The organism is Brevundimonas sp. 374 (genome assembly GCF_900102995.1).
Classification (GTDB): Bacteria; Pseudomonadota; Alphaproteobacteria; order Caulobacterales; family Caulobacteraceae; genus Brevundimonas; species Brevundimonas vesicularis_C.
In genome coordinates this window covers 281,518-335,315 of sequence record NZ_FNKT01000002.1, presented here as the reverse complement: position 1 = coordinate 335,315, position 53,798 = coordinate 281,518, and the positions used below count along the sequence as shown (strand labels likewise).

Genomic DNA, 53,798 nt, shown 5'->3' with positions numbered 1-53,798 from the left:
AAAGACTTACTGCCTGTTTCCGGACAAAATGGTTACCAAAATCTTAATCCCGGGTCGGAGCGTTCGCTCAACGATGTCGGGATAAGGCGCTGAAAAAGCGCCGCCGGTGGCAGTCCCTAGGGGAGTCGAACCCCTCTTTTCAGGTTGAAAACCTGACGTCCTAACCGATAGACGAAGGGACCGCGGCCGGGGCGGCGCATTTGCCCCGGTTCGGCTCCTCCTGCAAGCAAAAAGTTACGCGGCCGCGGCGGTTGCGGGCACGAGGGCGTCCAGCGCCGGGAACAGGTCGGCGATCAGATCCTCGACATGCTCCAGACCCACCGACAGGCGCACCAGGCCGTCGCCGATGCCGGCCGTCGCGCGCTGTTCCGGCGTCATGGCGGCGTGGGTCATGGTGGCGGGGTGGGCGATCAGGCTTTCTACGCCGCCCAGCGATTCCGCCAGGGTGAAGATCTCCAGCGTCTCGACCAGATCGCGCACGGCGTCCGTACCGCCCTGCAGTTCGAAGCTGAGCATGGCGCCGGGTCCGGCCTGCTGGGCCGCGACCAGGGCGTGGTTGGGGTGCGACTTCAGGCCCGGATAGTGGACGGCCTTGACCGCCGGGTGGGCGGCCAGCTTTTCGGCGATCTTGCCCGCCGTGGCCTGCTGCCGCTCGATGCGCGCGAACAGGGTGCGCACGCCGCGCAGGGTCAGATAGGCGTCGAAGGGCGAGCCGGTCACGCCGGTGCAGTTGGCCCACCAGGCCAGGGTCTGGTGATCCTCGGCGTCGGCCGAGATGACGGCGCCGCCGACCACGTCGGAATGGCCGTTGATGAACTTGGTCGTCGAGTGCACCACGAAGTCGGCGCCCAGCTTGATCGGGTTCTGCAAGGCCGGCGACAGGAAGGTGTTGTCGCACACGACCTTGGCGCCCGCCGCATGGGCGCGGGTACAGATGCCGGCGACATCGACCAGACGCAGCAGGGGGTTGGACGGGGTCTCGACCAGCACCAGCTTGGGCTTCAGGGCCAGGGCGGCCTCGAAGGCGACGGGATCGCCCTGATCGACCAACAGCAGTTCGAAATGCCCTTTGCGGGCGCGGGCGTTCAGCAGGCGACAGGTGCCGCCGTAGCAGTCGTGCGGCGCGATCAGCAGGTCGCCCGGCTCCAGCAGGGTCAGGGGCAGGTCGACCGCCGCCATGCCGGTGGCGGTAATCACGCATCCGGCGCCGCCTTCCAACTCGGTCAGGGTCTCGGCCAGCACGTCGCGGGTCGGATTGCCCGACCGGCTGTAGTCGTACTTCCGCTTCTGATCGAAGCCGGCGAAGGAATAGTTGGACGACAGATACAGCGGCGGCATGACCGCGCCATGGGCCGTGTCCGTATCCACGCCCGTGCGGGCGGCGATGGTGTGCGGATTGCCAAAACGGGCGGTCATGCTTTGATATCCTTCAAGGCGGCGCGGAGGATGTCGCCGACAAAGGCGTCCTCCTTTAGAAAAGCGTCGTGGCCATACAGGGAGGGCGCCTCGACGAAGCGCCACAGGGTCGGCAACCGCGCGGCCAGTTCGCGGATGTCGTCGATCGGCACCAGACGGTCGGAGGTGAAGCCGATCAGGGTGACGGGGGTCGTGATGGCTTCCGGCGTCACGCTGTGGCGATCCAGAGAATCGGACATCGACAGCCAGCGGGCCGGGGTGGTGTGGGTGCGGTAGGCCTGACCCCGCGCCGTCAGATAGTCGCAGACGGGATAGGCGCCGCCGACGGCCGCGGGCGCGGTGGTGTCGAAGCGGTCGTCGAATTCCTCGGCCGTGCGATAGGTGGTCATGGCCAGTTCGCGGGCCAGGGCGACGCCTTCCTCGGGACGGCCGGCGGCGACGGCGAACTGCAGGATGCGGCGCTGGATACCGCGCCAGGCGGTGGCCTGGGGATGGGCGCGGTGGGCGGCCGACACGATGATCAGCTGCTCGGCCCAGTCGGGGAACAGTTCGGCGAAGGCCAGGCCGACCATGCCGCCGTACGAGCAGCCGACGAAGGCGGCGACGCGCTCGATCTTCAGATGGTTCAGCACCAGGGCCAGCAGGCGGGCCTGATCCTGGGTGGTGATGGTGACGGCCTTGTCCAGGAACTCGGCGCCGGGGGCGAAATCGACGGCCAGGACCTGAAGCCGGCTCAGATCGATGGGCCCGCGCACCGATACGGCTCCGGACCACCAGCCCAGGCCGTTGGTCTCCGTCCGGTGGACGAAGCGTCCGGCCGAGATGCCGCCGGCGACCACGACGACGGGGGCGCCGATCCGGCCATGCAGGCGGCCGACGATATTGGGCTGGTTCAGCTTTTCGCCCGAGGCGAGGCGGAAGTCGGCGGGAATGGGAACGATGACGTCGCGGGCGCCGCCGCGCTCACGCGTCGGTTCGCGGACAGGGGTAAGGGCTGTCGCGCGGCGACAGTCGGGGTCTTCGAGCAGGGTGGTTTCGGCCAGGGTCATCGTCGTTCCGCATCGTTCTCGCTCAGCAAGTCTCGATGCGGTGACAGAGCGTGGAGCGTCGTCTCGTCGATGCTCCACTCATCTCTCGCGACCCCGAAGGACCCCGCAGGAGTTGGCACCGTTTCGAGCTGTGAGACCCGATGGTTGCCCCAGCGTCAAAGGGCCTAATCCCTCGGCTGGTCTTGATGAGTGACTTTACGTTGATGATCGAGGCGGCACCGGTCAAGCGAAAAATTCAACCTCATTGACGGCTTGGGCCGACTCGATGGGGGTGAAAACACACGATAACCGACGTGCCGTGAAAAGATCATCCAATCCAACTTGACAGGGCGGGGGTCGCTCGATCACCCTAGGCTCAGATTTCAACCGGACCTTGCCCTGTGCCACAGCGCTCGCTCATCGCCGAAGTTTCGACCGTCGCCGGCCTCGCCGCGACGCGTTTCGGCATGATCCTCGGCGGCACGATTATCGGCGGTACCACCGGCACCACCACCATGCCCGAACGGGCGGGACGAGTTTAGCGCGCCGAACCCCGGCAACCGCAGAACCCGAACCCCGCCCGGTCCGCCAGGCGGGGTTTTTCTTTTCACCCCACCCCATCCCGACCTTTCCCGAGAACCCGATGTCCGCCCAACTCGCCGTCGTAGAAAAATCCGAAAGCCTCGACCCCAGCAGTCAGCCTGCACCAGAGGTCGTGGTGCTGAAGTTCGGCTCGTCCATCCTGCGCAGCCCGGCGGAGGCGCCGCTGGTCGCCTCGGCCGTCTATGGCCATGTGCGGGCGGGCCGAAAGGTGGTGGCGGTGGTCTCGGCCTTCGGCGGGGCGACGGACCGGTTGCTGGGCGAGGCGCGGGCGCTGGGCCTGGCCCATTCCAACGACCTGCTGCCGGGCTATGTGGCCCTAGGCGAGGAAAAGTCGGCGGCCCTGGTGGCCATCGCCTGCGACCGGATCGGCCTGGACGCCTGCGCCCTGTCGGTCCGCGAACTGGGCATCGTGGCGGAGGGTGAGCCGGAGCATTCGCGCCCCTGCGGTCTGCGACCCGACCATCTGAAACAGGCGCTGGACCGGCACGAGGTGGTGGTTGTGCCCGGGTTCGGCGCGGTGCGGCCGGACGGCAAGGTGGCCCTGCTGGGACGGGGCGGATCGGATCTGACGGCGGTTTTCCTGGCCGCTGAGCTGGGGCTGAAGAAGGTGCGGCTGGTCAAGGATGTGGACGGCCTCTACGACCACGACCCCAACGACAAGACGGCCCCGGCCCTGCGCTATCGCCGCGCCTCCTGGGACGTGGCGCGCAAGCTGGGCGGCGCGCTGGTCCAGCATGACGCCATCGACCTGGGCGAAAGCCGCGGGGTCGAGATCGAGGTGGCGGCCTTGGACCGCGCCGACGGCACGGTCATCGGCGACCGGTCGGCGCCGCCCGGCCCCGCCCCCGCCCTGCCGCCGCTGAAGGTCGCGGTAGCCGGATGCGGCGTGGTCGGCGGCGGCGTGCTGGCCAAGCTGCTCGATGATCCTCGCTATGAGGTCGTGGGCGTGCTGGTGCGCAATCCGAAGAAGGCCCGCGACGTGGACTGTCCGGCTTCGTTGTTCACCTCAAACCCGGCGGACCTGTGGGCCAAGAAGCCCGACATCGTGCTGGAGGCCCTGTCGGAGGGCGAGGCGGGCCATGCGGTGATCCGCGCCGCGCTCGAGGCCGGCTGCGATGTCGCCAGCGCCAACAAACAGGCGGTCAGCCGCGATCCGGGCGGGCTGCAAGAACTGGCGAAAGCCAATGGCCGGCGCATCTTCTGGTCGGCTTCGGTCGGGGGCGGATCGCCGATGATCGAGACGGTGCGCGCGGCCCGCGCGGCCGGCGAGGTGGTCGGCTTCGAGGCGGTGCTGAACGGCACGGTCAACTTCATGCTGGAGCGGCTGGGCGACGGGGCGGCCTTCATTGAAGCCCTGGCCGACGCCCGCGCGGCGGGCTTTGCGGAGGAGGACCCGTCTTCGGATCTGGAAGGTCTGGATGCGGCGGCAAAGGTGCGGCTGCTGTGCCACGAGGCGTTCGGCCGTTCGCCCGACGGCGAGGTGCCGCGCGATCACCTGACCGAAGCGACCTCAGCCGCAGGCGGCGTGCGTCAGATCGGCGCCGCTCATCTGAAGGACGGGGTGATCCGCCCGTCGGTGTCGCTGAACGCCGACCATGGCGATCCGCTGTTCTCGACCCTGCGCGGCGAGGGCAATGCGCTGAAGGTCTACGGCGCCGACGGGCGCGTGTGGCGCTGCCGGGGCCGAGGCGCCGGGCGTTGGGCCACGACCGAGAGCATCATGGCGGACCTGGCCGAGATCGTGCGTGCACGGCGCGCCGATGCGGGCCTAAACTAAGGCCATGGCCGTCTTCACCCCCGTTTCCATCGCCGACGCCGAGGCGTTCCTGGCCGGCTACGACATCGGCGAGGTGGTCGAACTGACGGCCATCGCCGAGGGGGTGGAGAACACCAACTATCGGCTGGACACGAAGCGCGGCCGGTTTGTGCTGACCCTGTTCGAGGGGCGGACGGACGAGGCCTCGCTGCCCTTCTGCCTAGGGCTGACGGCGCATCTGGCGGCGCGCGGCTTTCCTTGCCCGACGCCGATCGAGGACCGGTCGGGAGCCTGGCTGGGACGACTGAACGGCCGGGCGGCGGCGGTGATCGAATGGAAGACCGGCGCCTGGCTGCGCACGCCGTCATCGGCCGATCAGGCGACGGCGGGCGCGGTGCTGGCGCAGCTTCATCTGACGGCGGCTGATTTTGATCTGGAACGCACCAATCCGGTCGGGCCGGCCATGTGGCGTCGGCTGGCCGATCGGTGCGTCGAGGGAGAAGGGCGGGCGTCCGACGCGGATCGCGCGCTGATCAGACAGGTCCAGGCGACGCTGGCGCGCTTGGGCGATCCCTTCACGGCCGATCTGCCGGGCGGGGCGATCCATGCCGACTATTTCCCCGACAATGTGCTGTTCCAGGACGGCGCCGTTTCGGCGGTCATTGACTTCTATTTCGGCTGCACCGGCGCCTTCGCCTATGACCTTGCCATCGCCCTGTCGGCCTGGGGCTTCGACGCCGAGGGGCGGGCCATGCCGGACGCCCTGGCGGCGTTCCAGCGCGGCTATGAGTCCGTGCGGCCGCTGAACGCCGCCGAGCGAGCGGCCTTGCCGCGCCTGGGCGAAGCTGCGGCCCTGCGGTTCACCGTGACACGGCTGCACGACCGCATTTTCCACGATCCCGCCAACCTGGTGACGCCCAAGGATCCGGCGGTCTTCCTGCGTCGGATGGACCACTGGCGCGCGACCGAACCGGCCTGAGGCGTCTGCGCGGCTTCGTCGCTGGAACCGAAAGCTTGGCCGGGATTTTGATGGTGCAACGGCGAAGTCCGCCGCTCCCCGAGGACGAAGATCATGACTGACGAAACCATCAACGGCGCCGCCTCGCAGGCGCAAGGCAAGTTCCAAAAAGGCGTCGGCAAGCTGGTCGGCGACCAGAAGTTGCAGGTCGAAGGCGCCTATAACGACGCCAAGGGCCGCTCGCTGGAAACCTTCGGCAAGGCGATGGATTCGGTCGATCGCCTGGTCGAAAAGGTCCCCGTCGACTACCGCGACAAGGCCCGCACCGTCGCCGCCGAGGCGCGCAAGCGTCCGCTGGTCACGACCCTGTCGGTCGCCGGCGTCGGCCTGCTTCTGCTGCGCGCCCTGACGGGCGGCGGTCGTCGCTAAGACGTTTTAGTGGCGGCCTGAAAAGGCCGCCACTGCGTCACGCGCCGCCTCCATCGTCCCATCGACGATCGTCAACCGCTCGGGCTTGTCGCCCAGGGCGGCGATGACGTTTGCGGGTTCGGGTTCGAAGCCCAGGACGTTCGAGACGAAGTCGCCGAACTTGGATGGATGGGCGGTGGACAGGGCGACGACGGGGCCTTTCGAGCGGTCCTGCCGTCGCGCGGCGGCCAGCGCCACGGCCGTGTGCGGGCACACGACACGGCCCCAGGCCTCATAGGCGTGGGCGATCTCTGCGCGCGTCTCGTCCTCGTCTATGGAGACCGCCGAAACCTGGTCGCGAAGGGCGGCGAGAAGGTCCGGATCGAAGGCGACGGCGCCGTCTCGGGCGAAGGTTTCGAACACGGTGCGTGTCGCCTCGGCGTCGCGGCCCGTCGCTTCGAACACCAGCCGCTCGAAGTTGGACGGCGCCTGCACATCCATGGACACGCTGCCGCTTTCGACCGCCGGACGGCGCGAATACAGGCCGTCATTCAGGGCGCGGGCCAGGGCGTCGTTCTGGTTCACGGCCGCGACGAAGCCGTTCGACGGCAAGCCCATCTTCGTAGCCGCAATGCCGGCGAAGGCGTCGCCGAAGTTGCCCGTCGGCACGACGAAGGTCGCGGCCCCGCCCAGCTGGGCCGTGGCGGAAACATAGTAGGGGATCTGGCCGGCCAGCCGCGCCCAGTTGATCGAATTGACCGAAGATAGGCGGCCCCGTTCGCGCAGGGCCTCGTCGGCCAGCAGGCCCTTCACCAGGCGCTGGCAGTCGTCGAAATCACCACGCACGGCCAGGTTCAGGACATTGTCCGCCTCGACCGTCGTCATCTGTTTGCGCTGAACCGGCGAGACGCGGTCCAGCGGGTGGAGCACGACCAGATCGACCGACGTGGCGCCGGCGAAGGCGCGCACGGCGGCGGCGCCGGTGTCGCCCGAGGTGGCGGTCAGAATGGTCAGACGCTCGCCCGAGGCGGCCAGGGCCTCGTCCGTCAGGCTGGCGACCAGCTGCATCGCCAGGTCCTTGAAGGCGGCGGTCGGGCCGTGGAACAGCTCCAGCACGAACAGGCCCGGCTCCAGCTCGACCAGAGGCGTGACCAGCGGATGGCCGAACCCTGCGGTCAGTCGGTCCAGCGCGCGGTCCAGCGCGCCGTCGGGCATGGCTTCGCCGATGAAGGGGGCGATGGCTTGCAGCGCGATGGACTTATAGTCGGCCTTTCCGGTCCAGGTCTCGGGCGACAAGCTGGGCCAGGCGGTCGGCATATAGAGACCGCCGTCGGGCGCGATGCCGCGCAGCAGGGCGTCGGCGAAATCGGTTTCGGGCGATTGGCCTCGGGTCGAGACGTAGCGGGCGCTGGAGGTGCTCATGACGCCGATGGTCGTAGCCAGACGGGGCGGCGGCGTCACCCGCTTTCTGGATGATTTTGTCGGGTTTTCGCGGGCTGTGGCCCGACAATCCACGTCTGGGCGTGGAAGCGGTGGTTTAGGCGCACATTTTTGCCGCCTTAGGGGTAATGTCGTCGGTCCTGCAAGAGGGGTTGCGACATCGCCCCGCTGGCGCTGATCGCTGCGACGGTCCATGTCAGGAGCATGAGACGACGCGATCTTCTGATCCGGCTGGGGCTGGTCGCCGGCGGCGCAGGCGGGGCCTGGTGGCTGCGCGACCATGTGGTCTGGCGCGGGCCGACGGTCGCCTTCGCGGCGAACGGCTCCAGCGGCTGGCTGCCCTATGCCGAGCCGCGCGCGCCGACCCCGACGGTCGAGGTGACTGTGAACGGACAGCCGGTGCGGGCCCTGATCGATTCCGGGGCGCAGTATTCGGTCATCGACCGGTCGCTGGTCGAGCGGCTGGGGCTGACCAATGTCTTCAACATCCCGATGGTGGCTTACGGCGTCGGCGGCGATGCCCAGGTCGGACGCGGCACGACGCTGGATGTGGCGATCGGCCGCTTGCGGCTGACCGGATTGCGCGCGGCGATTCTCGGCCTGGGGCCGCTGGCAAGCGATCAGGGATTGGGTGCGGCGCTGATCCTGGGTCAGGACGTATTGCGTGAGCTGGTGCTGGAGTTGGACACGGCGGAGCATCGGGTCCGGTTCCTGCCGCGCGAGGGCTGGACGCCGCCATCGTCGCTGAAGCCCGTGTCGGTGACGCGGGCCGGTAAGGCGCTGCAGGCGGGCATCACCCTGGAAGGGGCGACGGTCAATGCGGTGATCGACACCGGCGCCTCGGCCGTGCTGGCCGTCACGCGCGAGACGGCCGAGGCCGCTGGCCTGCTGGATGGACGCGAACGCACAGCGGGCCAAAGCATCGTCCTGGGCGGCACGGTGCGCGCCGAGACCGTCGTCGTGCGCACCCTGACCATCGGCGACGAATTGTATCGTCAGGCGACGGTCGCCATCTATGACGACGTCGCCGTGCCGGGCTTCCCCAAGGCCCTGGTCGGCATGGCCGCGTTCGAGAACAGGCGTCTTGCGCTGGACCTGGGCGGCCCCGGCCTGTTCGTCGAACGGCCGATGGAGATTATGGTCGGCTAGGCCATCAGCCCGCCAGAGCCGTCGCCACCACGGCCCTGGCCTCGGCCTGAACGGTCGCCAGATGGTCGGGGCCGAGGAAGGATTCGGCGTAGATCTTGTAGACGTCTTCGGTGCCCGAGGGACGAGCGGCGAACCAGGCGTCGGCGGTGACAACCTTCAGCCCGCCGATGGCTTCGCCGTTGCCGGGGGCCTTCGTCAAAATGTCGGTGATCGGCTGACCGGCCAGGGTGGTCGCGGACACGTCCGAGGGGCTGAGCGCGGAAAGACGGGCCTTTTCCGACCGATTGGCCGGGGCGTCGACGCGCGCGTAGGCGGGGGCGCCGTATTGGTCGGTCAGGTCAGTGTAGAGTTGGCTGGCGCTCTGGCCGGTGCGGGCCTGGATCTCGGCGGCCAGCAGGCACAGCAGGATGCCGTCCTTGTCGGTCGTCCACACCGTGCCGTCGTGACGCAGGAAGGAGGCCCCGGCCGATTCCTCGCCGCCGAAACCGACGGTTCCGTCCAAGAGGCCGGGGACGAAGTGTTTGAAGCCGACGGGAACTTCCAGCAGGCGGCGACCCAGGCCGGCGACGACCCGGTCGATCATGGACGATGAGACCAGGGTCTTGCCCACCGCGACGTCCGCGCCCCAGCCGGGGCGGTTGGCGAACAGATAGGCGATGGCGGCGGCCAGGAAATGGTTGGGGTTCATCAGGCCCGCGTGGGGCGTGACGATGCCGTGGCGATCCGCGTCGGCGTCGTTGCCGAAGGCGACGTCATAGGCCGAGCCGCCCTTCATCATGCAGATCAGACCGGCCATGGCGCTGGGCGATGAGCAGTCCATGCGGATCTTGCCGTCGGCGTCCAAGGGCATGAAGGCCCAGCGCGGATCGACGGCGTCGTTGACAACGGTCAGGTCCAGTCGGTGGCGCTCAGCGATCTCGCCCCAATAGGCTACGGCCGCGCCGCCTAGCGGATCGGCGCCGATGCGGACGCCGGCGTTGCGGATGGCTTCCAGGTCGAGAACGCTGGGCAGGTCGTCGATATAGGCGGACAGGTAGTCGAACCGGCCCGCCGCCGCATGCGCCTGGGCGAAGGGGACGCGACGGACCTCGGTCAGGCCGCCTTCGATCAGCTGATTGGCTCGGGCGGCGATGGCGGACGTGGCCTCGCCCCCGGCCGGGCCGCCGGAGGGGGGATTGTATTTGATACCGCCGTCACGAGGCGGATTGTGCGAGGGCGTGATCAGGACGCCGTCCGCCTGCCGGTTCTTCGTGCGGTTGTGGGTCAGGATGGCGTGCGACGCTGCGGGCGTGGGGGTGAAGCCGTCGCGGGCGTCGATCAGCACCTCGACCCCATTGGCGATCAGCACTTCCAGCGTCGTGCGGAAGGCCGGTTCGGACAGGCCGTGGGTGTCGCGACCGAGAAAAAGCGGGCCGTCGACGCCCTGCGCCGCGCGGTATTCGGCGATCGCCTGGGCGATGGCGAGGATGTGGGCCTGGTTGAAGGCGCCGTCCAGGCTGGAGCCGCGGTGGCCCGAGGTGCCGAAGACGACCCGCTGCTGCGGATCGCCCATGTCGGGCCGGGTCGTCTCATAGGCGTCGAGCAGGGCGTCGAGATCGATCAGGTCTTCGGGGCGTGCGGTCGTGCCGGCGCGGTCGTGCATCGTCAGTCAATCAATCGTTCTGAGGGGGGGCGGCGATCAGGCGCCGCTGAAGGTGTCGCAGGAGGCCGGATCGCCCGACTGATAGCCGCGTTGCAGCCATTCCACCCGCTGCGCAGAAGAGCCATGGGTGAAGCTTTCGGGAGAGACGCGGCCGCCGCTGCGCCGTTGCAGGGTGTCGTCGCCGATGGCCTGGGCGGTCTTCATGCCTTCCTCGAACTCGCCAGCATCCAGGGCGACCTGACCGTTCGAAACGGCCGAGGCGTTCCGGGCCCAGACGCCGGCGTAGCAGTCGGCCTGAAGCTCCAGCGCGACGGAATACTGATTGGCTTCAGCCTGACCGGAGGCGCGCTGCTGGGCGCGGCGAACCTGATCGGAAGTACCGGTCAGGGTCTGGACGTGGTGGCCGAATTCATGGGCGATGACATAGGCGCGGGCGAAGTCGGCGCCGGAGGCCCCGAGCTTGTTCTCCATCTCCTGCCAGAAGCCTAGGTCCAGATAGACGGTCTTGTCGGTCGGGCAATAGAAGGGGCCCATGGCCGACTGACCATAACCGCAGCCGGTGGGCGTGCCCTGTTCGTAGATGACGACATTGGGCCGCTGATAGCCCTCAAGCTTCTGCGACCAGACATCATCGATGTTGGCGCCGATGACATCGACGAAGCGGCCGGCCTGATCTTTCGGCGTGCCGACTTGACCCTGCTGTTCGGCGCCGACGCCGCCGAACTGGCTGGCGAGCTGCGTCGTGGTCGAAGGATCGATGCCGAAGACCAGATAGCCGATAATGGCCAGAACGCCGACGCCCAAGCCGCCGCCAGCGATGGCTCCGCCGCCGAGACCCCGTCGATCCTCAACGCCGCCGCCTGTGCGTCCACCCTGCCAGCGCATGCCCTATCCTCCGCCCGATCCTGGTTAAGCTAGGCAGGAACGCGGGTGCAAGGGAAGGGATGCGTCAGTTTGGACGCTTCACTGCGAACGGGCCAGCCAGTTGTCGATCTGGCTCATGCCTTGGGCTGTCTGCTGGCGGCGTTCGGCGGCGGACTGGCGCAGGGTCCGCTCCTGCTCGGGGCTGTAGAGCGGGCGGGGTGGCAAGGGCTGGACAGCGGTGGGTTCGCGTGCGCCTTCGATGGCGCGCAGGCGAAGCTGGGTCTCGATCTGCTGTTGACGCGCCTGGTCCGCGTTCGACTGCGCCTGAGAACGCAGACGGTCGTTCTCGTAGCGGTGCAGGTCGGCGATGGCGGCGGGGACGCCGCCCGGATAGGCGCCGTAGGGTCGGCCGGCCTGCGGATAGGTCTGGGCCAACGCCGGCGTGGCGGCAGCGGCCAACAGGGCGGTCAGGGTCAGGAGCGATCGCATGGACACGATGTGGGGACGCGCGCCATCGCCGCCAAGCGGAGCCGCAACCCTTTGAGACGCCGTGGGTTCATCGCGCCGAACCCCTTTCACGAACGGAGCATTCCTCATGGCCCAATCCCTTTCCGGCAAGACCGTCGCCATCCTGGCGACCGACGGCGTCGAGCTGGTCGAACTGAATGAACCGATGAAGGCGCTGAAGGATGCGGGCGCGGTGGTCGAGATCGTGTCGCTGAAGGCCGGCGAGTTCCAGGGCTTCGACCATCTGACGCCGGGCGACAAGGTCACGGCCGACAAGGCGGTGGCGGCGGTCGACGCCTCGACCTATTCCGCCCTGCTGCTGCCGGGCGGCGTGGCCAACCCGGACCTGCTGCGGGCGGACCAGGACGCCGTGAAGTTCGTTCGGGCCTTCTTCGATGCCGGCAAGCCGGTCGCCGCCATCTGTCACGCGCCCTGGCTGCTGATCGAGGCGGGCGTGGTCGAGGGGCGCACGATGACCTCTTTCGAAAGCATCCGTACCGACCTGAAGAACGCCGGGGCCAATGTGGTCAATGAGGCGGTGGTGGTGGATCAGGGCCTGGTGACCAGCCGCTGCCCCGACGACATTCCGGCCTTCAACGCCAAGATGATCGAGGAATTCGCCGAAGGCCGCCACGAGGGCCAGGCCGCCGCTTAAAGGAGGCCGCCGCCGTAAGGCATCGCCCAGACGGAGGACCGCTTGATCTCCTGGTCCTCCAGCTCGCGCGATGTCGGGACGCGGTACTCGGCCAGAAAATCCAGGCCCGTGCGTGGGAAATAGGTGCGTCCCGGATCGCCGATCAGGACCCGCGTTCCCCTGGCGCGGGCCTGGGCCAGCCAAGACAGAACGGCGTCAGTCATTGGGCGCTCGTAGCAGATGTCGCCTGCGCAGATGACGTCCACATCCGGCGGGGCGATGTCCAGCAGATTGGTCTGGGTGAAGTCCAGCGTCACGCCGTTCGCCGCCGCATTGGCGGCGACGGCGGCCTGACAGAAGGGATCGATGTCGGCGCACAGGACATGGGTCGCCCCCGCCTTCATCGCCGCCACGCCGACCAGACCCGAACCGGCTGCGAAGTCCAAGACGCGCTTGCCGGCGATCTCCTGCGGATGATCCAACAGATACCGGCTCAGCGCCTGTCCGCCGGCCCAGGCGAAGGCCCAGAAGGGCGGCGGCACGCCCATTTCGCCCAGTTCTTCTTCCGTCAGCCGCCAGATGGGCGTGATCTCGTCGGCCAGCCACAAAGAAATCTCCGGCGCGTGCGGCACGGGCTGAAGCCGCGTGTTGTCGCGGATGAAGGCGGCGGGATCGAGAACGGTCATTCCGGCTGGCGCGTAACAGCCTTCAGCACGCTGGCATAGCCGGGCGCGACCTCCATGGCCCCGGCCTGCGGCTTCGTATGAATGGCGCGGTGCAGGCGCGGCAGCTTCCAGCAGGGCACATGCATGAACATATCGCAAGCAGCTACAACATAGCGTATGGCCTTGCTTAGCAAGTACGGGACTGCGGCCCATGTCCAACATCTACAGCTACATTCGGTTCTCGACCAAGGCCCAAGAAAAAGGTGCGTCCATCGAGCGGCAGCAGCAAGCCATCGGCAAGGTATGCGCTGAGCGAGGGTGGGTCGTTGATGAGGCAATTCAGGATCTGGGCCGGTCGGCGTGGAAGGGTCATCACCTAAACGACGCCGCTGGATTGGGCGACTTTGCCAACCGGGTCCGGCAAGGGCTGGTTCCGCAGGGCAGTACCCTGATCATCGAGAACGTAGATCGACTTAGCCGCGAGGAACCTATCGATGTCCTGACGTGGATGGTGGACTTGAATCGGAAGGGATTGAGCTTCCTTTTCGCCGAGGGGAACACGCTGTTCGACCACAACACATTCAGGGGTCAGGAAGCTGGGTGGCGCCTCTTTCAGCTATGGGGAGGGAGCGAGAGAGCCAAAGGTGAGAGCGACCGCAAGTCCGTTTTTATGCGGAAAGCCTGGCGGAAGAAGCATGAAGCCGCTGCCGAGCGGCGCGAAGTCATGACCTCGCAAGCACCGCTTTGGCTAGTCATCCGAGAGGACCGAAGTGGGTTCGACGTCGATGAACGTCGGGCAGACGTTGTGCGGGAAATCTACCAGCTGTGTGCAGATGGGGTCTCGATCCGCGGCATCGCGAGAACATTGAACCAACGCGGGTACAAGGCGTGGGGGCCGCAAGGCAAGGTTCACACTCGGGACGGCTGGAGCATGACGAGTATTCGCCGGCTGCTGATCGCGCCTCAAGTCGAAGGCGATTACGTTCCGAAATCGGTTCAGGAGGGGCAGCCGACGCGCATTGTCGGCTACTACGACCGCATCGTGGATGCGGCGCTCGTTGCCCGCGCGCGAGAAGCTCTTGAGGCTCGCAAGACCGGTGTTCAGGGGTCCAACTCCAACAAGTTCAACAACCTGTTTTCCGGTCTCGCTCGCTGCGCCAAATGCGGGGGAAAGATGGAGTTTCGAAAGCCATGGGCAAAGGGAAACAACGGGCCCGAGACCCGGCGCGGATATTACAACTGCCTGAACGCCTCCCTGAAGCGCGGTTGCGATGTGACGGCCACCTACCGGTATGGAGCTTTTGAGGATGCCGCCATCGACACCCTACTGAGCCGGGCGTTGGACGACACATTTTTCCGAAACAGCACTGAAGCGCGAGACCGACAAAATCAGCTAGCGGAAGCCGAGAAGAACGTTCGAGACTTGCAGGCGCGCGTGGAGCGGGCGGTCGACTACTTGCTGAATAACCCTAGCAAGGCGGTACAGGGGCGTTTGGAAAAGCTCGAAGCCGAACTCGCCGATGCAGAGCAGGGCGTCACAGACGCCCGGGTGGCTCTTCGGAGGGTTGAAGGTGCCGTTAGCCCCAACGAGGAGTTGGCCCGCATGGCTGAGGTGCGGGAAGCGATTTCAAGTGAGGATATCGAAGTCAGAAATCTAGCGCGAGCGAAGGTGACGGTCGCGCTCAAGGGGATTGTCGATATGGTCGTTTGCGACCCTGCCGATACCTATGGCGGCCAGGTGCGACGAACCTTGACCATTGTTTGCGTCGGGGGGGTCCAGAATTTCAAGTTTGAAAATAAGGGCGGCCTGATTGCCGAGGCTGGAGTTCTGTCCGACCTCGACAAAGGCTTGGGCCATGCCGAAGGTGTTGGTGCCGATGATCCGCGAACGAGGCGCCGTCTTGACGCGCTTCAGCGGAGAACCAAAGCCGTTGCGTAGTTCTGCCAGGTTCTACGGACCCTCAGAACGCCCCTCAACTATGCTGAGGGTTACCGCGCTGCCCCCGGCCTGCCTTGGCCCTGTACGGGGCTCGCTGGCTACTTCGAGATCCCGCCTCAGGTGGCGAAGGTAGGCCTCGCCTAGCGCCTCGGGCTCCCAGCCATGGGTTTCGGCCAAGACGGCCAGCACAGGGTATCGTTTCCACGTTCGGTGACGCTCGTAAATCATCTCAACCAGTCGCCGGGTCAGCTCCAGTCGCGCTCGGCATAGAAATATGATGTTCGAAGAAGTGGTGTCCGGCACACCGCCTTCGTCCTCTCCATCATTCAGCAATGCGTTGACCCAGAGGTCCACTCGGAGGTGCGTCGGCGTGCGTCTGATTTCGGCCCGCACCTGACTGAACGCCAAGTCCCATGCCGTGCTGCTGAACGACGACCTAATCTGAGGTGCTGCCAGTCGAGACATCAGGCGCGGAGGCGAGTCTCGCGAACGGGCCCAGATGGGGTCTGTCCGACGACCGGGCGTCAATGAAATCGGCGAGGCCTCGCTCGCTCTGTTCGAAGGCCCCTTGGGTCAGCGCGCCCCGCATTAGTTCGTAGCGGAGCCAAACCCGATAGGTGTTCACCACGTCGGTTTCGCAATAGTCCGCGACTTCCTGAATGCGCCCCGTAGCCACGTATTCTGCGACCTTTGAGCCGTCCACGCCGTCGGGCTTTCCGGGCAGGCCGAGGATGCGCGACAGCTCGTCGAGCTTGCATTTGCCCTGGGTGGTGAAACTCGCGAGGACATCGCAGAGGTCAACCGCGTCGTCGGAGTACCGCTTGAAATAGCCGCGCGCATAAAGGCCCGGCGCAGACAACTTGTAGACCATGGCCCGGTAGCGCAGCACCGGCAGGTCAAAGCCGCTTCCGTTGAACGATACGAGGCAGGGTCGCAGGTCGTTCAGACGGTCGGCAAAACTGGCGATCAGGTCGGCTTCACTGCGGTCGCCGATGTGCGGGGCACCGAGGGACCGGACGATCCAGCCATTGTCGCTGCTCTCCGCGATCAAGGCACCGATGCAGGCAATGCGGTGCAGGGGCAGCTTGCAGAACTTCTCGCCGACGATCTCCTGAGCCTGAGCGTCGTCATGGGGATCAACGCCATGGACACGCGACACGGCCTCCAGATCGGGGATGGTCTCAAGATCGAATACAACGACGTGGGCCATGGGGTTTCCCTGAGAAGCGTGATGGGCGGCAATGCCGCCCATCTATTTCAGCTTAGCTTAGCCCGCCTTCTTTGACTTCGCCGTCTTCATCGTCGCAGCGCGGGCCTGAGCAGCCGCAGCCACGGCGGCATCAAACTCGCCGGCCAGGACCGCCTGATCCAGCGTGTCGATGATCGGGCCAATGGCGGCCAAGTCGTCAGCTTCGACGGAGGTCATGCCCTTGGCCAGTTCCAGGGGCTGGCCGCCGTAGCGGAGTTGGAAGAAGACCTTGCCGCCCTCGCCGATGAACCAGCCCTTGCGGACGGTGCGCGGGACCTCGACACGCGAGCGGTTACCGGCCTCGTCCGTCTTGGTGACGGTGCGGACGCCCGCATAGGGCTTGCCCGCGACAGTGGCCTCGGCCAGCGCTCGTTGCTCCGCCAGATAACCACGAAGCTTTTCGCGATTGCGTTCTTGCGGACTGGCCGGCTGGTTCTGCGGCTTGGCGGCGGAAAGTTTCAGGCTTTTGAGCAGGGACATGAACACCTCGTTGTGGTTGTCGATGTCGCCGCTCTAACGCCGTCGTCCAGATATGCGACCAGAGACTGACCCGAAATTAATTCAGGCGTCACAACCATAGTTTTAGGGGATGAAAGTTGGTCTGGGTTCGCGGGGTTTTGCCACTCCCCGGTCGACAGATCGGCGCCGCCGGGCCAGGAATGTCCGCTTTCCGCTCGGATGCCAATTTCCGCTCCCGACCCGTTGCAGACCTTCCCGCCCTGCGGTTGTATACCATCATCGGTTCAGCCGCCTTGAGGGTGCGATGACATTAGGCCCTACGTGCCCAAACTGCGCGAAGCGCGTTCCGTTCGGGCGAACACAATGGAACCTCGGCAAGCCCTTTCATTGTTCGCGATGCGAAACGCCACTTGTCATACCGAAATCTAACGCTGCTACGCTGGGGATCGGATTGTTCGTGAGCTTCTGGCTTTTCCGTGACCGCTTTCCACCTGAATGGGGAGGGCAGTTCGGCCTCTTCGCTCTCATGGTGGTTGTTGGTCTGCCGCTTACCTGGGCGGCAACGAAAGTCCGTTTAGCGAAGGTCTCCTAACCACCCATAGCGGACCTCAGGAGTGTCTGCTTTCTGGCGGTGCCAAAGTGGCAGCGTTCTGGGTCGTGTTAGTTCTGAGTTTCTTCCAGCGGTTCTGTCTGGCTCGTCTACCGCTCGGTCTCGTCCGTTCTGTTCATGGCTTAACCACTGCGGGCCTGGCGGACCAGTTTCGCAGCGGACGGTTAAACGGCTGTCCGGCTACCGACGCGTCGCGAAGTGCAGCTTGGTGGATCAGCCTATGGGTCCTGCGCCTATGACATGAGGAGCAGATCGCAAGTTTGCGGCGTGATAGCCTTCGCGATGTATCGGCCCCACCCCGGTATGTCGGAAGCGTCCTTCAGCACGACCGAACCCGTCGGGACCATTTCCTTCCAGATGCCCGCTACAGCCGAGGCAATCTGATCGACATGCTCGGGCGCGCAGCTCAGGGCCAGGTGGATGTGGAGGTTCGTATCGACGTGCTCGATCACCGCGACATAGGTGGACCGGTCGTCCACGCGTTTGGCCCACAGCCGACCAAGGACCAATCGGTCTAGACGCGCATGCAGATGCTTGAGGTCTTCGGCGGCGCCTGCCGGTGTGGTGTCGCGATTGAACGCCAGCGTGATCGCCAGCGCCGGATTTAGTTGCTCCACAAGGTCGATGATGGAGGCGCGATATTTGATCGTTCTGACGGCTGGCGGGATCATTGCGCGCCGCCGTTCAGAGGGTTTTGCCACGCCGCGATTTCAGCGGCCGTGTAGGTCCGCACAGGCTCCCGCTTGACGTGCGACCAACAGCCTTTCTTGGCCGGGGGCGGCGCGAAGGCGGCCTCTCGCGGGCGGCCCGCGTGCTTGTTTCGTTGCCAGTCCATCTTCGCCATCTGCGCCCTCCGAGGAAAAACCGAAGGGACCCGCCGCTGGGGCTGGCACCTTCGGTTCTATTTATCTCCGGCGGCATCTGGCGCGTCCGAGGGCAACGAAAGTGACAGATCGGGCAGCAGGTCCCTCTCCCATCCGCCCTGCTGATCCGTGCCTTCCCGATCGGCCCAGATTGGTCCGCACACGCGCCTCCGGGTTCTGCTTGGTCAGACGGCAAGCGATCGTGCAGAACCCCAAATCACGCCCCCGTCTACGTCCAGCTCGTTTCCTGCCATTCGTCGTCGAGGGCGTCCTGAAAGCCCTTCAGATGTCCGCTGATCGTCTTCTCGGGCGCGTAGGCGCCGAGATAGGCGAAGACGTCATGAAGGCGCTGCGCGAGCCCTGGAGGGTTTAGTTGACCTCCTCCAGACACTAGGTCCGCCCACCGGTTGGCTTCTTCGATATTCCGCAGAAGCTGTTCGGTGTTGTGATGCGTGAGCAGGGCATGACCGGTGGAATCCAGCCCGCTCTGACTGAGCCCGCCACGGGTTAGGATTTCGCCCATGGTCAGGCGGCTGCCTAGATAGGTATCCGTTGCCGGGAAGAGGAAGGGCGACCCAGAAAGTTGGGGGTCAAGAGGTAAGCGGGCCTGCTCACTCGTAAAACTGGTCCACTTCGCCCCGGTGAAGATCAGCCCGTTTGCCGCCATCATGCTTGGGGTCGCGGTGTCGAAGGTGACCTCCGCGTCGCCGTGCTGGCCCAGACCCATCTTGATAGCCGAGAGTTCTACGGCGCGCTGAAGGCTGCTCGTGCCGAGAACATGGAGGTGACGACCGAGCCGATTCTCCTCGACCATGCGTGCGATGAGTCGGGTCATCGTCAGGAGATCGCGACTGCCGCCCCCGAATGCCCAGCCGTCAGAAGGATAGTGTTTGACCGCGTCGTACCAAGCCAAACACTCCTGCCAGTCGCGACCCTGTAGGACGTTCAGGACGATCAGGTCATCGTTCGTACGTGCGTTCGAAAAATCCTTCAGGTTGACCAGCGTATCGTCCAGACAGTCCTGGAAGCTGTTCCAGCGCCCCTTGCCGATGGCGCGTGTGGGAATGTCCATGGTCATCGCCACGTCGGCATGGGTCTCAGCCCAGCCCAGGTAGGCGAAGACCGTGCTGTGGGCGGTGAACAAATGTGGTGCCCCGATGAACTGGAAGCCGCCACTATCCGCGATCAGCTTCGTCGCCTTTCGGTCCCGGCTGCCCACGATGCCGGGCGGCACGCCAGCAGGGCTGTTGATAAACTGACCCCATGACAAGAGGGTCCAGGGCGCGAACACATGCGCGGCAGGGTCAAGGATGTTCAGGTCTTCACCGGTTAAACCAGCGGGGAAGGGACGCCGTGGCGGGCGTGCGGGGTCCATGATGGTGATGAAGCTGCGCTGGAGCGCCGGCGCGTACTGGGCGCGCCAGTGAGGGATGATTGGTTGGGCCATAGGTTGTCGCCAGAAGGCGGGGCGGCAGCGAACCGCCGCCCCTCTTCCTTACGCGGCCTCCTGATCGGCATCGACCTGGAAGGTCGTGCGGCTGTACCGCTGGAAGACGCTGCCGTTTTCGCGCGCCCCCTTGCCCGTCAAGCTGGCGAGGAACACTTTGTGGTCAGCGCCTAGGCCCGCAAACCCGACTTCCAGAACACCGGCGGGGTTGATCGCGAACGTAAGGTCGCTTCGTTCCACTCTCTGGCTGATGGCCCAGTCAAGCACGTTCGCAAGGTCGGGGGCGGGAACTGCAATCGACGAGTTCCTGACCTCGCCACCTTCCGACACGGCGTCGAACTCCATGGCCTTGGCCGCCCCCAGCTTGAAGCTCACCAAGGTCGCGGACACACCGACCTCCACCTTGAGCGCCTTTCGGCTTTCTTTGTTGGCCAAATAGTCGTCCCGCATCTTGGCGACCTGATCGTTAGCCAGGGTGAGTCTGGGTGCCTTGCTTGGGCTGGCGAGACGGTGTGCAAAACTGCGCTCGCCCCATCGCGCGGGATCGAGGACGCGGAGGGTGTGGACCTTCTTGGAGCCCTCCTTCTTCACGAAGTCGATTCCGTTGTCGGTGAAACCCGACCAGTTGTAGGCCACCCGTTCAACCGGCTCCGCGATGTTGCGCTCAAAGGCGTTGCGGCTGTTCGCGTTCAGGAGCAGGAACTCGTCACCAAAAATCGCCGCACGAAACTCGGTGCGTACGATCATTTCCGGCGATCCCACCATGCTGATGCTGGTTTCCATCCAGCGATCTCGGATCAAGGTGGCGCGGGGAGCCACAAGCTTGGCCGACTTCGGATCGCTGGCCATGCTGGGTAGATCGACCTCCCTCGGCACAATCAGCGATCGGGCCATGAGGACGTGTTCGCTGACGCCGTTGAGCTGGTAGCTCAGGCCCGAAAGATCCGGCTTCTTCAGCGCCCGAAGGAGCGCCTTGCTGTCAACGGAGACCTGCGCGCTGATCCGATAGCCGTCGGCGGTCCTGTGCGCGGCGAGCATTACCACCTCACCTGGCTGGTTGAGGCGAAGATCAAGCTGAGCGAGCGCGGGCAGATTGCTCATCAATGCAATCGTCTCGCTGTTGCTCTCAGCATCCTCGGCTTCGGCCTCAGCGTCAGCGCTGTCACCACTTTGGCCCTTCTTCAAGCCTTTGACGATGTTGCGAACCTCGGTCTGCCGGGCCGACCCGAAGAGGCCGGTGATGTCATCTGGTGTGATGCCCGGTTTGGTCAAACCCCCTATGTCCTTGGCCTTCTCCTTAGCCGCGATCATTACTTTGGCGAATTCCGTCAGTCGGTCGCTGGCGTCCTTCTTGTCGTCGCCTTTGAGGTCGTTGATGTTGACGTTCAGCAAGCCCGGCAGAACCCAGTGTTCCTGGCTTTGACCGGCGCGCGGGCCATCCTTGTTCGCCCCGTTCTTGATCGCCATCGCCTTGAGAGTGGCGAGGTCATCATCATCTAGGTTTGCGAGGACGATTGCGCATTCGACCCGGAAGGCGAACCGGTCGTCATCACCCTGAATTTCAGTCGTATAGCGCGTGTGAAGGCCCGCAACGGTGAGTGCGATTGAGCTCGTGGCAGTAGTGGTCGTGATAGTCACCTTTGATCTCCTGATCAGGTGACGCTGTCGGATGGGCAGGCTGTAACGTGGATATGACACTGCTTCACCGCGACTGCGTCGTGGTTGAAAAAGTGCCCGTTCGGTACGAGCCGGCTGCCTGGGTCTTTTTGGCCCAGGCGGATGGTCAGGAGACCTACGATCCCAGGTCGAAAGCCATAGCTTTCAGGTGGGATGAAAACCAGAACGACGCCAAACCCGCCGCTCAATCCGATGAGCCGTTACTTAGGTCTTCCAAGACGTCATGTCTAGTGACGATTTTGTGACGTCTGAAGCGTGTGCCTTTTGCGCCACAATTACTTGCTCGTTGCTTATCAGTTCGATCTGGCGTCTGGACCGCTGGTTAAACCAGCGGCATTCGGTTCGGCGCGCTCGATTTCAGTACGCGATAGACTGTCATCCGCGACACCCCGGCTTTGAAGGCAACCGCTGTCGGCCCAATGCCGGTCGCTATGAGCGCGCGAATAGCCGCCTCGTCCACGGATTTACGGCGGCCTTTATAGACCCCGCGCTCCTTCGCCGCCGCGATGCCGGATCTTTGGCGCTCGCGTAGAAACGACCGTTCGAGTTCTGCGACCATGCCGAGCGTGGTGATGACGATGCGGCCAAGGTCGCCGCCCGTACTGATCTCGGGTTCAAGGACGCGCAAGCTGGCGCCCTTGGCTTCGAGTTCGGCCACGATGTTGAGGGTGTCCCGCGTCGATCTGGCGAGACGATCCAGCCTCACCACGACCAACTCGTCCCCCTCGCGGATGAAATCGAGGATCGCCCCGAGTTCGCCTCGTCCCTCACGCGCGGCACCTGTCACCTTCTCGGCACGGATAGGCGCGCACCCATCCTGTGCCAGGCGGTCGATCTGCAGCTGGTAATCCTGTCCCGCGCTGCTGACCCGTGCGTAGCCGATCCTCGCCATCTTCCCTCCCGGTGTAACATTCGGGTGGACTCTATTGCCGTCCGTCACAACGGGCGACCTGGAAGGCAAATGTGACGCCGACGCGGGTGCGGGGGCGTCACACCGGGCCGTCACGCATGGGTGTACTCATCATTTACGGCAGCCGGCGGCATGTCCGGTCCTGACTCATTGCTGACCTTCCGAAGGTCCGCTTCCGGCGGAATGGAAGTTTGTGTCTAGTGGGACCACACTTTTCGTGTCCCGACCAACACTGAGAAAGAGGGGGATGGGCGGGACGTGGCGATGGCCTTCGCCTCGCAGCTAGATGGTCGCCTTGCACCAGATCGTTTCGATCGAAACTGTACCTACGAGCATCCGATTAATTGGGCACTTGTCGGCGATCTCCAGCAACCGGATCCTCTGTTCCTCCGGTAGCCCAGTCGGCAGAGTGATTGTTCGGGTGAACTGATCCGACGGTGTCGCCCCCAAGTCCCGGGTCAACAAGACCTCGACGGACATGGCGCCCAAGGTCCAGCCTTTCCGGTTGGCGTACAGGCGCAGGGTCTGGGCCGTACAGGAGGCGAGCGCCGCCTGCACCAGCTCGTGAGGGGTCGGACCGAGATCCAGCCCGCCCAGGGCGACGGGTTCGTCGACCACGAAGCGGGCGGGGCCCGCGGTGATCGTCAGTTGTAGGCCGCCGAGACCGGCGTCGGTCGCGATCGAGGGCCGGGAAGCTGCGTCGGTCATGGGAATCCTTCGGCGAAGTTTGGAAAACAGGGACGCCGTCGCCTGCCTTGGCGACGGCGACTACATGAGCATGTTCGACGGCGTCGGATGATCAGGCGTCCGCCAGGACCGCGAGCGCGGCGTCGCGCTCCTCGATCAACTCCTGCACCGAAGCGGCCAGACCGGCGCGCGTGAAGGCGTCGAGCTCCAGACCCGTGACGGGCGCATAGACGCCGTCGCGGCAGGTCGTCGGCACACCGCAGACCAGCCCTTCGGGAATGTCGTACTGGCCGATCGAGGCGACGCCCATCGAAACCCAACGGCCGTTCGAGCCCTGCACCCAGTCGCGCATATGGTTGATGGCGGCGTTGGCGGCCGAGGCCGCCGAGGAGGCGCCGCGGGCTTCCAGCACGGCCGTGCCGCGACGAGCCACCTCAGGGATGAGGGTGTCGCGATACCAGGTCTCGTCGTTGATGAGCCCGGCCAGAGACTGGCCCTCCACGGTCGCATGGCTCCAGTCGGCGAACATGGTCGGGGAGTGATTGCCCCAGACCGCGAGCTTCTCCACGGCATCGACGGGGACGCCCGCGCGGCGCGCGAACTGGGCGGCGGCGCGGTTGTGGTCGAGGCGGATCATCGAGGTGATGGCGCCGGGCGGCAGATCCGGCGCGGACTGGATCGCCACCCAGGCATTGGTGTTCGCCGGATTGCCAACCACCAGAACCTTGACGGAGCGTTTGGCGACCGCGTTCAGGGCCGCGCCCTGGGTCTTGAAGATGGCGGCGTTGGCCGCCAGCAGGTCGCGGCGCTCCATGCCCTTGGCGCGGGGGCGCGACCCGACCAGAAAGGCGGCGTCGATGTCGTCGAAGGCGATAATGGGGTCGTCGGTGGTCTGGATGGAGGTTAGTAGCGGAAAGGCGCAATCGTCCAGCTCCATGACCACGCCCTGGAGCGCCGCCTGAGCCTGAGGCAGGTCGAGGAGGCGAAGATCGATCGGGGTGTCGGGCCCGAACACATCGCCCTGGGCCAGGCGGAACAGCAGGGCGTAGGCGATCTGGCCGGCGGCGCCGGAGACGGCGACCTTGACGGGGGCGTTGGGCATCGGAACCTCAGGATTGCGGGGTTTGAGAAAGGGCTTGGTCGATCGAGGCGGAGACGGCTTCGAGGGTCAGGGCGGTGTCCAGACGTCGGCCCTGGACGAAGAGCGTCGGCGTTCCATTCACCCCGGCGTCGCGGGCACGGGCGACACGGCGCTCCAGGGCCGCGATGGCCTCGGGATCGGTGATGCAGGATTGAAGCCGCGCCTCGCTGATGCCGAACCGCGCCGCGATCCTCAGGAGGGCGTCGCGCGGGCCGCCGCCGTTCGCCCATTCGGACTGGCCGTGCATCAGGGCGTCGATGACCTCGAAATAGCGATCTTCGCCTGCGCACCGCGCCAGCAGAACGCCGGCGGCGGAGAGGTTGGCGGGGCCGGTGATGAATTCGCGATAGATCAGCCGGACCCGCCCGGCGTCGATGTAGCGCCGCCGGAGTTCGGGCAGCACCTCGATGGCGAAGCGGGCGCAGGGGCCGCAGGTGGTCGAGGCGTATTCGATCAGGGTCACGGGCGCGTCAGCCTGGCCCAGCACCATGTCGTCGGCTTCGGCCGCGCGCGGCGCACAGGCGGTGATCAAGGCGCCGACGCCGCCCGCCATGAGGACGCGGCGTGACGGCGTGAAAAGGTCATGAGGCATTGGTGATTCCAGAAAGGACGGAGTGGAGGCGGATCAGCGTGCGCAAGGGATGTCGCGCTTGGCCGCCTTGGCGAGGCAGGGGGCGACGAACAGGTCTCCGCGCCAGGCGCCGCGCACCGTACGGGCGCCGACGATCAGCCACAGCACCAGCAGTGCGGCGACCAGGGCCATGCCGAACAGGTTGAAGGCCGGGATGGGGAGCAGGGTTCCCAGCTTCAGCGTCGCGACAGAGAAGACGCCGAGTGGGAAGGTGTAGCCCCACCAGCCCAGATTGAACGGCAGGCCCTGACGCAAGTAGCGCAGGGTGATCAGCACGGCCATCGCGGCCCACCACAGGCCGTAGGCCCACAGCAGCAGGCCGCCGATCAGGCCGATCCCGCGCGCGGCGTCGCCGTACTGGCCCAGACCGGCGGCGGTGAAGATGGCGGGCGCGGCCTGGCCGAGCACCAGCATGCCGAGCGCGCCCGTGCCGATCGGGCCCAGCGACAGCCAGCTGGAGGCCGCCATACCGGCGTGCGGCAGTTTGTGGATCGCCATGCGGAGCACGAGGATGACCAGGATGCTCATCGCCAGCGGCACGGACAGGGCCCACAGGCCATAGCTGACTACCAGCACCGACAGGGCGGCGTTCGGGTCCGCGAGGTGCGGCGCGATCAGGCCGCCGGTGACGGCCGCGACCTCGGCCGCCACGACCGGCAGCAGCCAGACGGCCGTCATCTGATCGATGGCGTGCTCCTGGCGGGTGAACATCATGAAGGGGATGCCGATGCCGCAGGCGACGGCAAGGGCCACGTCGATCCACCACAGGGCTTCGGCGACCGGCACGACGCCTTCGCCCCAGCGCGCCAGGCCGAAGGCCATCAGGCCGTTGATGATGGTCGCCAGCCCCATCGGGATGCAGCCGAAGAACATCGACACGACCGAATGGCCGAAGATTCGTCGCGCGCCGTCGAAGAAGAAGATCCAGCGCGCCGCGTAGAGAACGGTGAACAGGGCGAACAGGCCGATGTTGAAAACCCACAGGGCTTCGGCGACGATTTTTACGCCGGGTATGGGGACCGGAAGCTGGTTCAGCGCCAGGGCGAGGATGCCGGTTCCCATGGTGGCGGCGAACCAGTTCGGCGTGAACTGCCGCACGATCTCCCTGGGCGATTGCAGACTCGCCAACGGGCGAAGGCCGAAGGCGACGTCGCGAACGTGAATGTCATGAGCCATGAGAGGTTATCCAGACGAGCGGTCAGCCCGCGGTGAAGCGATAGACGGCGCCGAGCACGACGGCGGTGACCAGAAGGCAGGCGGGCAGGGTCAGCATCTGCAACGCGGCATCGCGGCCGCTGATCCAGCCCGTGTCGATGATCACGCGACCGGCGAGGCAATCGTTCAAGGAGCGGATGCGCTCGCCCGGCGCAGGCGTATCGGCCAGCAGGCTCATCCCGGTGAGAAGGCCGAAGAACATCAGGCCGAGAACGGTGATGAAGCCCAGGGCGAGCATCGCCTCGCCGTGACCGAACACCAGCCAGAACGCGGCCACCATGGCGGCGTAGAGACCCGCGACCGCCTTGACCATTGCGGGGTGAACGCCGGTAAGGCCGACGCCAGGCTGGACCCGGTGCAAGGTCTCGCCGGATTGGGTCGCGGCGATGGGAGAAGGCGGAATGAAAGGCGTCTGCGGTTTTACATTCTCAGGACCGATGGCCTGGCGCCTGGTGACGGACCTGCGGCCTTGGCGCATGGCCGGAGCGGCGAGAAGGGTGGTCATGGCGGCTCTCCTTTCGGAGTGGAGGCCAGTCTTCGGCGCGCTCCTCGACATCCGGGATGCGCCTCTTGGATCATCAGCTCCAACGGATGTTTTAGATAGGTTTGTTCGCTTTGATCGAATGAACGCCCTAGGGGGTGATCAGCGCGGCTGCCCACGCAAAGGCGGCCTGCAGGCCAAGACGATGCTCGGGGGCGGTGTTGATGAACGTCGGGCTCGGGTGTGGCGCGAGACACAGCTCCACTTCAGGCCGCAGGCGGGTCAGCGTCGGAGCCGCCATCGCGGCGACGCGGCCGCACAATACCACGGCCCTGAGGCGATGAAGCGGGGTGACCAGTCCCTCTAGCGTGGCCAGGCCGGAGGCGATCTCCTGTCTTGTCAGCGGTCGCGCGGACCCCGAGCGAAGCCAGGGGACCGTGTTCCAAAGGACGATGCGGCGGCGGTCGAGCCCCGCTGCTTTCATCGCGCGCTTCAGGTTGCGCGCGGTGCCCGTGGGATTGTCGATGGAGACGAGGCGATCCGCTTGCGGTCCCGGGGCCGGTGTCTCCAGAAGCACAAGGATTTCCGCCTCGTCTCCACCGTCGAGGGGGTCGAACTTCGGCGTACCTTGTTGAGCGCCCACGCCCCTATCCAGAGCTCTCAGGAATCCGTTCAGTCCCTCGAGATGCGTGTGAGGCGGCGCGCGGTCATTCACCAGTGAAGGCCAGACACCGCCTTGACGAGCCGACGCGCTCAATGGCGTGACGCCGTCAGGGACGCCAGGAACACCTCGCCCGCCTTTGAGCGATAGCGCTGCTTGTGCCGCAGGAGCCAGAACGGGCGGTCGGGCAAGGTCAGGGGCAGGGCGGCGAGGATGCCGGCGCGCAGGCGCGCGGCGACGACATTGCGCGACACGACCGTCGCTCCCGCACCGGCCTCGACGGCGGCGGCGACCGCCTCATTCCCGGGCAAGGTCATGGCCACGTCCAGAGCGTCGATGGCCAGCCCGCGCTGATTGAGGGCCGTCTCAAAAGCCGACCGGGTGCCGGAGCCGGGCTCGCGCAACACCCAGGTCATTTGCTTCAGGTCCGGCGGCCCGGCGCCGTCCTGGGCGGCGGGGTGGTCGGCCGCGACGACCAGCACCAGTTCGTCGTGATCCAGAACCGAACGGCTCAACGCCGGCTCGTTCAGTTCGCCCTCGACCAGACCCAGTTCAGCGCAGCCCTCCAGGACAGCGTCGGCCACCTCGCGCGTATTGCCGATCGAGACCTCGATGCGGATGCCGGGATGAGCCTGATGAAACCGGGTCAGTCGGGCGGGAAGCCACCAGCCGGCGATGGTCTGGCTGGCGTGGATCGACAGTCGTCCGCGTTTCAGGCCGCCCAGGTCGTCGAGCGCGTCCTGCGCCGCCTCGACACGGGCGAGGATCGCCTTGGCCTCGACGAGGAAGGTTGCGCCCGCCTCGTTCAGGACGATGTTGCGGCCAACGCGGTCGAACAGGGCGACGCCGTGGCGGCCCTCCAGCGTCGTCACCGCCGAGCTGACCGCCGACTGGGTCAGGTTCAGGGCCTCGGCGGCGCGGGTTACGTGCTGGCGCTCGGCGACGGCGACGAAGATGCGGAGCTGGTCCAGGGTCATGGGACAATCCTAACCCACGAAGCGGCGACTTCGACAGGGAACGTTCGGCGACGGCGAACGTTCCGAGCGGAACATCGCGTTGGTCGTCCGGGACGATCGCCTGCAGGATCGGATCATGACCCACGCCCCACCCTCCCGATGGATCAGAACCGGCGTCCTGGCGCTTGGCTCGGCGATTGCCGGTGCCGCAGTTATGGCCTTCGCACAGATGCCCGGCTCGGACTTCGATGCGGCGATGGCCGAGGCGATGGAGCGGATGCACCGCGACATGGCGGTAGAATCCACCGGCGACCCAGACGTGGACTTCGCCGCCATGATGATCCCGCATCATCAGGGCGCCATCGACATGGCGCGCGTCGAGCTTCTGTACGGGCAGGACGAGACCATGAAGCGTCTGGCCCAGGGGATCATCATTGAACAGACCCAGGAAATCGCCCTGATGCGCGACTACCTGACCCGCCATTCTGATGCGCCGACGCCGACCGGCGGCGCGACCTCGACCCATCACGGACACGGATCATGACCCTGACAGCCCGCGCCATCGCCGCCCTTGTTCTCAGCCTGTCCGCCGGACACGCCTTGGCCGATCAGGTTCCGGGCGCGGCGGCGGCGCCCGCCATCCCGATCAGCAGCCAGGATCGGTTCTATTCGGCCGACCAGTTCTCCAACACCGTCTCGGTGGTCGATCCCTCGACCAACGGCCTGCTGGGGGTGATTTCCCTCGGCGAACCGACTCCGGCCAACCTCAGCCCGCTCTACAAGGGCCAGTTGCTGGTCCACGGCATCGGCGCGGCGCCGGACGGCAAGACGATCGCCGTGGTCTCGATCGGGTCCAACTCGGTCAGCTTCATCGACACGGCCAGCAACACCGTCAAACATACCACCTATGTCGGGCGCTCTCCGCACGAGGCCTTCTTCACGCCGGACGGCCGCGAGGTCTGGGTCACGGTGCGGGGCGAGGCCTATGTTTCGGTGCTGGACGCCGCGACCTATCAGGAGACCGCCCGGGTCGAGACGCCCAACGGGCCGGGCATGACCATCTTCTCGCCGGACGGCCGCTACGCCTACATCTGCTCCAGCTTCAGTCCCGAGACGGTGGTAGTCGAGACCGCGACCCGTCAGATCGTCGGTCGGGTGGCCCAGGCCAGTCCGTTCTGCCCAGACATCGCCGCCACGCCCGATGGAAGCCAGGTCTGGATGACGCTGAAGGACGTGGGCAAGACCATGGTTTTCAACGCCCGTCCGCCGTTCGCTGTCCTACAGACGCTCGACACCGGCCCCTTGACCAACCACGTCAACATCGTGCGCAACGCGGCGGGCCAGTTCGCCTATGTGACCGTCGGGACCGAGAACCGGGTCAAGGTCTATCGCACCGACACCTTCACGCTCGCGACGGAGATCGAGGTGGGGTCGCTGCCGCACGGTCTGTGGCCCTCCGGCGACGGCTCGCGGATTTACGTCGGGCTGGAGAATGGCGACGGCGTGGCGGTCATCGACACCCTGGCCAACCGCGTGATCGCCACCGTGCCGATCGGTCAGGGACCGCAAGGGGTCACCTATGTGCCGCGTGCGGTCACCCAGGGTGACGGCAGGGCCAACCTCACGCCCCTGGGCGCAGCTCGCGCCTCGCATCAACTCGTTCTGACGGGCGAGGGCGACACCCGGTCCCAGGCGACCTTGTTCGAGCAGGGGCAGGTCCAGATGCTGCAGATCGCCGCCGCAGGCCTCCAACCCGGCAAGCCCTATGTCCTCGCCTTCGCCAATGCGGCGGACGGATCGGGGACGCTCGAGCCTCTGACGAAGTTCATGACCAATCCGGCTGGGTCTGCGGTCGTCAACGCCGTGGGCCCGATCCGTCAGGTGGTCGCCGCCGACGCCGGCGCACCCCGCCGTTGGCTGGTCATCGCCTCGGGCACGCCCGAGGCGATCGGCGCGGTCGTCCAGAGACAGTCGGAATAGGACCGGCCGCCATGCGGATCGACAAGTTCGTCCATAGCTGCCTGCGCCTGACGATCGGTGCAGATCGACTGCTCTTCGATCCGGGCAAGTTTTCGTTCGTCGACGGACGGGTCGATCCTGCTGTCTTTTCGGATGTCTCGACGATCGTCCTGACGCACGGCCATCCCGACCACATCGACCCTGACGCTCTGGCCAGGATCGTGCAGGCGAGTGGCGCGACACTCGTCGGCAACGGCGAGGTCGCCGACAAGCTCGGCGAGAAGGGGCTGTCGGTCACGGTGTTCGAGGAGGGCGAACGGACCTTCGGCGCGTTCCGGCTGCAGGCTCAGCCGGTCGCGCATGAGCCCATCCTGTCGGACGAGAGCCCGCAACTGACAGCCTTCCTCGTCAACGACGTTTTCCTCAACCCGGGCGACAGTTTCGACAGCCGTCTGGATCGGTTCGCGGGCGTGGAGGTGCTGGCCCTTCCGGTGATGGCGCCTTACCTGACCGAGCTCACTGTCCATGCGTTCGCCAAACGGATGAAGCCAAAATCGGTCGTCCCGGTCCATGACGGCTACGCTCGCGACTATTTCCTCAGGCAGCGTTACGACGTCTACGAGCCCTATCTGGACAAGGCCGGGATCAAACTGCACCGGCCGATGGCGCCCGGAGACGGGTTCGACGTCTCTGACCATGACTGACGCAGTCTGCACCTCCACCGGTTTCGCGCGATTGCGATCGCGATAAAATGGCGGCGGCTCGGCGTGGTAACTCAGGTGAATGTCGCCTTTGCGCGGTGACTGTCATGTCCGCTCATGGCGCCTAGCTGACCTCGGTCAAACGGGTCGCCGATGCGGGCTTTCCGCTCGCTTCGCGCAATACCGCGATATAGCCCGGCGCTACTTCCATCCGAGCTGTGACGCCCTTTTCTCTCAGCTTTTCATGCAGCGCGGGTAGTTTGTAGCTGTTGACCCACATGAACAGGTGGTGCTCGGCGTGGAAGTTGACCCAGTAGGGCGCGATGAAGGCGCGTTCCCACAGGCTGGCCTTGGTGGTGCGAGCGGCGCGAAAGGGATCGGCCGACGAACCCTCGACGCAGGCGTGTTCGGCGATGTTTCGCAGGCGCGTCACCATCGGAAACCACGTCGCCATCGGCAGCAGCCACAACGCGAAAAAGGCCCACCAGACGCCGGCGGCGATGAAGCCCGCCAGCAGGACCGCGTTGAAGGCGAGGAAGGGCAGGACGGATCGGCCCGTCACGATCGACTCGTAATCATGGGCGCTGTCGCTCATTCCTTTTGTGCTATCGCCCCTTGGGCTGCTTGAGCGCGCGTGCGCTTGGGCTAGCGGCAGCAGGACCCGCTGCTTGAAGAAGGTCTGGCCCGTCAGGTCGCGGATCAGCTTGCGGCGCAGCGAGGCCGGGCTGATGGGAAACGGCGCCGATAGCATCAGATCGGGATCCTCGGCCTGCTGGGCGAAGCGATGATGCGTCAGGTGATAGGGACGATAGGCCTTCAGGCTGGCGCCGATCGGCACGGCGCATAGCCAATGGCCGAGACAATCGTTCAGGCGGTTCGACTTCGACAGGCCGCCATGCGCCGCTTCGTGCATCAGAATGGCTAGACCCAGCTGGCGCGTGCCGACGATCATGACGCACAGCGGGATCAGCCATGGGATCAGGACGCCCGCGATCACGGCCAGCGCGATCACGGCCCAGCAGTGGGCCACCAGCAGCGGGCCGGCCCAGGCCGAGCGCATCTGAAACGGCGCCCATTCCTGAGGCGTGAACAGGGCCGAAGGGGCGATGCGCGGGGCGGCGGACATGGGGGGAGTCTAGCCCTTGACGCGCGTCTGGAAAAGCAACGAAGAAATGTTGGGCGCGCCTGACAAAAAGTCAGGTTGACATGACATTCTGTCGGTGTCAGGTTGTCCTTACACAAGGAGAGCCGATATGTTCACCGCCTGGAAGACCGGAACGCCTGCGCATCGACGCTACATCGTCCGCACGATGGCCTTCTCCGTGCCCTATGTCGCGATCTGCATCGCCATGATGACGACAGACGCGTTCGACGATTTGATGGGGAAACCGGCGGCCTGGGTCCTGGCGGCGGCGGTGTCGGCCCCGGTCATCGGGCAGATTTGGGCGACCCTGGCGCTGATGCGCGAAAGCGACGAGTTCGTGCGCGGCGTGACGGCCAAACAGTTCATCGTCGCCGCAGGGTTGGCCATGGCCGTCGCCACCTTCTGGGGCTTTGGCGAGAGTTTCGCCGGCGCGCCGCATATGCAGACCTGGCTGATCGTGCCGGTATTCTGGGCGCTTTATGGGGTCGTTTCGCCCTTCATCCGGAGCAGCCGATGAAGAACCGTCTGAAGCTTCTACGCGTCGAGCGCGGCTGGACCCAGGAACAGATGGGTCAGGCGCTGGGGGTCTCGCGTCAGGCGGTGATCGCCCTGGAGACCGAGCGGCACGATCCGTCGTTGGACCTGGCCTACCGGATCGCCGCCGTGTTCGAGCGGCCGGTCGAAGAGATCTTTGAAAACCCTCATGCGGGCTGACCGAAAAGTCAGAATAACCTTACAATTGGAGACTGTGATGTCGAACGTCATTCGCCCTTGCCGGGGCGTCTTCGCCCCGTCGCGCCTTGCCGTCATCCTGGGCGTTGTGATCGCCTGCGCCGTGGCCAGCGATCAGGCCCGCGCCCAGACCACGCTACCAGCGGCGTCCAACGCTGCGCCCTTCAACTCCGACCGGCTGTCGGTCGAGGTGGTGGGCCAAGGCCCCGACGTGATCGTGATCCCCGGCTTCGGCTGTTCGCGGGAGGTCTGGCGGGCGACGGCCGATCGGCTGAAAGCGACGCACCGTGTGCATCTGGTGCAGTTGGCGGGTTTCGCCGGCGAGCCGTGGTCGCATGGGGACGGCCCCTTCCTGCAGCCTGTGGTGGATGAGCTGGATCGCTACATTCGCCAGGAGGCCCTGAACCGACCAGCGGTCATCGGCCATTCCATGGGCGCGCTTGTCGGGCTGAGGCTGGCGCAGGCGCATCCCGATGCCGTGGGACGATTGATGAGTGTCGACAGCCTGCCCTTCTTTTCCGCCCTGTTCGGGCCGCAGGTCACGGCCGAGACCGCGCGTCCCTTCGCCGATCAGGCGGCGAGCGGCATTCTGAACACCCCGCGGGACGCCTTCCGCAACGGCCAGACGCAGACGGCGGCGGGCTATTCACGCGATCCGGCGACCCAGGCGGACATCGTCGCCTGGTCCATGGCGGGCGACCGACACGCGATGGCGGCGGCGATCAAGGATGTGATGACCACCGATGCGCGGCCGGGGCTGGCGGCCATGACGACGCCGGTGACGGCGCTTTACGCTGCCGATGCGGACGGCGGGGCGCCGGCGGCGATGGCCGATGCGATGTGGACCCGAGAGTATGCGGCCTTGCCCGGCGTGACCCTGATCCGCGTCGATGGATCGCGGCATTTCATCATGGCGGACCAGCCCGAGCGGTTCGCCGAGCTGGTCGACGCGTTTCTGGCGAAGTGAGCCTTGAAGATCCTCCCCCGCAAACGGGGGAGGATTGGTTCAGCCGTTCTTCGGCGTCACGTCGCCGGCCTTGACCGGGGCGCCGTCGAACTGCTCGGCGTAGGCGGGGTTGAGCAGGGCGCGGAAGACGCTCTGCGGCAGGGCGATCCAGTAGGGGCCGTCCGAATAGGGGCCGATCTGATAGGGCCCCATCAGAAAGGTCACGCCGCCCGCCTTGCCCGGCGTCGTGCCCGGCGTCAGGACGAACGGGGTCGAGACGGCCTTGGGGCAGGTCCACATCTTGCCGTCCAGGGTTGCGGCCTCCGAGCCCGGCGAGCGGGCCTGTTTGGCGGCGTTGGCGGCGGCGCACAGGGCCTTATCCAGAACCGACAGATCGGCGCCCGGCCGGAACAGGTCAGCGAAGCCCAGCCGCTTGTTGGTCGTCTTGTCCCAGATCACGGCGTCGAAACTGGTGTTGGGATGGGCCCCGCCGGTGAATTCGAAATCGGTGCGGGCCAGGCTGACCAGCTTGCCGGTCTCGGCGCCGGGCGCGAAGGCGATGGTCTTTTCATAGGGGTTAGGGCCGCCGCCGGCCTCACTGAGATCGGACTGGGCGCCTTCCTCGAACTGCTTCAGGTCGCGCACCGTGTCGGCATAGAGGGCGGCGTGCAGGGCAGGCGTGGTCTTGATCGCCTGGGGCAGGGTCAATTTGACGGCGGCATAGGGGGTCTTGCTGTCATAGACGACGGGCGTGTTCGACATAGCCGGCGCAGCGGCCGGGGCCTGTGCGGCCGGCGCCGGGGCCTTGTCTTCCTTGCGCTGGCAGGCGGCCAGAGATGCGCAAAGCGTGGCGGCGACAGCGGCGGACAACAGCAGGATGCGGGCGGTGCGCGACATGGGAAACTCCATCATCGGGGGGATCACAGGGAGATTGAGCCAAGAGCGATAGCGGCCAGCAGGATCAGACCGGCCTCGCGATTGGACTTGAACAGTTTCAGCGCCAGGGCGCCGTCGCTGCGGTCCAGCCGGATGACCTGACGCGCCAGATGGGCGGCGTAGGCGATCAGGCCTATCCAGAATAGCGGACCGAGATTTGCGGACAGGCCCGTCAAGACAGCGAGCGCGACCGCCAGACCATAGAAGACCGCAACGCCGGGCCGCACGGCCGAGGCGAGTCGGCGGGCCGAGGACTTCACGCCGATCATGGCGTCGTCCTCGATGTCTTGCAGAGCGTAGATGGTGTCGTAGCCCAGGGTCCAGAAGACGCCGCCAATCCACAGCAGGATGGCGGGAAGACAGGCCTGCCACGTCAGGGCGATCGCATGGCCGCTGTCGCTGGCGGGCGACCACAGAAAGGGCCGGAACTCGCCGACGAGATCGGCGGGCAGCAGCAAGGCGGCCGCCGCCAGCGGCAGGGCGGCGGCGAACCCCATCAGCGCGCCCCAGTTGAACGTCAGGCCCAGCCAGGCCTGGGGCCACCAGGTGATCCGCTTCATGAAGGGATAGGCCGCGACAAGGCCCAGCGACCCGACGCCCAGCCCGATGGCGACGGTCGGCAGGGTGAGCAGGATCAAAAGGCTGATCAGGCTGCACGCGACGACGAAGGCCCAGGCTTGCTTCACCGAGATGCGGCCGGACGGAATGGGTCTCTGGGCGGTACGGGCGACCTGGGCGTCGAAATCCCGATCGACGATGTCGTTGAAGGCGCACCCCGCCGCCCGCATCAGACAGGCGCCGATGGCAAAACCGACGAACAGCCACAGATCATAAAAGCCGGGGCTTTGCCGATACTGCGCCAAGGCCAGCGTGATCCCCTGCCACCCAGGCAGCAGCAGCAGCCAGATGCCGATGGGCCGGTCGAACCGCCCCAGCTTCAACCACGGCTTCAGCCCCTCCGGCGCATGCCGATCGACCCAGTTGGCGCCGGCGTCGGGGAGGGGAGCGAAAGTCATGCGGCTGACTTAGCGCGTAGGGCCCGAGGGGTGAAGGCGCCGCTCCCTGTTTCCAAGGCGGGCGCACAGAAAAAAGGGGCTGGTGGATCCAGCCCCTTTCCACAGTGATCGGTGCGACCGTCAGTCCTGATAGACGTCGCCGGAGCCGGAGACGGTGCTGTTCAGGTTGGCGGGGCGGCTGGCCAGGGCCACGTCGCCGGAGCCGGCGATGGCGACCTTGACGTCGCCGGTCGGGGCGATGCGGGCGTCGCCGGAGCCGGCGATGTCCACCCAGGCGTCGCGAGTCGCCAGGTCGCCCAGGGACGCATCGCCCGAGCCGGCGATGTCCAGCTTCAGCTCCTCGGTGCGGCCCGAGGCGGTGACCTCGGCCGAGCCGGCGATGTCGAGCGTCAGCGAAGGCTGGTCATAGCCGGTGATCTGCAGGTCGCCCGAGCCCTTGGCGTTGAAGCGGTTCACCTTGGGCGCGGTGATGACGACCTTCAGTTCGTCGCGCTCGGAGCGGGCGGAGAAGTTGCCGTTGTCCCAGCCGAACACGACCCGCTCGTCGCCGTCGCCCAGATCGAGGCGGCCGTCGACCAGACGGACCCGGTCGGTCAGACCCTTGGGCCCGGTGATGACGACGGTGTTCGCGTCGCCCTGGACATAATCGACGTCGATGCTGGAATCGATGGTCAGGGTCTCGCCGCCGGTCCAGGCGAGGGTGCGGGTGGTGAGGGGGCCGAGGTCGTCGGTCCCGCCGCCCTTGACCCGCTCGAAGCGGATGGTCTCGCCGTCCTGGTCCTTGATGGTCCAGGCCCAGCCGTGGCGCTGGAGGTCATGGCCGCCGATCGCCAGCGCGCCGCCGACGGTGACCAGGCACAGCACCAGGGCGGCGCCGGCGATGATGAACAGGGTGCGGATCATGCCGAGACTCCCGAGGTCGAGGTGGATTGAACGCTGGTCGGCTCAAGCGCCGGCTTCAGCAGGCGGTAGTGCAGGCGGGCGAACCAGACGACGCCGTTGACCAGCCAGATGGTGAAGATGGTCAGCAGTGCGCCGATGAAGACGGCGCCGGCCATCAGGCCCAGCCCCATCAGGATCGCCGCGAACGGCCCGCCGGGGAAGCCGGCGAAGGGACCGGCGACCATGATCACGCCGCCTGCGATGAACAGTCCGATGGCGGCGATGAAGAAGCCGAACACGGTCCCGATCACGCCCATCAGCAGGGGCAGGAGGATCAGGATGTCCAGCGCCCCCAAGCCCAGGACCGCGAAGACGGCGCCGGCGGCGGCGGAGGGGTTCTTCTCCTGATGCCAGCGCTGGATGCCGGCCTCGGCCTTCAGTTCGCGAGCCAGGCGGACCGGATCGCCGAGCGCGGAGGCGACCTCGGCCTCGGTGCGGCCGGCGGCGATGCCGTCGTCGAAGTGGGTCTGATAGTCGGCGATGATGTCGTTGGCGGTCGTGGTCGGCAGGCCGACGAGGCCTTCCTTCAGACGATCGATGAATTCGGCGCGCGTCATTGAGCGGCTCCCTGATCGGCGTCGTTCGCCACGATGGCGTCGACGGCCTTGGTGAAGGCGGACCATTCGGCAGTCTGGGCGGCGAGGGCCCCCCGGCCCGCTTCGGTCAGGCGGTAGTATTTGCGTGACGGCCCGGCGGAGGATTCGACCAGATAGGTTTCGACCTGTCCTTCGGACTGCATGCGGCGCATCAGGGGATAGATCGTGCCTTCCCCCATATCGATCGCGTCCGACAGGCGGCTGGCGATCTCGTAGGCGTAGCTGTCCGCCCGGTTCAGAAGGGCGAGGACGCAAAGCCCCAGCACGCCCTTCTTTAGCTGTATCTCGATAGTTTCTGGCACCTCGGCTCTCCCGTTGATGACCACTGACTACGACAAGGTATCTTGTGACGCAAGGTAGCTATCGAAACATGACAGCGATTTAATCGAGGCCGGCTGAAGGCGGCTTTGCGGCCTGAGCGCCGTTGATCGCTTGGCAAGCCGAAAGCGATCCGATAGGTGACCGAGAACGCCGGGCGTGGGAATCGCGCCAGCGTGATCTCTTGCGAGCCATTCGCAAGTATCTGCTGCATAACGGTTTTATGGGGAAGTCTCATATGGGGATGGGCAAGCGAGCCCAAGGGACGTTGAAGAAGGCCGCGACTTGCGCGTCCTCCATCGTTCTGGGCGCCGGGCTGGCGATGTTCGCTGCGGCGCCGACGTGGGCGCAGGACCTGATGGGTCAGCCGACCCCGGGCGGCATCACGCTGCAACCGGCGGCGTCGCCGCTGAAGCATGATGCGCACTTCTTCCACGACGTGATCCTGATGCCGATCATCACGGCCATCACCCTGCTGGTGCTGGGCCTGCTGGCGTGGATCGTGTTCCGCTACAACAAGAAGGCCAATCCGACGCCTGCGCGCTGGAGCCACAACACCACGATCGAGATCATCTGGACCGTGCTGCCGGTGCTGATCCTGGTCTTCATCTCCCTGTTCTCGTTCCGCCTGCTGTTCGCCTATCACGACATGCCGTCGCCGGACCTGACGGTGAAGGTGACCGGCAACCAGTGGAACTGGGCCTATGAGTATCCGGACCAGGGCGTCGCGGAATACATCTCCAACATGCTCCCGGAAGAGGAAGCCAAGGCCAAGGGCGTGCCCTATCGCCTGGCCGCGACCGAGCCGATGGTCGTGCCGGTCGGCAAGACGGTCCAGCTGGTCATCACCGCCTCAGACGTCATCCACGCCGTCGCCCTGCCGGCGTTCGGTCTGAAGACCGACGCCGTTCCCGGCCGCATCAACACCACCTGGTTCAAGGCCGAGCGCACCGGCGTCTTCTATGGTCAGTGCTCGGAACTGTGCGGCGTCGACCACGCCTTCATGCCGCTGGAAATCCGGGTCGTGACCCAGGCCCAGTTCGAACAGTGGATCGCCTCCAAGGGCGGTTCGATGACGCCCAAGGTCGCCGCGCCCGCCGCGGCTCCGGCTGCTGCCGCGCCCGCGCCCGCCGCCGACGCCGCGACCCCGGTCGCCGCCCCCGTCGGCGCCACCGCCGACCAACCCGTTCCCGCCGCGGCGTCCGCCGCGCCGGCCGCCCAGTAAGAGGCGAACAGAGACACATGGCTGACGCTACCGTAACCCGCGACGCGACCCACATCGGTCACGCTCATGACGATCACCATCACGACCACAAGCTGGGCTTCTTCACCCGCTGGTTCCTGTCGACCAACCACAAGGACATCGGCACCCTGTATCTGATGTTCGCCATCATGGCGGGCATCGTGGGCGGCGCCCTGTCGGGCCTGATCCGCTGGGAACTGGCCGAGCCGGGCATCCAGATCTTCAAGGAGGGTTCCTCGATCCAGCTGCTGGGTCTCGTGGAGCAATCCAAGCACGGCTATAACGCCGTCGTCACGGCCCACGCCCTGATCATGATCTTCTTCATGGTCATGCCCGCCATGATCGGCGGCTTCGGCAACTGGTTCGTGCCGATCATGATCGGCGCGCCGGACATGGCCTTCCCGCGCATGAACAACATCTCGTTCTGGCTGCTGGTCGCCGCTTGGTGCCTGCTGATCCTGTCGATGTTCACCGACGGCGGACCGGGCAAGGGCTTCGGCGGGGGCTGGACGGCCTATCCGCCGCTGTCGACCACGGGCCACGTCGGCCCCGCCTTCGACCTGGCCATCTTCGCCCTGCACGTCGCGGGCGCCAGCTCGATCCTGGGCGCGATCAACTTCATCACCACCATCCTGAACATGCGCGCGCCGGGCATGACGATCCACCGGATGCCGCTGTTCGCCTGGTCGGTGCTGATCACCGCCTTCCTGCTGCTGCTGTCGCTGCCCGTGCTGGCCGGCGCCATCACCATGCTGCTGACGGACCGCAACTTCCACACCCACTTCTTCGATCCCGCCGGCGGCGGCGACCCGATCATGTACCAGCACCTGTTCTGGTTCTTCGGTCATCCGGAAGTGTACATCCTGATCCTGCCGGGCTTCGGCATCATCAGCCACATCGTCTCGACCTTCAGCCGCAAGCCGGTGTTCGGATATCTGGCCATGGCCTACGCCATGGTGGCCATCGGCTTCGTCGGCTTCATCGTGTGGGCGCACCACATGTACACGGTCGGCATGAGCATCAATCTGCGCGCCTATTTCATCGCCGCCACCATGATCATCGCGGTGCCGACGGGCGTGAAGATCTTCAGCTGGATCGCCACCATGTGGGGCGGCTCCATCAGCTTCAAGACACCCATGCTGTGGGCGATCGGCTTCATCTTCCTGTTCACCGTCGGCGGCGTGACCGGCGTGGTCCTGTCGAACGCCGGCATCGATTACAGCCTGCACGACACCTACTACGTGGTGGCGCACTTCCACTACGTGCTGTCGCTGGGCGCCGTCTTCGCCATCTTCGCGGGCTTCTACTACTGGTTCGAGAAGATGTTCGGGGTGAAGTACAACGAGTTCCTGGGCGCGACACACTTCTGGATCATGTTCGTGGGCGTGAACCTGGTGTTCTTCCCGCAGCACTTCCTGGGTCTGCAGGGCATGCCGCGTCGCTACATCGACTATCCGGAAGCCTTCACCCTGTGGAACCACGTCTCGTCGATCGGCTATGCGATCACGGCGGTCGGCGTGCTGGTCTTCCTGATCATGCTGGCCGAGGCGGCGATCCGTCGTCGTCCGGGTGTCGACAATCCGTGGGGCGAAGGCGCCACGACCCTGGAGTGGACCCTGTCCTCGCCGCCCCCGGCCCACCAGTTCAACGAACTGCCGGTCATCAAGGCGGAAGAGCACTAAGCCTTTCCGGCGATATGAAATCGAAGGCCGCTCTTTCCGTCGGAAGGGGCGGCCTTCTTCATTTGGGTATGCTATGCGGCCCTCACCGATGACCGAAGTTCAGACCCGCCCCGCCATCTCGACCGCCCAGCCGGAGGATTTCTTCCAGCTGCTGAAGCCGCGCGTGATGTCGCTGGTGGTGTTCACCGCTGCGACCGGGCTGATCGTCGCGCCCGGATCGGTCAATCCGCTGGTCGCGGCCATCGCCATCCTGTGCATCGCCGTGGGCGCAGGGGCGGCCGGGGCGCTGAACATGGCGCTGGAAGGCGAAACCGACGCCCTGATGCGGCGCACGCGCGGCCGGCCGGTGGCGGCGGGACGTGTGCGCAAGAACGACGCCATGGCATTCGGCGTCATCCTGAGCCTGTTCTCGGTCATGCTGTTGGGTATGAACACCAACTGGCTGGCGGCCGGTCTGCTGGCCATGACCATCGTCTATTACGCCGGCTTCTACACCCTGCTGCTGAAGCGGCGGACGCCCCAGAACATCGTCATCGGCGGCGCGGCAGGCGCCTTTCCGCCGGTGATCGGCTGGGCGGCGGCGACGGGCCATGCGCCGTGGCAGGCGTGGCTGCTGTTTCTGATCATCTTCCTGTGGACCCCGCCGCACAGCTGGGCGCTGGCGCTGTATTCGGCCGGCGACTACGCCAAGGCGGGCATTCCGATGATGCCGGTGGCCAGGGGCGCCAAGTCCACCCGGTTGCAGATCCTGCTCTACACCCTGGTCTTCGTGCCGGTCGCGATCGCCCCGGCCTTCGCGGGCCTGGGGGGGATCATTTATCTGGTCGTGTCGGTCTTGGGCGGCCTGGGCTTCCTGGGCCTGGCGGTGCGTCTCTATCGCTCGCGCGCGGGCGACGAGCCGGACAAGGCCGAGGCCGTGGGACGCGAGGCCGCATTGTATGACGTCAAGGTCCAGGCCAAACCGGCGCGTGACCTTTTCGCCTTTTCCATCCTCTATCTGATGGCGCTGTTCTCGGCGCTGCTGGTCGAGGCCCTGTCCGGTCTGGGAGCGTAAAACCATGCGTCTGACGCCTGAGGAACTTCGCGCGCGCAAGCGTCGCAACGTCTGGATCGCCTCGGCGCTGGTGGCCTTCATCGTGCTGGTGTTCGCCACCACGGTGCTGCGCCTGCAACAGAACCAGGCGGCCGAGCGCGCCCTGGCGACGGCGGTGGAGACCTCACAGCCATGAAGGCGGGCCGCAAGAATCTGATCGCCATCATCTGTGTTTTCGGGGTGATGGGCATGACCGGGGCGGCGTTCGCGGCGGTGCCGCTCTATCGGATGTTCTGTCAGGTCACGGGCTTTGGCGGCACGACGATGAAGGCCGACAAGGCCTCCGACACCGTGCTGGACGAGACGGTCATGGTGCGGTTCGACACCAATGTGCGTGGCGTGCCGATGACCTTCCGCGCCGAGCAGTCGACCCAGCGGGTGCGGATCGGCGAGACGGGCCTGGCCTATTTCGACGTGACCAACACCTCGGACAAGCCGATCCAGGTGCGCGCCAGCTACAATGTCTCACCCGAGCAGACGGGGCCGTATTTCCAGAAGCTGCAATGCTTCTGTTTCACCGACCAGACGCTGGCGGCGGGCGAGACGCGCCAGTTCCCGGTCCAGTATTTCATCGCCCCCGAACTGGCCACGGACCGTGAGGCCAAGGGCGCGCGCGACATCACCCTGAGCTACACCTTCTATCCGTCCGTGGACGCGCCGAAGGCGTGACGTTGAAGCCGGGCGTGGACTTTCCCGGCGTCGGCTGCGGGCTGGTGATCCAGCGCGCCGATGGGCGGGTCTTGCTGTGCAAGCGGCTGAAGGCGCCCGAGGCCGGGTTCTGGAACATCGTCGGCGGCAAGGTCGACCTGATGGAGCGCTCCATCGACGCCGCGCGGCGCGAGGCCGAGGAGGAGAGCGGGCTGAAGATCGGCGCCGTCGACTTTCTGTGCCTGGCCGAAGAGATCATTCCTGCCGACGGCCAGCACTGGGTGTCCCTGATCTATGTCACCCGGGACTTCACCGGCGAGCCGACGCTGACCGAGCCGGACAAGCTGTCGGAGATCGGCTGGTTCGCGCTGGACGACCTTCCCCAGCCGCTGTCGGCCTTTTCAGCGAAGGCGTTCGCGGCGATGAACGGCTGATCACACGGCGCCGTTCGCGTCGGCGTGCGTTTCATCTCCAGGTGCATGCTGCACGCGGAGACGGAGACGGGATTTGCGCGGTCTGGATTTCACCAACTGGCACAGTCTGCTGCTGACCCTGGTCGGGCTGGCGCTCGTGACTTTGATCGGCATGGGCATCCGGCTGGTGATGATGTTCACCATCCAGCAGCGGCGCGAGCGGATGAACCGCCAGATCAACGAACGGCTGAAGACCCTTATCTCCGCCTACAAGGTGCTGGGCGGATCTTTCACCGGCGACTTGACCGTCGATCCGACGCACAAGCGCGACCTGAGCCGCCGCAACGTCTCGCAAGGCGAGGCGGGACTGGATCTCAGCGCCGAGGCGACGGCGGGGTCGGACCGAACCCGGCGTATCCGCGACGCGGTCGAGGCCAGTCTTGCGGATATCATCCTGCTGGGCACCGAGGACCAGGTGCGACTGGCGCAGCAGGCGGCGCGTGAACTGGTCGCCGGGCGGCCGGTGCGGACGCATGATCTGGTGGTTTCGCTGCGCGATTTCATCCGTCAGGCGCTGGACTTGGCGCCCGTGCCGACCGGACCGGACATTCCCTTGCAAGGTCCGACGCGCCCGTCCTCGACCGGAGGCCGCGGCTCAGGCGCCGGCGCAACGGGCGGCCGTGGCGGGGGCGGAGGCGGCATGGGCGCAGGGATGGGCGGCGGTGGAATGGGCATGGGCGGCGCATTGGCCGACAGCCCGGACGATCCCGCCGATCCAATGGCCCGCAAGGGCTGAGCCCCATCCGCATGCCCGAACAAGGCGGAAAGACGGCGTGGCTCTGGCGTCGGGGAAAATCGAACGCTATAGCCGCTATAACAACCGACTCTGGCCGACGAAGAGACGCGATTCATGGCTGACGCCCACGCCACTCCGCAGCACGACTACCACCTGGTGGCGCCCAGCCCCTGGCCGCTGGTGTCCTCGGTCGCTGCGACCATCATGTTCATCGGCGCGGTGATCTGGATGAAGGGCCTGGCGCCGGCGGACGGCGGCCCGATCGCCGCCAACTTCCTGGCCGAAGGCAAGCCGGGCGTCTTCTTCGCCGGTCTGGCCGGCGTGCTGATCTCGGCCTTCTGCTGGTGGGCGGACGTCATCAAGGAATCCAAGGCGGGCGACCATACGCCGGTCGTGTCGCTGGGCCTGCGCTACGGCATGATCCTGTTCATCGCGTCGGAGGTGATGTTCTTCGTCGCCTTCTTCTGGATGTTCTTCGACATGGCCCTGTTCCATGAATCGCGGGCGCTTACGCCGGAAGTCGGCACCTGGGCCGACACCGCCAAGGCCTGGTCGACGTGGCCGCCGAAGGGCGTCGAGGTTCTGTCGCCGTGGCAACTTCCGCTGCTGAACACCGTGACCCTGCTGCTCTCGGGCTGCACCGTCACCTGGGCCCACCACGCGATCCAGGTCGGCGACCGCAAGGGCGCCAAGATCGCCCTGATCATCACTGTGGCCCTGGGCGTGCTGTTCACCTGCGTCCAGGCCTATGAGTACAACCACATCCTGCACGAGAAGCTGTTCTTCAACGAGGAGGCCGTGAACTCGGGCCTGTACGGCTCGATCTTCTTCATGGCGACGGGCTTCCACGGCTTCCACGTCCTGATCGGCACCATCTTCCTGGCGGTCTGCCTGATCCGTCTGCTGAAGGGCGACTTCACCCCGCAGAAGCATTTCGGCTTCGAGGCGGCGGCCTGGTACTGGCACTTCGTGGACGTGGTCTGGCTGTTCCTGTTCGCCTTCGTCTATGTCGTCTTCGGTTGATCCAAGACGGCCCTGAAGACATCGCAGCGGCGCGGGACGAGGAATCGTCCCGCGCCGTCGTCGTTTCCGATACGCCGGTTCGCTGGGCGTTGCGGGGGCGTTGTCCCCGGTGCGGCCAAGGCGCGCTGTTCGCGGGCTTTCTGAAGGTGGCTCCCGCCTGCACGGCCTGCGGTCTGGACTATTCCACCATCCAGACGGGCGACGGCCCCGCCAGCTTCATCATGCAGATCGCCGGATTCATCGTCGGCTTCTCGGCCCTGTTCGTCGAAATCAAATACCATCCGCCCATGTGGCTGCATCTGATCGTCTGGCTGCCGCTGGTGGTCGCTTTGTCGCTGGCCCTGATGCGGCCGGGGCGGGGGCTGATGATCGGGCTGCAATATCGGAACCAGCGATGAAGCGTTTCCCCTGGATCCTGACCGTGCTGACGGTGCTGGGCCTGATCCTGCTGATAGGCCTGGGCGTGTGGCAGGTCGAGCGGCTGAAGTGGAAGGAAGGGCTGATCGCGGCGGCTGATGCGGCGGCGGCGAAACCGCCCGCGCCGCTGGATCAGGTGCTTGCCGAGACAAGGAATGGGGGCGATCTGGAGTTCAGGAAGGCGCTGATCGTCTGTCCGGGCCTGGCCAGCGCGCCCTTCGTCGAGCTTCAAAGCATCCATGACGGCGAGGCCGGGGTGCGGCTGATCTCGGCGTGCAAGCCGGCGGGGGCGGATTTCACCCTGCTGGTCGATCGTGGCTTTGTCGGCGACGGCGTGACGGCGCGTCCGCGCGTGCTCGAAACCACCCTGCCGCTGGTGATGGTCGGAGAGTTCCGCACCTTCGACAAGCCCGGCGCCATGAGCCCGGCGCCCCGCGACGGCCGCTTCTACGCCCGCGACACGGCGGCGATGGCCAAGGCGCTGAACGTCACCGGCCCGGTCCGGCCCGAGGCCGTGTTCGCCATCACCGCCGTCAATCCCGAGTTCCCGGCGCTGAGGCCGTCCGCGCCGCCTGCGGCCTTTTCCAACAACCATTTCGGATACGCCCTGACATGGTTCGGACTAGCGATCGCGCTTGCGGGTTTCTATGTGGCCCTGCTTCGCCGTCGCATCAAGAAAGACGGTCCTCAAGCAGCCGCGCACCGCGTGCGCGGCGATAGGAAAGACTAAAGTCCTGACCGCTACGCTTCACACCCTGTCCAACGGCGTCCGCGTCATCTGCGATCCGATGCCGGGGCTGAAGACCCTGGCCGTCGTCGTCACCGTCAAGGGCGGGGCGCGGTGGGAGCCGCTGGATCGGTCCGGCTGGTCGCACCTGCTGGAGCATCTGGTGTTCAAGGGCGCCGGCGACATGGCCGCGCGCGAGATCGTCGAGCGGATCGAGGCCGAGGGCGGCACCATCAACGCTTCCACCGGCTATGAGCGGACCAGCTTCGAGGTGCGAGGGCTGGACGGCTCGCTGCCGCTGGCGATGCAGGTGCTGTCGGACCTGGTGTTCCGTCCCACCCTCGACCCGGCCGAGATCGAGCGCGAGAAGGACGTGGTGGCCCAGGAGATCGCCGAGGCCTTCGACACGCCCGACGACCATGTGTTCGAGATGGTGCAGACGCGCGCCTTCGCCAAACAACCGCTGGGCCGTCCGATCCTGGGCTCTGTCGCCAGCCTGAAGCCGGCCGACAAGGCGTCGGTCGAGGCGTGGCGCGCGCGGCTATATTCGCCCGACCGAATGGTGGTGTCGGTCTCAGGCGCGGTGGACGAGACCGAGCTGCTGGACCTGGCCGAGCGCTGGTTCGGCGATGCGGTCGCGACGCCGGCTGACGCACCCGCGCCGGCCGCCTTCGTCGGAGGCCATGCGAAGCTGACGCGCAAGATCGAACAGGCCAATCTGGTGTTCCAACTGCCGGCGCTTTCGGCGACCGATCCGGCGCTTTCGGCCATGCGGCTGTTCAGCGAGATTCTGGGCGGGGGCATGGCGTCCCGCCTGTTCCAGAGCGCGCGCGAGGAGCGGGGCCTGGCCTACGCCATCGACGCTTATCAGGAGCCGTACGAGGATACGGGCGTGCTGGGCATCTACGCCGGGGCGGCGGCGGATCGGGCGAAAGAACTGGCCGAGGTCTCGGCGGCCGAGGTGCGGGCCCTGGCCGAGGTTGGGCCAACCGAAAAGGAGCTGTCGCGCGCCAAGGCTGTTATGAAGGCCGGTCTGTGGATGTCGGACGAAAGCCCGATGAGCCGGGCCGGGCGCAACGCCGCCCAGACCCTGATCTTCGGCGCCCCGCGTTCCAGCCTGTCGATGACCGAACAGCTGGAAGCCCAGACGATCGAGGACGTGCGCGCGGTCGGCGGCCGGGTGCTGGCCTCTGGCCAGGCGGCCAGCGCGGTGCTCGGGCCGAAGTCGGCGGGACCGGCAGGTGAGGCGTTCGCGGCGGCCCTGCTCGGGGGCTAGGCTTCGGCTCTTCTTTCCAAACTCGCGTCGCTCACGCGGAGGGGCATCGGCGCAGACGATTTGCAGCGATTACCCATGTGAGTGTCCGGGTAGAGAAAACTGTCTGGTTGATCCATCGCCTCCATGACCGAAAGGTAACTCGACAAACCCGAGGTACTTCCCGCAAGCAAGGCGTTTGGGGGGAGAACATCGTGCGAAATACCCGAACCGTCGGCGGCAGCTTCTACATGTGGTTCGCACTGCTGGCCGTGGCAGCCTATCTCATTCATGAGGCAGCGCATTGGATCGTCGGCGCTACTCTCGGCTACTCAGTATCTTACGGGATCAACAGCGTGATTCCCGCTTCGCCGATGACGGCCGGAGATCACATACTGATGTCGGCGGCCGGGCCAGCCGTCACTCTCGTCACGGCCTTGATAGGCTTCTACTTTGTAATGCGTCGAGAAAGCCTCATCGGCTACGCAGTTCTCTACTTCGCTCTGTTCATGCGCGTCGTTGCGGCTGGTGTCAGCGTGCTGAACCTGAACGACGAGGCGCGGATTAGCGACATGCTGGGCTTCGGCCCCTGGTTGCTACCAGGCCTAGTCGTCGTCCTCCTCCTCATCCCGACCGTCATCGCAAGTCGGCATTTGCGTCTGTCTTGGAAGGTCAACGCCTTGACCTATGTCGTTTCCAGCCTCGTGGCGACGGCGGTAGTCGGTCTCGACATGGTTCACAGAGGCGCCCTCTAAACCAGCCGCTTTCAAACAACCGCCCTTCAGCCGTAACAGCCCGTCGCAATGTCGGCTTTTTGTGCCGACAAGCGGTCTCATTGTCGGCACCTGGGACGAGCATCAGTGCAGAATGCGTCGTGGGCTAGACGGAACATCCGACCGCCGGGATCGGTTATGCTGGCGCTTGAACCCGTCCAGCCCGGAGACCTTCCATGACCGTCCGCGTCGCCCTGATCGTCGGCAGCCTGCGCAAAGGCTCCTATTCGCGCGCCATCGGCATGGAGTTGAAGGCGCTGGCCGAGCCGGGGCTGGAGATCGAGTTGGTCGAGATCGGCGACCTGCCGCTCTATGACCCCGATCTGGAGACCGAGAACCCGCCGCCCGCCTGGGAGCGGTTCCGCGAGGAGGTGGCGACGACCGAGGCGGTGCTGTTCGTCACGCCCGAATACAATCGCTCCATTCCCGGCGCGCTGAAGAACGCGCTGGACGTCGGCTCTCGCCCCTATGGCCACAGCATCTGGCAGGGCAAGCCCGCCGCCATCGTCAGCGTCTCGCCCGGCGCCGTCGCGGCCTTCGGCGCCAACCACCACCTGCGCCAGCCGCTTGTGTTCCTGAACATGCCGACGATGCAGCAGCCCGAGGCCTATATCGGCAATGTCGTGGACCTGCTGGACGAGAACGGCAAGCTGAAGAAGGACGACACCAAGACCTTCCTGAAAAGCTTCACCGACGCCTTCGCCGCCTGGATCGACAAGACGAAGGCGTGAGGCGGGCGGCCTGCGTGGGCCGTCAACGAAGATCAGCCTAAGGGCTTCAGGCTGACGACCACCTTGCCCTTGGCGCGGCCGGTTTCGATATAGGCGAGGGCCGCGTTTAATTCTTCGAACGGGAACACGCGATCCAGTACCGGACGGATGTCGCCGGCTTCGATCAGGGTCGTGATCCGGCTCAACTGTTCGCCGTCCGTCCGCATGAAGACGAAGCCATAATCCACCTGGCGCGCCTTCGCCGCCGCCCGAACCCTGCGGCTGCTCCAGCCGATGATCTGCCTGACAATCCAGTTCAGGCCCTGCGCTTTCGCAAACGCCGGATCGGGTGGTCCGGAAATGGAGATCAGTTTTGCGCCCGGCTTCAGCACGGTTAGCGAGCGTTCCAAAGTTTTGTCGTCCAAGCTGTTCAGGACGACGTCGTAGCTGGACAGCAACTGGGTGAAATCCTCGGCCTTGTAGTCGACCACCACATCCGCTCCCAAGCGGCGAACCAGGTCAGCGCCCGCTGCGCTCACGGTCGTCGCCACGCTGGCGCCGAGGTGTTTGGCCAGCTGGATCGCCAGAATGCCGACCCCGCCGGAACCGGCATGGATCAGAACCTTCTGCCCCGGCTTCAAACCCGCCCGGTCCACCAGCACTTGCCATGCCGTCAGCGCCGTCAGCGGCACGCCCGCCGCCTCCTCCATCGACAGATTGCGCGGCTTCAGCGCGACGTCGTCTTCCGCGATCGCGATATAGTCGGCGAAGGTCCCGATCCGCCCGTCGCGTGGCCGTGAATAGACCTCGTCGCCGACCTTGAACCGCCTCACGGCCGCGCCGACCCGCACGACCTTGCCGGCCACGTCATGGCCGAGAACCAGCGGCGTCTTGTACGGAAGGATCGGTTTGAACGCCCCGTCCCTGATCTTTGAATCCAGCAGATTCAGACCGGCGGCATGCACCTCGACCAGCACATCCTTGTCGCCGACCCTGGGTTCGGCCGCCTCGCTCAATCGAAGCGTCGCCTTCTTGGCGTATCGGTCGAGGAAGAAGGCTCTCATCACACGTCCGCCTTGTAGCGGGGGGCGGCGGTGACCTGACCAAATCCGGGCAGCATGGCGAGACGGGCGGCCTGGAAGGCGTCCCATTGGCCGGCGTCGTGCAGCGGCGGGATCGTCACCGGCTCGCGACGGTCGAAGCCGACTAGAGCAGCGTCCACCATCTCGCCGACCTCCATCATGGGCGGCAGTTGCGACGGATCTGCGCCGGCCCGGCTCCAGATTTCGGTGCCTGTCGCGGCTGGCAGGACCGCCTGGACATAAATCCCCTTGGGGCCAAGTTCGAACGCCAACCCTTGAGACAGGAAAAGGACGAAGGCCTTCGTGGCGCCATAGACCGTCTGGCCGAACTCCGGGACCAGGCCGACGACCGAGCCCACATTGATGATGGCGCCCTGGCCGGCTTCGACGAACCGGGGCGACACCGCATGGGCCAGCCGCAGGACAGCCGTCGTATTCACCGCGACCAGTCGCGCGAGATCAGGCGAGGCCTGACGATCGAAACGTCCAGCGATCGAAAGCCCGGCGTTGTTGACCAGCACGCCGATGCGGGCGTCGTCGCGCAATCTCGCCTCGACCACGCTCAGATCGGCCTCTTGCGTCAGATCGGCCTGGATCACGTCGATGGAGACGCCGGTCTCCGCGACAAGCCGCTCGGCCAAGGCGTCCAACCGCGCCTTGTCGCGCGCGACGATCACCAGATCGTGGCCGCGCCTTGCCAACCGGTCGGCATAGGTCGCCCCGATACCGCTGGATGCGCCGGTGATGAGAACTGCGGGAAGATCGGACATGTAGGGCTCCGTTGCGACACGGTTATTGATGATGATCGTCATATATATTGCCAAATATGACCGCCATCATGTATATGTCAATGGGCACAACGGAGATTGGGTGATGAAGGTCAGCCGCGAGCAGATGAAAGCGAACCGCGAGCGCATCCTGACGGAGGCCGGCCGGCTGTTTCGCGCCAAGGGGTTCGACGCCGTCGGCGTGGCCGAGGTGATGCAGGCGGCGGGCCTGACACACGGCGGATTTTACGGGCACTTTTCGTCAAAGGACGATCTGATCGCCCAGACCGTCGGACATATGTTTGGACCGTCGGACACGGAGACGGCCGAGACGGCCGATATCTCCGCCTTCATCGACGCCTATCTCTCGCCGCGGCACAGGCAAGGCGTTGCGTCCGGGTGTCCTACGGCGGCGCTGGTCTCTGACATCCGTCGCCAAGGCCCCGAGGCCCGCGACGCTCTGACCGCGGGCGTGCGCTCCCAGATCGACCGGATCACTGCGGCGATCTCCGATACGCCCTCGCCCGAAGCGCGCCGCGACGCCACCGGCGCCTGGGCGACCATGGTCGGCGCCATGATCATGGCGCGGGCCGTCGAGGACGAGACATTGTCCGACCAGATCCTTCAGGACGCCCAGACCTGGATCGAAGTCCACCTACCGGGGCGGGGCGTCTGACCAAGGCCCGAGGCTTGTTAAGGGGAGCAGTTTCGCAGCCCGTAATTGAAAACGGCGGCTCCGTGAGGAGCCGCCGTCGCCAGATCAGCTGTGACGCTGAAATCAGCCGATGGTTTGCAGTTGGCCAGCCGATTCCTTGCCCGAACGCTTGTCGCGTTCCAGCTCGTAGGAAACCTTCTGGTTTTCATCCAGGCCGCGCAGGCCAGCGCCTTCGACGGCCGAGATGTGGACGAAGACGTCCTTGCCGCCGTCGTCGGGTTGGATGAAGCCGTAACCCTTGGTCGGGTTGAACCATTTGACAGTGCCGGTAGCCATTTTGAGACCTCCGTTAGAAATTGACCGAGGGAACGTCCCTGCGGCCTGTCGGGTCTGAATGGGAGCGGCCTTGACTCGTGCGTTCGCAGAGAGAGTGGGCGTTACGCAGAGAGATCGACGAGCTCTATGTGCGCAGATATTCATGACAGATGCAAGCGCGGGCCGGGCGGGACGAAAATCCAATAATGGGAACGGTTTAGCTTGGCGCGCGTTGTGGGAAGGCACGAAAGGCTTCCAACATGAACCGCACCCACGTCGTGGAGCGCGCCTACCAGCTCGCTCGGACCAACGATTGTCTGAACACCGGCGATGTCGTCAAAGCGTTGTCGGGCGAGGGCTATTCGGGCGCCGAAATCTCGCACTTCCAGGGCAGCTCGATCCGGGCCGACCTGAACCGCATCTGCAAGATGCCCAAGCCCGACCTCGAACCGACCTCCAACGCCGCCTGACGGCTCAATGCGCGCCGGCGCCGTCCGGCAGATGCATCTTCTCGAACCGCCCCACCCGCGTGACCAGGGTGCGGGCGGCGTCGTTCATGCCCAAGACCTGCACGTCCGCGCCCTGACGGCGGTAGCGGAAGACGACCTTGTCCACGGCGGCGACGCCGGTAAGATCCCACAGATGGGCGTCGCTGAGATCGATCTCGACACGTGTGGGATGGCCGTGATGCTCGAAGCTGGCGGCGAACAGATCGGCCGAGGCGAAGAACAGCTGGCCTGAAACACGATAGCGCAGCACGCCCGGTTCCGGCGTCGGAACCTCGGTCACGGCGATGGTCTTGCCGACCTTGCGCATGAAGAAGATCGCCGACAGCAGCACGCCCAGGATCACGCCCTTGGACAGGTCGTGGGTGGCGACGACCGTCACGGTCGTGGCGATCATGACGATGGACGACTGAAGCGGGGTGGAGCGCAGCTTCGTCACCGAGGACCAGTCGAAGGTGCCGATCGAGACCATGATCATGACGGCGACCAGGGCCGCCATCGGGATTTGGGCCACCCAGGTCTGAAGCGCCAGCATCAAAAACAGCAGGAACAGGCCGGCCCACAGGGTCGATAGACGCCCGCGTGCGCCGGAGGTGACGTTGATCATCGACTGGCCGATCATGGCGCAACCGGCCATGCCGCCGAACAGGGGCGACAGGATGTTGGCGATCCCCTGGCCGCGCGTCTCGCGATCCTTGTCCGACGGGGTGTCGGTGATGTCGTCGATCAGGTTCGCGGTCAGCAGGCTTTCCAGCAGGCCGACGAAGGCCAGGGTCGCCGAGATCGGGGCGATGATGACCAGCGTCTCCCACGTCAGGGGGACGGCGGGCAGATGGAACATCGGCAGGCTGGTCGGCATCTGGCCCATGTCGCCGACGGTGCGCACGTCCAGCTTCAGCACGATCACCAGGGCGCTGATGGCGACGATGGCGACCAGGGGCGAGGGCACGGCCTTGGTAAGGCGGGGGAAGCCGTAGATGACGACCAGGGCCGCCGCGACAAGGGCGTAGGTGATCCAACCCCGGCCGATCAGCTCAGGCATCTGGGCTAGGAAGATCAGGATCGCCAGCGAGTTGACGAAGCCGGTCATGACGCTGCGGCTGACGAACTTGATGTAGCGGCCCAGCTTCAGCAGGCCGATGACGATCTGGAACACGCCGCACAGGATCGAGGCGGCGAACAGATATTCCAGCCCATGGTCGCGCACGAGCGTGACCATCAGCAGGGCCATGGCGCCGGTTGCGGCCGAGATCATGGCCGGCCGGCCGCCCACGAAGGCGATGGTTACGGCGATGACCACGCTGGCGTAGAGGCCGACGGCGGGATCGACGCCGGCGATGATGGAAAAGGCGATGGCTTCTGGGATCAGGGCCAGGGCCACGACGGTCCCCGCCAGAAGATCGCGGCGAGGATTGGCGAGCCATTGCTGGCGCGCGGAGGCGATGATGGACATGTCAGGATTTCATCTGGATGAGCCTTACCGATGCTTCGGTTTCTGGCGGCTCGGTTTCCCAGCGGATCGGCGGCGGGGATAGCCACCCGTCGCCTGCGAACAGGGCCGGGTCCAAGGTGATGGCGTCCTGATGCGATGTTGCGCCGCGAAAAGCAAGCGTGAAGGCTAGATCAGTCCATCCATGGCCGGCGCTTCGGCGGCGCTGCCGGGGAAGACGCGGGCGTCCAGGGCGGCGCGGTCGAGGCCCATGTGATCGCGCAACACGCCCTTGAACACCGAACGGATATCCAAGGTCGGCGCCAGGTCGCGGTTCTTGAACAGGCGGTTGTCGGCCAGGGTTGGCCAGTCGCCGACGGGGCCGCCGCGCTTGACCGCGCCGCCCGCCAGCAGAAGCGAGGAGCCGGTGCCATGATCGGTGCCCTGGGTGCCGTTGGCGCGGGCTGTGCGGCCGAACTCGGTGGCGACGATGACCGCTGTGCGCGACCAGGCCTCGCCGAGACCGTTCTTCAGGCCTGAGATCAGTTGATCCAGTCCGGTCAGGCGGGTCTGGAGTTGCGCCCTCTGACCCGCGTGTGTGTCCCAGCCGTCCAGCGAGACGGCGACGATATCGGCGCCTCCCGGTCCGGTCATCAGCTTGGCGACGGCCTGGCCCAGGCCTTGGACGTCGTTGCGACGCAGGCGTTGGTCGCCGCCCTCCATGCTGACCAGCTGCTCGGTCGCGAGACCCCGCGCCAGGTTCTGGCCTAGCATCGGATCCTCGACATAGAGATCCTGCAGCAGGGAGGCGATGCGGTCGCCGTCGCGCACCAGACCGCCAGGCGCCCAGCTGGAGACGGGGGCTTCGCCGCGCAGGATCAGGGGCGTCTGGGCGCCGATGGACAGGCCTTTCAGCGACGTTCCGCCGGCCGCGACGATGGCGCGGTTCAGCCAGCCGTCGGATTGCTGGCGCAGACCTTC

General features: G+C 65.9%; 60 protein-coding genes, 1 tRNA gene, 1 riboswitch and 1 other annotated feature (1 of these 63 running past the window's edge). Of the genes, 27 read left to right on the top strand and 34 right to left on the bottom strand.

Annotated elements, in window-relative coordinates; translation table 11 throughout:
- Positions 1–107 precede the first annotated feature (107 nt).
- The 3 genes from BLR19_RS09085 to BLR19_RS09075 form a co-directional block, all read right to left on the bottom strand.
- Positions 108–182, bottom strand: a tRNA-Glu gene (locus BLR19_RS09085).
- 52 nt (positions 183–234) lie between these two features.
- Positions 235–1,416, bottom strand: coding sequence for a cystathionine gamma-synthase (gene metB / locus BLR19_RS09080; protein WP_091749906.1), 1,182 nt, complete (start codon positions 1,414–1,416; stop codon positions 235–237).
- Positions 1,413–2,465, bottom strand: a complete 1,053-nt coding sequence (locus tag BLR19_RS09075; RefSeq protein ID WP_091749903.1) for a homoserine O-succinyltransferase MetX — start codon at positions 2,463–2,465, stop codon at positions 1,413–1,415. Before BLR19_RS09075 ends, metB begins: the two co-directional genes overlap by 4 nt.
- Positions 2,466–2,540: 75 nt before the next feature.
- Positions 2,541–2,657, bottom strand: a riboswitch (SAM riboswitch).
- Between the two features lie 430 nt (positions 2,658–3,087).
- Here BLR19_RS09075 and BLR19_RS15055 point away from each other — a divergent pair.
- From BLR19_RS15055 to BLR19_RS09060, 3 genes are all read left to right on the top strand, one after another.
- Positions 3,088–4,824, top strand: a complete 1,737-nt coding sequence (locus BLR19_RS15055; RefSeq protein ID WP_091749900.1) for an amino acid kinase family protein — start codon at positions 3,088–3,090, stop codon at positions 4,822–4,824.
- A gap of 4 nt (positions 4,825–4,828) precedes the next feature.
- A complete protein-coding gene (gene thrB / locus BLR19_RS09065) occupies positions 4,829–5,782 on the top strand; it encodes a homoserine kinase (RefSeq protein WP_091749897.1) in 954 nt (317 codons plus the stop codon).
- Positions 5,783–5,875: 93 nt separating this feature from the next.
- Positions 5,876–6,190: a CsbD family protein gene (locus BLR19_RS09060; protein WP_055806344.1), complete on the top strand. Its 315-nt coding sequence runs from the start codon at positions 5,876–5,878 to the stop codon at positions 6,188–6,190.
- 6 nt (positions 6,191–6,196) lie between these two features.
- On the opposite strand, the gene thrC is transcribed toward BLR19_RS09060, so the two are convergent.
- Entirely contained in the window at positions 6,197–7,630 is a 1,434-nt protein-coding gene (thrC, locus tag BLR19_RS09055; RefSeq protein WP_255366561.1) for a threonine synthase, read from the bottom strand.
- Between the two features lie 183 nt (positions 7,631–7,813).
- Here thrC and BLR19_RS09050 point away from each other — a divergent pair, with 183 nt between their 5' ends.
- On the top strand, positions 7,814–8,758 hold the full coding sequence (locus BLR19_RS09050; protein ID WP_091749894.1) for a retropepsin-like aspartic protease: 945 nt from the start codon (positions 7,814–7,816) through the stop codon (positions 8,756–8,758).
- A 4-nt stretch (positions 8,759–8,762) separates the two neighbouring features.
- Here BLR19_RS09050 and pgm read toward each other — a convergent pair whose 3' ends face one another.
- The 3 genes from pgm to BLR19_RS09035 all read right to left on the bottom strand — a co-directional run bounded on the left by pgm (position 8,763) and on the right by BLR19_RS09035 (position 11,753).
- Positions 8,763–10,400, bottom strand: a complete 1,638-nt coding sequence (gene pgm / locus BLR19_RS09045) for a phosphoglucomutase (alpha-D-glucose-1,6-bisphosphate-dependent) (protein ID WP_091749891.1) — start codon at positions 10,398–10,400, stop codon at positions 8,763–8,765.
- 36 nt (positions 10,401–10,436) lie between these two features.
- Positions 10,437–11,285: a KPN_02809 family neutral zinc metallopeptidase gene (locus BLR19_RS09040; protein WP_091749887.1), complete on the bottom strand. Its 849-nt coding sequence runs from the start codon at positions 11,283–11,285 to the stop codon at positions 10,437–10,439.
- A gap of 78 nt (positions 11,286–11,363) precedes the next feature.
- Positions 11,364–11,753, bottom strand: a complete 390-nt coding sequence (locus BLR19_RS09035) for a hypothetical protein (protein WP_091749884.1) — start codon at positions 11,751–11,753, stop codon at positions 11,364–11,366.
- A gap of 106 nt (positions 11,754–11,859) precedes the next feature.
- On the opposite strand from BLR19_RS09035, the gene BLR19_RS09030 reads away from it, so the two are divergent.
- Complete coding sequence (locus tag BLR19_RS09030) at positions 11,860–12,426, top strand: type 1 glutamine amidotransferase domain-containing protein (protein ID WP_091749881.1); 567 nt, start codon at positions 11,860–11,862, stop codon at positions 12,424–12,426.
- Here the strand turns inward: BLR19_RS09030 and BLR19_RS09025 are convergent.
- Together BLR19_RS09025 and BLR19_RS14990 are read right to left on the bottom strand one after the other, a co-directional pair.
- Complete coding sequence (locus tag BLR19_RS09025) at positions 12,423–13,091, bottom strand: class I SAM-dependent methyltransferase (RefSeq protein ID WP_091749878.1); 669 nt, start codon at positions 13,089–13,091, stop codon at positions 12,423–12,425. The genes BLR19_RS09030 and BLR19_RS09025 overlap by 4 nt on opposite strands.
- Entirely contained in the window at positions 13,088–13,216 is a 129-nt protein-coding gene (locus BLR19_RS14990) for a hypothetical protein (RefSeq protein WP_255366560.1), read from the bottom strand. The genes BLR19_RS09025 and BLR19_RS14990 overlap by 4 nt, the downstream gene beginning before the upstream one ends.
- 65 nt (positions 13,217–13,281) lie before the next feature.
- Between BLR19_RS14990 and BLR19_RS09020 the strand changes: the two genes are divergently transcribed.
- On the top strand, positions 13,282–15,009 hold the full coding sequence (locus tag BLR19_RS09020; protein WP_091749875.1) for a recombinase family protein: 1,728 nt from the start codon (positions 13,282–13,284) through the stop codon (positions 15,007–15,009).
- A gap of 436 nt (positions 15,010–15,445) precedes the next feature.
- Here the strand turns inward: BLR19_RS09020 and BLR19_RS09010 are convergent, their stop codons facing one another.
- The 14 genes from BLR19_RS09010 to BLR19_RS08950 all read right to left on the bottom strand — a co-directional run bounded on the left by BLR19_RS09010 (position 15,446) and on the right by BLR19_RS08950 (position 28,017).
- Positions 15,446–16,219, bottom strand: a complete 774-nt coding sequence (locus tag BLR19_RS09010) for a 3'-5' exonuclease (protein WP_176758315.1) — start codon at positions 16,217–16,219, stop codon at positions 15,446–15,448.
- Positions 16,220–16,276: 57 nt separating this feature from the next.
- Positions 16,277–16,738, bottom strand: a complete 462-nt coding sequence (locus tag BLR19_RS09005) for a hypothetical protein (protein WP_091750440.1) — start codon at positions 16,736–16,738, stop codon at positions 16,277–16,279.
- Between the two features lie 822 nt (positions 16,739–17,560).
- The gene (locus tag BLR19_RS09000; RefSeq protein ID WP_091749866.1) at positions 17,561–17,998 is read right to left on the bottom strand and encodes a hypothetical protein; all 438 of its coding nucleotides are present in this window, start codon (positions 17,996–17,998) and stop codon (positions 17,561–17,563) included.
- Positions 17,995–18,171 carry a hypothetical protein gene (locus BLR19_RS14835; RefSeq protein ID WP_176758314.1) on the bottom strand — a complete coding sequence of 59 codons (177 nt, stop codon included), beginning with the start codon at positions 18,169–18,171 and terminating at the stop codon, positions 17,995–17,997. Before BLR19_RS14835 ends, BLR19_RS09000 begins: the two co-directional genes overlap by 4 nt.
- Positions 18,172–18,419: 248 nt before the next feature.
- A complete protein-coding gene (locus BLR19_RS08995; protein ID WP_091749863.1) occupies positions 18,420–19,637 on the bottom strand; it encodes a hypothetical protein in 1,218 nt (405 codons plus the stop codon).
- A 48-nt stretch (positions 19,638–19,685) separates the two neighbouring features.
- The gene (locus BLR19_RS08990; protein ID WP_091749860.1) at positions 19,686–21,275 is read right to left on the bottom strand and encodes a hypothetical protein; all 1,590 of its coding nucleotides are present in this window, start codon (positions 21,273–21,275) and stop codon (positions 19,686–19,688) included.
- A gap of 361 nt (positions 21,276–21,636) precedes the next feature.
- Positions 21,637–22,206 (bottom strand): recombinase family protein, encoded by a 570-nt coding sequence (locus BLR19_RS08985; RefSeq protein ID WP_091749856.1) that lies wholly within the window; start codon positions 22,204–22,206, stop codon positions 21,637–21,639.
- A gap of 300 nt (positions 22,207–22,506) precedes the next feature.
- Positions 22,507–22,932, bottom strand: coding sequence for an OsmC family protein (locus BLR19_RS08980; RefSeq protein WP_091749853.1), 426 nt, complete (start codon positions 22,930–22,932; stop codon positions 22,507–22,509).
- Between the two features lie 91 nt (positions 22,933–23,023).
- Positions 23,024–24,013: a malate dehydrogenase gene (locus tag BLR19_RS08975; RefSeq protein ID WP_066550122.1), complete on the bottom strand. Its 990-nt coding sequence runs from the start codon at positions 24,011–24,013 to the stop codon at positions 23,024–23,026.
- Positions 24,014–24,020: 7 nt separating this feature from the next.
- Positions 24,021–24,644 (bottom strand): DsbA family protein, encoded by a 624-nt coding sequence (locus BLR19_RS08970; protein ID WP_066550121.1) that lies wholly within the window; start codon positions 24,642–24,644, stop codon positions 24,021–24,023.
- Positions 24,645–24,677: 33 nt separating this feature from the next.
- On the bottom strand, positions 24,678–25,859 hold the full coding sequence (locus BLR19_RS08965; RefSeq protein WP_091749850.1) for a TDT family transporter: 1,182 nt from the start codon (positions 25,857–25,859) through the stop codon (positions 24,678–24,680).
- 22 nt (positions 25,860–25,881) lie between these two features.
- Positions 25,882–26,403: a hypothetical protein gene (locus tag BLR19_RS14625; protein WP_143007353.1), complete on the bottom strand. Its 522-nt coding sequence runs from the start codon at positions 26,401–26,403 to the stop codon at positions 25,882–25,884.
- Between the two features lie 127 nt (positions 26,404–26,530).
- Positions 26,531–27,022 (bottom strand): uracil-DNA glycosylase, encoded by a 492-nt coding sequence (locus BLR19_RS08955; RefSeq protein WP_176758313.1) that lies wholly within the window; start codon positions 27,020–27,022, stop codon positions 26,531–26,533.
- A gap of 110 nt (positions 27,023–27,132) precedes the next feature.
- Positions 27,133–28,017, bottom strand: a complete 885-nt coding sequence (locus BLR19_RS08950) for a LysR substrate-binding domain-containing protein (RefSeq protein WP_055808299.1) — start codon at positions 28,015–28,017, stop codon at positions 27,133–27,135.
- 115 nt (positions 28,018–28,132) lie between these two features.
- Here BLR19_RS08950 and BLR19_RS08945 point away from each other — a divergent pair, with 115 nt between their 5' ends.
- The 3 genes from BLR19_RS08945 to BLR19_RS08935 are packed head-to-tail and all read left to right on the top strand — an operon-like array spanning position 28,133 to position 30,659.
- Complete coding sequence (locus BLR19_RS08945; protein ID WP_066554618.1) at positions 28,133–28,540, top strand: CopM family metallochaperone; 408 nt, start codon at positions 28,133–28,135, stop codon at positions 28,538–28,540.
- Entirely contained in the window at positions 28,537–29,976 is a 1,440-nt protein-coding gene (locus tag BLR19_RS08940; protein ID WP_091749841.1) for a YncE family protein, read from the top strand. Before BLR19_RS08945 ends, BLR19_RS08940 begins: the two co-directional genes overlap by 4 nt.
- A gap of 11 nt (positions 29,977–29,987) precedes the next feature.
- Positions 29,988–30,659, top strand: a complete 672-nt coding sequence (locus BLR19_RS08935) for an MBL fold metallo-hydrolase (RefSeq protein ID WP_055808303.1) — start codon at positions 29,988–29,990, stop codon at positions 30,657–30,659.
- Between the two features lie 121 nt (positions 30,660–30,780).
- On the opposite strand, the gene BLR19_RS08930 is transcribed toward BLR19_RS08935, so the two are convergent.
- Complete coding sequence (locus tag BLR19_RS08930; RefSeq protein WP_091749837.1) at positions 30,781–31,782, bottom strand: fatty acid desaturase family protein; 1,002 nt, start codon at positions 31,780–31,782, stop codon at positions 30,781–30,783.
- A 127-nt stretch (positions 31,783–31,909) separates the two neighbouring features.
- Here BLR19_RS08930 and BLR19_RS08925 point away from each other — a divergent pair, with 127 nt between their 5' ends.
- The 3 genes from BLR19_RS08925 to BLR19_RS08915 are packed head-to-tail and all read left to right on the top strand — an operon-like array spanning position 31,910 to position 33,499.
- Entirely contained in the window at positions 31,910–32,317 is a 408-nt protein-coding gene (locus BLR19_RS08925; protein ID WP_055752780.1) for a hypothetical protein, read from the top strand.
- Entirely contained in the window at positions 32,314–32,514 is a 201-nt protein-coding gene (locus tag BLR19_RS08920; protein ID WP_039244155.1) for a helix-turn-helix transcriptional regulator, read from the top strand. The genes BLR19_RS08925 and BLR19_RS08920 overlap by 4 nt, the downstream gene beginning before the upstream one ends.
- A 37-nt stretch (positions 32,515–32,551) precedes the next feature.
- A complete protein-coding gene (locus BLR19_RS08915) occupies positions 32,552–33,499 on the top strand; it encodes an alpha/beta fold hydrolase (protein WP_066549686.1) in 948 nt (315 codons plus the stop codon).
- 39 nt (positions 33,500–33,538) lie between these two features.
- Here the strand turns inward: BLR19_RS08915 and BLR19_RS08910 are convergent, their stop codons facing one another.
- From BLR19_RS08910 to BLR19_RS08890, 5 genes are all read right to left on the bottom strand, one after another.
- Positions 33,539–34,375 (bottom strand): DUF3298 and DUF4163 domain-containing protein, encoded by an 837-nt coding sequence (locus BLR19_RS08910; RefSeq protein WP_218119376.1) that lies wholly within the window; start codon positions 34,373–34,375, stop codon positions 33,539–33,541.
- A 23-nt stretch (positions 34,376–34,398) separates the two neighbouring features.
- Complete coding sequence (locus BLR19_RS08905; protein WP_091749829.1) at positions 34,399–35,430, bottom strand: UbiA family prenyltransferase; 1,032 nt, start codon at positions 35,428–35,430, stop codon at positions 34,399–34,401.
- Between the two features lie 120 nt (positions 35,431–35,550).
- Positions 35,551–36,333, bottom strand: a complete 783-nt coding sequence (locus tag BLR19_RS08900) for a GIN domain-containing protein (protein ID WP_091749826.1) — start codon at positions 36,331–36,333, stop codon at positions 35,551–35,553.
- On the bottom strand, positions 36,330–36,929 hold the full coding sequence (locus tag BLR19_RS08895; RefSeq protein WP_055753979.1) for a DUF1700 domain-containing protein: 600 nt from the start codon (positions 36,927–36,929) through the stop codon (positions 36,330–36,332). Before BLR19_RS08895 ends, BLR19_RS08900 begins: the two co-directional genes overlap by 4 nt.
- Complete coding sequence (locus BLR19_RS08890) at positions 36,926–37,270, bottom strand: PadR family transcriptional regulator (RefSeq protein ID WP_039244893.1); 345 nt, start codon at positions 37,268–37,270, stop codon at positions 36,926–36,928. Before BLR19_RS08890 ends, BLR19_RS08895 begins: the two co-directional genes overlap by 4 nt.
- Before the next feature lie 260 nt (positions 37,271–37,530).
- Here BLR19_RS08890 and coxB point away from each other — a divergent pair, with 260 nt between their 5' ends.
- The 13 genes from coxB (at position 37,531) to BLR19_RS08830 (ending at position 48,084) form a co-directional block, all read left to right on the top strand.
- Positions 37,531–38,511, top strand: coding sequence for a cytochrome c oxidase subunit II (gene coxB, locus BLR19_RS08885; protein ID WP_055806299.1), 981 nt, complete (start codon positions 37,531–37,533; stop codon positions 38,509–38,511).
- A 17-nt stretch (positions 38,512–38,528) separates the two neighbouring features.
- Entirely contained in the window at positions 38,529–40,211 is a 1,683-nt protein-coding gene (ctaD, locus tag BLR19_RS08880) for a cytochrome c oxidase subunit I (RefSeq protein ID WP_055753981.1), read from the top strand.
- Positions 40,212–40,299: 88 nt separating this feature from the next.
- Complete coding sequence (gene cyoE / locus BLR19_RS08875) at positions 40,300–41,265, top strand: heme o synthase (RefSeq protein ID WP_091749823.1); 966 nt, start codon at positions 40,300–40,302, stop codon at positions 41,263–41,265.
- Positions 41,266–41,269: 4 nt separating this feature from the next.
- Entirely contained in the window at positions 41,270–41,440 is a 171-nt protein-coding gene (locus BLR19_RS14830; protein ID WP_017505721.1) for a hypothetical protein, read from the top strand.
- Positions 41,437–41,973 carry a cytochrome c oxidase assembly protein gene (locus BLR19_RS08870; protein WP_017505722.1) on the top strand — a complete coding sequence of 179 codons (537 nt, stop codon included), beginning with the start codon at positions 41,437–41,439 and terminating at the stop codon, positions 41,971–41,973. Before BLR19_RS14830 ends, BLR19_RS08870 begins: the two co-directional genes overlap by 4 nt.
- The gene (locus tag BLR19_RS08865) at positions 41,970–42,386 is read left to right on the top strand and encodes an NUDIX domain-containing protein (RefSeq protein ID WP_055806293.1); all 417 of its coding nucleotides are present in this window, start codon (positions 41,970–41,972) and stop codon (positions 42,384–42,386) included. The genes BLR19_RS08870 and BLR19_RS08865 overlap by 4 nt, the downstream gene beginning before the upstream one ends.
- Before the next feature lie 73 nt (positions 42,387–42,459).
- Positions 42,460–43,161, top strand: coding sequence for a hypothetical protein (locus BLR19_RS08860; protein WP_091749817.1), 702 nt, complete (start codon positions 42,460–42,462; stop codon positions 43,159–43,161).
- Positions 43,162–43,275: 114 nt separating this feature from the next.
- The gene (locus BLR19_RS08855) at positions 43,276–44,184 is read left to right on the top strand and encodes a cytochrome c oxidase subunit 3 (RefSeq protein ID WP_055806286.1); all 909 of its coding nucleotides are present in this window, start codon (positions 43,276–43,278) and stop codon (positions 44,182–44,184) included.
- Positions 44,181–44,582, top strand: a complete 402-nt coding sequence (locus BLR19_RS08850) for a DUF983 domain-containing protein (RefSeq protein ID WP_091749814.1) — start codon at positions 44,181–44,183, stop codon at positions 44,580–44,582. The genes BLR19_RS08855 and BLR19_RS08850 overlap by 4 nt, the downstream gene beginning before the upstream one ends.
- On the top strand, positions 44,579–45,331 hold the full coding sequence (locus BLR19_RS08845) for an SURF1 family protein (RefSeq protein WP_091749811.1): 753 nt from the start codon (positions 44,579–44,581) through the stop codon (positions 45,329–45,331). The genes BLR19_RS08850 and BLR19_RS08845 overlap by 4 nt, the downstream gene beginning before the upstream one ends.
- A 58-nt stretch (positions 45,332–45,389) precedes the next feature.
- Complete coding sequence (locus BLR19_RS08840; RefSeq protein ID WP_091749808.1) at positions 45,390–46,604, top strand: M16 family metallopeptidase; 1,215 nt, start codon at positions 45,390–45,392, stop codon at positions 46,602–46,604.
- 191 nt (positions 46,605–46,795) lie between these two features.
- The gene (locus BLR19_RS08835; protein WP_143007352.1) at positions 46,796–47,335 is read left to right on the top strand and encodes a hypothetical protein; all 540 of its coding nucleotides are present in this window, start codon (positions 46,796–46,798) and stop codon (positions 47,333–47,335) included.
- Positions 47,336–47,529: 194 nt separating this feature from the next.
- Complete coding sequence (locus BLR19_RS08830; RefSeq protein WP_091749803.1) at positions 47,530–48,084, top strand: NADPH-dependent FMN reductase; 555 nt, start codon at positions 47,530–47,532, stop codon at positions 48,082–48,084.
- Between the two features lie 32 nt (positions 48,085–48,116).
- Here BLR19_RS08830 and BLR19_RS08825 read toward each other — a convergent pair whose 3' ends face one another.
- A complete protein-coding gene (locus BLR19_RS08825) occupies positions 48,117–49,127 on the bottom strand; it encodes an NADP-dependent oxidoreductase (protein WP_091749800.1) in 1,011 nt (336 codons plus the stop codon).
- Positions 49,127–49,915, bottom strand: a complete 789-nt coding sequence (locus BLR19_RS08820) for an SDR family NAD(P)-dependent oxidoreductase (protein WP_091749797.1) — start codon at positions 49,913–49,915, stop codon at positions 49,127–49,129. The genes BLR19_RS08825 and BLR19_RS08820 overlap by 1 nt, the downstream gene beginning before the upstream one ends.
- A gap of 103 nt (positions 49,916–50,018) precedes the next feature.
- Here BLR19_RS08820 and BLR19_RS08815 point away from each other — a divergent pair, with 103 nt between their 5' ends.
- On the top strand, positions 50,019–50,588 hold the full coding sequence (locus BLR19_RS08815) for a TetR/AcrR family transcriptional regulator (RefSeq protein WP_091750437.1): 570 nt from the start codon (positions 50,019–50,021) through the stop codon (positions 50,586–50,588).
- Positions 50,589–50,690: 102 nt separating this feature from the next.
- On the opposite strand, the gene BLR19_RS08810 is transcribed toward BLR19_RS08815, so the two are convergent.
- A complete protein-coding gene (locus BLR19_RS08810; protein WP_008260410.1) occupies positions 50,691–50,903 on the bottom strand; it encodes a cold-shock protein in 213 nt (70 codons plus the stop codon).
- Between the two features lie 239 nt (positions 50,904–51,142).
- Between BLR19_RS08810 and BLR19_RS08805 the strand changes: the two genes are divergently transcribed.
- Positions 51,143–51,352: a hypothetical protein gene (locus tag BLR19_RS08805; RefSeq protein WP_055753991.1), complete on the top strand. Its 210-nt coding sequence runs from the start codon at positions 51,143–51,145 to the stop codon at positions 51,350–51,352.
- Between the two features lie 4 nt (positions 51,353–51,356).
- Here BLR19_RS08805 and BLR19_RS08800 read toward each other — a convergent pair whose 3' ends face one another.
- Positions 51,357–52,835, bottom strand: a complete 1,479-nt coding sequence (locus BLR19_RS08800) for a SulP family inorganic anion transporter (RefSeq protein WP_369818850.1) — start codon at positions 52,833–52,835, stop codon at positions 51,357–51,359.
- A gap of 58 nt (positions 52,836–52,893) precedes the next feature.
- Positions 52,894–52,957, bottom strand: a sequence feature (sul1 is cis-regulatory element that is thought to sense ions involved in sulfur or methionine metabolism; They are found in Alphaproteobacteria).
- Between the two features lie 49 nt (positions 52,958–53,006).
- Positions 53,007–53,798, bottom strand: partial view of a DUF1501 domain-containing protein gene (locus BLR19_RS08795; RefSeq protein WP_091749794.1) — the 3' portion only. The gene runs 390 nt beyond the window's last position; 792 of the gene's 1,182 nt are visible here — the last part of the coding sequence; the start codon falls outside the window, past its right edge — the gene reads right to left on this strand; its stop codon occupies positions 53,007–53,009.

Bases quoted from the DNA above. Each gene is read 5' to 3' on its own strand.
- metB (WP_091749906.1), bottom strand. From the start codon at position 1,416: ATGACCGCCCGTTTTGGCAATCCGCACACCATCGCCGCCCGCACGGGC.
- BLR19_RS09075 (WP_091749903.1), bottom strand. From the start codon at position 2,465: ATGACCCTGGCCGAAACCACCCTGCTCGAAGACCCCGACTGTCGCCGC.
- BLR19_RS15055 (WP_091749900.1), top strand. From the start codon at position 3,088: ATGTCCGCCCAACTCGCCGTCGTAGAAAAATCCGAAAGCCTCGACCCC.
- thrB (WP_091749897.1), top strand. From the start codon at position 4,829: ATGGCCGTCTTCACCCCCGTTTCCATCGCCGACGCCGAGGCGTTCCTG.
- BLR19_RS09060 (WP_055806344.1), top strand. From the start codon at position 5,876: ATGACTGACGAAACCATCAACGGCGCCGCCTCGCAGGCGCAAGGCAAG.
- BLR19_RS09050 (WP_091749894.1), top strand. From the start codon at position 7,814: ATGAGACGACGCGATCTTCTGATCCGGCTGGGGCTGGTCGCCGGCGGC.
- pgm (WP_091749891.1), bottom strand. From the start codon at position 10,400: ATGCACGACCGCGCCGGCACGACCGCACGCCCCGAAGACCTGATCGAT.
- BLR19_RS09040 (WP_091749887.1), bottom strand. From the start codon at position 11,285: ATGCGCTGGCAGGGTGGACGCACAGGCGGCGGCGTTGAGGATCGACGG.
- BLR19_RS09035 (WP_091749884.1), bottom strand. From the start codon at position 11,753: ATGCGATCGCTCCTGACCCTGACCGCCCTGTTGGCCGCTGCCGCCACG.
- BLR19_RS09030 (WP_091749881.1), top strand. From the start codon at position 11,860: ATGGCCCAATCCCTTTCCGGCAAGACCGTCGCCATCCTGGCGACCGAC.
- BLR19_RS09025 (WP_091749878.1), bottom strand. From the start codon at position 13,091: ATGACCGTTCTCGATCCCGCCGCCTTCATCCGCGACAACACGCGGCTT.
- BLR19_RS14990 (WP_255366560.1), bottom strand. From the start codon at position 13,216: ATGCATGTGCCCTGCTGGAAGCTGCCGCGCCTGCACCGCGCCATTCAT.
- BLR19_RS09020 (WP_091749875.1), top strand. From the start codon at position 13,282: ATGTCCAACATCTACAGCTACATTCGGTTCTCGACCAAGGCCCAAGAA.
- BLR19_RS09010 (WP_176758315.1), bottom strand. From the start codon at position 16,219: ATGGCCCACGTCGTTGTATTCGATCTTGAGACCATCCCCGATCTGGAG.
- BLR19_RS09005 (WP_091750440.1), bottom strand. From the start codon at position 16,738: ATGTCCCTGCTCAAAAGCCTGAAACTTTCCGCCGCCAAGCCGCAGAAC.
- BLR19_RS09000 (WP_091749866.1), bottom strand. From the start codon at position 17,998: ATGATCCCGCCAGCCGTCAGAACGATCAAATATCGCGCCTCCATCATC.
- BLR19_RS14835 (WP_176758314.1), bottom strand. From the start codon at position 18,171: ATGGCGAAGATGGACTGGCAACGAAACAAGCACGCGGGCCGCCCGCGA.
- BLR19_RS08995 (WP_091749863.1), bottom strand. From the start codon at position 19,637: ATGGCCCAACCAATCATCCCTCACTGGCGCGCCCAGTACGCGCCGGCG.
- BLR19_RS08985 (WP_091749856.1), bottom strand. From the start codon at position 22,206: ATGGCGAGGATCGGCTACGCACGGGTCAGCAGCGCGGGACAGGATTAC.
- BLR19_RS08980 (WP_091749853.1), bottom strand. From the start codon at position 22,932: ATGACCGACGCAGCTTCCCGGCCCTCGATCGCGACCGACGCCGGTCTC.
- BLR19_RS08975 (WP_066550122.1), bottom strand. From the start codon at position 24,013: ATGCCCAACGCCCCCGTCAAGGTCGCCGTCTCCGGCGCCGCCGGCCAG.
- BLR19_RS08970 (WP_066550121.1), bottom strand. From the start codon at position 24,644: ATGCCTCATGACCTTTTCACGCCGTCACGCCGCGTCCTCATGGCGGGC.
- BLR19_RS08965 (WP_091749850.1), bottom strand. From the start codon at position 25,859: ATGGCTCATGACATTCACGTTCGCGACGTCGCCTTCGGCCTTCGCCCG.
- BLR19_RS14625 (WP_143007353.1), bottom strand. From the start codon at position 26,403: ATGACCACCCTTCTCGCCGCTCCGGCCATGCGCCAAGGCCGCAGGTCC.
- BLR19_RS08950 (WP_055808299.1), bottom strand. From the start codon at position 28,017: ATGACCCTGGACCAGCTCCGCATCTTCGTCGCCGTCGCCGAGCGCCAG.
- BLR19_RS08945 (WP_066554618.1), top strand. From the start codon at position 28,133: ATGACCCACGCCCCACCCTCCCGATGGATCAGAACCGGCGTCCTGGCG.
- BLR19_RS08940 (WP_091749841.1), top strand. From the start codon at position 28,537: ATGACCCTGACAGCCCGCGCCATCGCCGCCCTTGTTCTCAGCCTGTCC.
- BLR19_RS08935 (WP_055808303.1), top strand. From the start codon at position 29,988: ATGCGGATCGACAAGTTCGTCCATAGCTGCCTGCGCCTGACGATCGGT.
- BLR19_RS08930 (WP_091749837.1), bottom strand. From the start codon at position 31,782: ATGTCCGCCGCCCCGCGCATCGCCCCTTCGGCCCTGTTCACGCCTCAG.
- BLR19_RS08925 (WP_055752780.1), top strand. From the start codon at position 31,910: ATGTTCACCGCCTGGAAGACCGGAACGCCTGCGCATCGACGCTACATC.
- BLR19_RS08920 (WP_039244155.1), top strand. From the start codon at position 32,314: ATGAAGAACCGTCTGAAGCTTCTACGCGTCGAGCGCGGCTGGACCCAG.
- BLR19_RS08915 (WP_066549686.1), top strand. From the start codon at position 32,552: ATGTCGAACGTCATTCGCCCTTGCCGGGGCGTCTTCGCCCCGTCGCGC.
- BLR19_RS08910 (WP_218119376.1), bottom strand. From the start codon at position 34,375: ATGTCGCGCACCGCCCGCATCCTGCTGTTGTCCGCCGCTGTCGCCGCC.
- BLR19_RS08905 (WP_091749829.1), bottom strand. From the start codon at position 35,430: ATGACTTTCGCTCCCCTCCCCGACGCCGGCGCCAACTGGGTCGATCGG.
- BLR19_RS08900 (WP_091749826.1), bottom strand. From the start codon at position 36,333: ATGATCCGCACCCTGTTCATCATCGCCGGCGCCGCCCTGGTGCTGTGC.
- BLR19_RS08895 (WP_055753979.1), bottom strand. From the start codon at position 36,929: ATGACGCGCGCCGAATTCATCGATCGTCTGAAGGAAGGCCTCGTCGGC.
- coxB (WP_055806299.1), top strand. From the start codon at position 37,531: ATGGGCAAGCGAGCCCAAGGGACGTTGAAGAAGGCCGCGACTTGCGCG.
- ctaD (WP_055753981.1), top strand. From the start codon at position 38,529: ATGGCTGACGCTACCGTAACCCGCGACGCGACCCACATCGGTCACGCT.
- cyoE (WP_091749823.1), top strand. From the start codon at position 40,300: ATGACCGAAGTTCAGACCCGCCCCGCCATCTCGACCGCCCAGCCGGAG.
- BLR19_RS14830 (WP_017505721.1), top strand. From the start codon at position 41,270: ATGCGTCTGACGCCTGAGGAACTTCGCGCGCGCAAGCGTCGCAACGTC.
- BLR19_RS08870 (WP_017505722.1), top strand. From the start codon at position 41,437: ATGAAGGCGGGCCGCAAGAATCTGATCGCCATCATCTGTGTTTTCGGG.
- BLR19_RS08855 (WP_055806286.1), top strand. From the start codon at position 43,276: ATGGCTGACGCCCACGCCACTCCGCAGCACGACTACCACCTGGTGGCG.
- BLR19_RS08845 (WP_091749811.1), top strand. From the start codon at position 44,579: ATGAAGCGTTTCCCCTGGATCCTGACCGTGCTGACGGTGCTGGGCCTG.
- BLR19_RS08840 (WP_091749808.1), top strand. From the start codon at position 45,390: ATGCCGGGGCTGAAGACCCTGGCCGTCGTCGTCACCGTCAAGGGCGGG.
- BLR19_RS08830 (WP_091749803.1), top strand. From the start codon at position 47,530: ATGACCGTCCGCGTCGCCCTGATCGTCGGCAGCCTGCGCAAAGGCTCC.
- BLR19_RS08825 (WP_091749800.1), bottom strand. From the start codon at position 49,127: ATGAGAGCCTTCTTCCTCGACCGATACGCCAAGAAGGCGACGCTTCGA.
- BLR19_RS08820 (WP_091749797.1), bottom strand. From the start codon at position 49,915: ATGTCCGATCTTCCCGCAGTTCTCATCACCGGCGCATCCAGCGGTATC.
- BLR19_RS08815 (WP_091750437.1), top strand. From the start codon at position 50,019: ATGAAGGTCAGCCGCGAGCAGATGAAAGCGAACCGCGAGCGCATCCTG.
- BLR19_RS08810 (WP_008260410.1), bottom strand. From the start codon at position 50,903: ATGGCTACCGGCACTGTCAAATGGTTCAACCCGACCAAGGGTTACGGC.
- BLR19_RS08805 (WP_055753991.1), top strand. From the start codon at position 51,143: ATGAACCGCACCCACGTCGTGGAGCGCGCCTACCAGCTCGCTCGGACC.